This window comes from Actinotalea subterranea (assembly GCF_008364845.1).
GTDB lineage: Bacteria > Actinomycetota > Actinomycetes > Actinomycetales > Cellulomonadaceae > Actinotalea > Actinotalea subterranea.
On record NZ_VTTP01000007.1, the window covers coordinates 1 to 56587 of the forward strand.

53 protein-coding genes and 1 tRNA gene (1 of these 54 cut by a window edge) are annotated in these 56587 nt (G+C 73.8%); 33 read left to right on the forward strand and 21 right to left on the reverse strand.

The genetic code is table 11. The features are described 5' to 3' along the window. Window positions 1–78 precede the first annotated feature (78 nt). Genes FZ988_RS12465 through FZ988_RS12475 form a run of 3 tightly spaced genes read right to left on the reverse strand, consistent with a single transcriptional unit; the run spans window position 79 to window position 2141 of the window. Window positions 79–720 carry a CbiQ family ECF transporter T component gene (locus FZ988_RS12465; protein ID WP_149204363.1) on the reverse strand — a complete coding sequence of 214 codons (642 nt, stop codon included), beginning with the start codon at window positions 718–720 and terminating at the stop codon, window positions 79–81. A 43-nt stretch (window positions 721–763) separates the two neighbouring features. After that, window positions 764–1486 carry an energy-coupling factor ABC transporter ATP-binding protein gene (locus tag FZ988_RS12470; protein ID WP_149204364.1) on the reverse strand — a complete coding sequence of 241 codons (723 nt, stop codon included), beginning with the start codon at window positions 1484–1486 and terminating at the stop codon, window positions 764–766. 7 nt (window positions 1487–1493) lie between these two features. Continuing rightward, window positions 1494–2141 (reverse strand): biotin transporter BioY, encoded by a 648-nt coding sequence (locus FZ988_RS12475; protein ID WP_149204365.1) that lies wholly within the window; start codon window positions 2139–2141, stop codon window positions 1494–1496. Window positions 2142–2299: 158 nt separating this feature from the next. Between FZ988_RS12475 and FZ988_RS12480 the strand changes: the two genes are divergently transcribed. Continuing rightward, window positions 2300–3898: an ABC-F family ATP-binding cassette domain-containing protein gene (locus tag FZ988_RS12480; RefSeq protein WP_149204366.1), complete on the forward strand. Its 1599-nt coding sequence runs from the start codon at window positions 2300–2302 to the stop codon at window positions 3896–3898. Between the two features lie 87 nt (window positions 3899–3985). Next, window positions 3986–4234: a helix-turn-helix domain-containing protein gene (locus FZ988_RS12485; RefSeq protein ID WP_149204367.1), complete on the forward strand. Its 249-nt coding sequence runs from the start codon at window positions 3986–3988 to the stop codon at window positions 4232–4234. 124 nt (window positions 4235–4358) lie between these two features. Here FZ988_RS12485 and FZ988_RS12490 read toward each other — a convergent pair whose 3' ends face one another. The 3 genes from FZ988_RS12490 to FZ988_RS12500 are packed head-to-tail and all read right to left on the reverse strand — an operon-like array spanning window position 4359 to window position 6000. Further along, the gene (locus FZ988_RS12490; RefSeq protein ID WP_149204368.1) at window positions 4359–5387 is read right to left on the reverse strand and encodes an SURF1 family protein; all 1029 of its coding nucleotides are present in this window, start codon (window positions 5385–5387) and stop codon (window positions 4359–4361) included. After that, a complete protein-coding gene (locus FZ988_RS12495; RefSeq protein ID WP_149204369.1) occupies window positions 5387–5650 on the reverse strand; it encodes a hypothetical protein in 264 nt (87 codons plus the stop codon). The genes FZ988_RS12490 and FZ988_RS12495 overlap by 1 nt, the downstream gene beginning before the upstream one ends. Next, window positions 5647–6000 (reverse strand): DUF3099 domain-containing protein, encoded by a 354-nt coding sequence (locus FZ988_RS12500; RefSeq protein ID WP_149204370.1) that lies wholly within the window; start codon window positions 5998–6000, stop codon window positions 5647–5649. The genes FZ988_RS12495 and FZ988_RS12500 overlap by 4 nt, the downstream gene beginning before the upstream one ends. Before the next feature lie 149 nt (window positions 6001–6149). On the opposite strand from FZ988_RS12500, the gene fabG reads away from it, so the two are divergent. The 3 genes from fabG to FZ988_RS12515 all read left to right on the forward strand — a co-directional run bounded on the left by fabG (window position 6150) and on the right by FZ988_RS12515 (window position 8266). Beyond that, the gene (gene fabG / locus FZ988_RS12505) at window positions 6150–6872 is read left to right on the forward strand and encodes a 3-oxoacyl-ACP reductase FabG (RefSeq protein WP_149204371.1); all 723 of its coding nucleotides are present in this window, start codon (window positions 6150–6152) and stop codon (window positions 6870–6872) included. 76 nt (window positions 6873–6948) lie between these two features. Then, window positions 6949–7716: an enoyl-ACP reductase FabI gene (gene fabI, locus FZ988_RS12510; protein ID WP_149204372.1), complete on the forward strand. Its 768-nt coding sequence runs from the start codon at window positions 6949–6951 to the stop codon at window positions 7714–7716. A gap of 1 nt (window position 7717) precedes the next feature. Further along, the gene (locus tag FZ988_RS12515; protein WP_246169475.1) at window positions 7718–8266 is read left to right on the forward strand and encodes a SixA phosphatase family protein; all 549 of its coding nucleotides are present in this window, start codon (window positions 7718–7720) and stop codon (window positions 8264–8266) included. 12 nt (window positions 8267–8278) lie between these two features. On the opposite strand, the gene serB is transcribed toward FZ988_RS12515, so the two are convergent. Both serB and FZ988_RS12525 read right to left on the reverse strand, forming a co-directional pair. Next, a complete protein-coding gene (serB, locus tag FZ988_RS12520) occupies window positions 8279–9025 on the reverse strand; it encodes a phosphoserine phosphatase SerB (protein WP_246169476.1) in 747 nt (248 codons plus the stop codon). Between the two features lie 82 nt (window positions 9026–9107). After that, the gene (locus tag FZ988_RS12525) at window positions 9108–10349 is read right to left on the reverse strand and encodes a glucose-1-phosphate adenylyltransferase (protein WP_149204373.1); all 1242 of its coding nucleotides are present in this window, start codon (window positions 10347–10349) and stop codon (window positions 9108–9110) included. Between the two features lie 71 nt (window positions 10350–10420). On the opposite strand from FZ988_RS12525, the gene glgA reads away from it, so the two are divergent. Then, complete coding sequence (gene glgA, locus FZ988_RS12530; RefSeq protein ID WP_149204374.1) at window positions 10421–11623, forward strand: glycogen synthase; 1203 nt, start codon at window positions 10421–10423, stop codon at window positions 11621–11623. On the opposite strand, the gene FZ988_RS12535 is transcribed toward glgA, so the two are convergent. Beyond that, window positions 11605–12420: a hypothetical protein gene (locus tag FZ988_RS12535; protein WP_246169477.1), complete on the reverse strand. Its 816-nt coding sequence runs from the start codon at window positions 12418–12420 to the stop codon at window positions 11605–11607. The two genes, glgA and FZ988_RS12535, sit on opposite strands and share 19 nt — an antisense overlap. A gap of 88 nt (window positions 12421–12508) precedes the next feature. Between FZ988_RS12535 and FZ988_RS12540 the strand changes: the two genes are divergently transcribed. The 7 genes from FZ988_RS12540 to FZ988_RS12570 all read left to right on the forward strand — a co-directional run bounded on the left by FZ988_RS12540 (window position 12509) and on the right by FZ988_RS12570 (window position 20536). Then, entirely contained in the window at window positions 12509–13294 is a 786-nt protein-coding gene (locus tag FZ988_RS12540; protein ID WP_149204375.1) for an ABC transporter ATP-binding protein, read from the forward strand. A gap of 97 nt (window positions 13295–13391) precedes the next feature. Beyond that, window positions 13392–13874, forward strand: a complete 483-nt coding sequence (locus FZ988_RS12545) for an NfeD family protein (protein WP_149204376.1) — start codon at window positions 13392–13394, stop codon at window positions 13872–13874. Beyond that, window positions 13871–15046 carry an SPFH domain-containing protein gene (locus tag FZ988_RS12550; protein WP_149204377.1) on the forward strand — a complete coding sequence of 392 codons (1176 nt, stop codon included), beginning with the start codon at window positions 13871–13873 and terminating at the stop codon, window positions 15044–15046. Before FZ988_RS12545 ends, FZ988_RS12550 begins: the two co-directional genes overlap by 4 nt. A 104-nt stretch (window positions 15047–15150) precedes the next feature. After that, on the forward strand, window positions 15151–15876 hold the full coding sequence (locus tag FZ988_RS18765; RefSeq protein ID WP_246169478.1) for a TetR/AcrR family transcriptional regulator: 726 nt from the start codon (window positions 15151–15153) through the stop codon (window positions 15874–15876). Next, on the forward strand, window positions 15870–17600 hold the full coding sequence (locus FZ988_RS12560) for an ABC transporter ATP-binding protein (RefSeq protein ID WP_149204378.1): 1731 nt from the start codon (window positions 15870–15872) through the stop codon (window positions 17598–17600). The genes FZ988_RS18765 and FZ988_RS12560 overlap by 7 nt, the downstream gene beginning before the upstream one ends. Beyond that, window positions 17597–19645 carry an ABC transporter ATP-binding protein gene (locus FZ988_RS12565; protein WP_425457979.1) on the forward strand — a complete coding sequence of 683 codons (2049 nt, stop codon included), beginning with the start codon at window positions 17597–17599 and terminating at the stop codon, window positions 19643–19645. The genes FZ988_RS12560 and FZ988_RS12565 overlap by 4 nt, the downstream gene beginning before the upstream one ends. 54 nt (window positions 19646–19699) lie before the next feature. Continuing rightward, window positions 19700–20536, forward strand: a complete 837-nt coding sequence (locus tag FZ988_RS12570) for a TrmH family RNA methyltransferase (protein ID WP_149204379.1) — start codon at window positions 19700–19702, stop codon at window positions 20534–20536. 46 nt (window positions 20537–20582) lie between these two features. On the opposite strand, the gene FZ988_RS12575 is transcribed toward FZ988_RS12570, so the two are convergent. The 3 genes from FZ988_RS12575 to FZ988_RS12585 all read right to left on the reverse strand — a co-directional run bounded on the left by FZ988_RS12575 (window position 20583) and on the right by FZ988_RS12585 (window position 23381). After that, on the reverse strand, window positions 20583–21113 hold the full coding sequence (locus tag FZ988_RS12575; protein ID WP_188079091.1) for a YbhB/YbcL family Raf kinase inhibitor-like protein: 531 nt from the start codon (window positions 21111–21113) through the stop codon (window positions 20583–20585). A 121-nt stretch (window positions 21114–21234) separates the two neighbouring features. Further along, window positions 21235–22953 carry a SulP family inorganic anion transporter gene (locus tag FZ988_RS12580; RefSeq protein ID WP_149204380.1) on the reverse strand — a complete coding sequence of 573 codons (1719 nt, stop codon included), beginning with the start codon at window positions 22951–22953 and terminating at the stop codon, window positions 21235–21237. Next, window positions 22950–23381, reverse strand: coding sequence for an ArsR/SmtB family transcription factor (locus FZ988_RS12585; RefSeq protein WP_149204381.1), 432 nt, complete (start codon window positions 23379–23381; stop codon window positions 22950–22952). Before FZ988_RS12585 ends, FZ988_RS12580 begins: the two co-directional genes overlap by 4 nt. Window positions 23382–23567: 186 nt before the next feature. Between FZ988_RS12585 and FZ988_RS12590 the strand changes: the two genes are divergently transcribed. The 3 genes from FZ988_RS12590 to FZ988_RS12600 are packed head-to-tail and all read left to right on the forward strand — an operon-like array spanning window position 23568 to window position 29615. Continuing rightward, window positions 23568–24473, forward strand: coding sequence for a hypothetical protein (locus FZ988_RS12590; protein ID WP_149204382.1), 906 nt, complete (start codon window positions 23568–23570; stop codon window positions 24471–24473). After that, on the forward strand, window positions 24470–26107 hold the full coding sequence (locus FZ988_RS12595; RefSeq protein ID WP_149204383.1) for a DNA polymerase Y family protein: 1638 nt from the start codon (window positions 24470–24472) through the stop codon (window positions 26105–26107). The genes FZ988_RS12590 and FZ988_RS12595 overlap by 4 nt, the downstream gene beginning before the upstream one ends. Beyond that, a complete protein-coding gene (locus tag FZ988_RS12600) occupies window positions 26100–29615 on the forward strand; it encodes an error-prone DNA polymerase (RefSeq protein WP_149204384.1) in 3516 nt (1171 codons plus the stop codon). Before FZ988_RS12595 ends, FZ988_RS12600 begins: the two co-directional genes overlap by 8 nt. Before the next feature lie 85 nt (window positions 29616–29700). On the opposite strand, the gene FZ988_RS12605 is transcribed toward FZ988_RS12600, so the two are convergent. Next, window positions 29701–30963: an AI-2E family transporter gene (locus tag FZ988_RS12605; RefSeq protein ID WP_149204385.1), complete on the reverse strand. Its 1263-nt coding sequence runs from the start codon at window positions 30961–30963 to the stop codon at window positions 29701–29703. 136 nt (window positions 30964–31099) lie between these two features. Here FZ988_RS12605 and FZ988_RS12610 point away from each other — a divergent pair. From FZ988_RS12610 to FZ988_RS12635, 6 genes are all read left to right on the forward strand, one after another. Next, window positions 31100–31183, forward strand: a tRNA-Leu gene (locus tag FZ988_RS12610). 155 nt (window positions 31184–31338) lie between these two features. Continuing rightward, a complete protein-coding gene (locus FZ988_RS12615; RefSeq protein WP_149204386.1) occupies window positions 31339–32817 on the forward strand; it encodes a DUF3375 domain-containing protein in 1479 nt (492 codons plus the stop codon). Beyond that, window positions 32810–33463 (forward strand): DUF4194 domain-containing protein, encoded by a 654-nt coding sequence (locus tag FZ988_RS12620; RefSeq protein ID WP_149204387.1) that lies wholly within the window; start codon window positions 32810–32812, stop codon window positions 33461–33463. The genes FZ988_RS12615 and FZ988_RS12620 overlap by 8 nt, the downstream gene beginning before the upstream one ends. Then, entirely contained in the window at window positions 33463–36834 is a 3372-nt protein-coding gene (locus FZ988_RS12625; RefSeq protein ID WP_149204388.1) for an ATP-binding protein, read from the forward strand. The genes FZ988_RS12620 and FZ988_RS12625 overlap by 1 nt, the downstream gene beginning before the upstream one ends. Window positions 36835–36940: 106 nt before the next feature. Next, entirely contained in the window at window positions 36941–37756 is an 816-nt protein-coding gene (locus tag FZ988_RS12630; RefSeq protein WP_149204389.1) for a helix-turn-helix transcriptional regulator, read from the forward strand. 79 nt (window positions 37757–37835) lie between these two features. Beyond that, the gene (locus tag FZ988_RS12635; RefSeq protein ID WP_149204390.1) at window positions 37836–38144 is read left to right on the forward strand and encodes an Atu4866 domain-containing protein; all 309 of its coding nucleotides are present in this window, start codon (window positions 37836–37838) and stop codon (window positions 38142–38144) included. 61 nt (window positions 38145–38205) lie between these two features. On the opposite strand, the gene FZ988_RS12640 is transcribed toward FZ988_RS12635, so the two are convergent. Both FZ988_RS12640 and FZ988_RS12645 read right to left on the reverse strand, forming a co-directional pair. Next, on the reverse strand, window positions 38206–38430 hold the full coding sequence (locus tag FZ988_RS12640; protein ID WP_149204391.1) for a chemotaxis protein CheW: 225 nt from the start codon (window positions 38428–38430) through the stop codon (window positions 38206–38208). Between the two features lie 133 nt (window positions 38431–38563). Continuing rightward, window positions 38564–40210 (reverse strand): ABC-F family ATP-binding cassette domain-containing protein, encoded by a 1647-nt coding sequence (locus tag FZ988_RS12645; RefSeq protein ID WP_149204392.1) that lies wholly within the window; start codon window positions 40208–40210, stop codon window positions 38564–38566. A 242-nt stretch (window positions 40211–40452) separates the two neighbouring features. Here FZ988_RS12645 and FZ988_RS12650 point away from each other — a divergent pair, with 242 nt between their 5' ends. Beyond that, a complete protein-coding gene (locus FZ988_RS12650; RefSeq protein ID WP_246169479.1) occupies window positions 40453–41121 on the forward strand; it encodes an alpha/beta fold hydrolase in 669 nt (222 codons plus the stop codon). Between the two features lie 281 nt (window positions 41122–41402). Continuing rightward, window positions 41403–42515 (forward strand): alanine dehydrogenase, encoded by a 1113-nt coding sequence (gene ald, locus FZ988_RS12655; protein WP_149204394.1) that lies wholly within the window; start codon window positions 41403–41405, stop codon window positions 42513–42515. Window positions 42516–42541: 26 nt separating this feature from the next. Here ald and FZ988_RS12660 read toward each other — a convergent pair whose 3' ends face one another. Further along, window positions 42542–43294 (reverse strand): HEAT repeat domain-containing protein, encoded by a 753-nt coding sequence (locus tag FZ988_RS12660; RefSeq protein WP_246169480.1) that lies wholly within the window; start codon window positions 43292–43294, stop codon window positions 42542–42544. Window positions 43295–43404: 110 nt separating this feature from the next. On the opposite strand from FZ988_RS12660, the gene FZ988_RS12665 reads away from it, so the two are divergent. The 3 genes from FZ988_RS12665 (at window position 43405) to FZ988_RS12675 (ending at window position 47582) form a co-directional block, all read left to right on the forward strand. Beyond that, window positions 43405–44040: a GNAT family N-acetyltransferase gene (locus FZ988_RS12665; protein WP_149204395.1), complete on the forward strand. Its 636-nt coding sequence runs from the start codon at window positions 43405–43407 to the stop codon at window positions 44038–44040. Then, entirely contained in the window at window positions 44037–46127 is a 2091-nt protein-coding gene (locus FZ988_RS12670) for a M3 family metallopeptidase (protein ID WP_149204396.1), read from the forward strand. The genes FZ988_RS12665 and FZ988_RS12670 overlap by 4 nt, the downstream gene beginning before the upstream one ends. An 87-nt stretch (window positions 46128–46214) precedes the next feature. After that, window positions 46215–47582, forward strand: coding sequence for a M20/M25/M40 family metallo-hydrolase (locus FZ988_RS12675; RefSeq protein ID WP_149204397.1), 1368 nt, complete (start codon window positions 46215–46217; stop codon window positions 47580–47582). Window positions 47583–47606: 24 nt separating this feature from the next. On the opposite strand, the gene FZ988_RS19010 is transcribed toward FZ988_RS12675, so the two are convergent. Continuing rightward, window positions 47607–47843, reverse strand: a complete 237-nt coding sequence (locus FZ988_RS19010; RefSeq protein WP_149204398.1) for a DUF5703 family protein — start codon at window positions 47841–47843, stop codon at window positions 47607–47609. 150 nt (window positions 47844–47993) lie between these two features. Between FZ988_RS19010 and FZ988_RS12685 the strand changes: the two genes are divergently transcribed. Beyond that, entirely contained in the window at window positions 47994–48311 is a 318-nt protein-coding gene (locus FZ988_RS12685; RefSeq protein ID WP_149204399.1) for a primosomal protein, read from the forward strand. 64 nt (window positions 48312–48375) lie between these two features. Here the strand turns inward: FZ988_RS12685 and FZ988_RS12690 are convergent, their stop codons facing one another. After that, window positions 48376–49335, reverse strand: a complete 960-nt coding sequence (locus tag FZ988_RS12690; RefSeq protein WP_149204400.1) for an aldo/keto reductase — start codon at window positions 49333–49335, stop codon at window positions 48376–48378. A gap of 76 nt (window positions 49336–49411) precedes the next feature. Between FZ988_RS12690 and FZ988_RS12695 the strand changes: the two genes are divergently transcribed. Continuing rightward, window positions 49412–50284 carry an undecaprenyl-diphosphate phosphatase gene (locus tag FZ988_RS12695; RefSeq protein WP_149204401.1) on the forward strand — a complete coding sequence of 291 codons (873 nt, stop codon included), beginning with the start codon at window positions 49412–49414 and terminating at the stop codon, window positions 50282–50284. Between the two features lie 7 nt (window positions 50285–50291). Here the strand turns inward: FZ988_RS12695 and FZ988_RS12700 are convergent, their stop codons facing one another. Further along, window positions 50292–51254, reverse strand: coding sequence for a CorA family divalent cation transporter (locus FZ988_RS12700; RefSeq protein WP_188079092.1), 963 nt, complete (start codon window positions 51252–51254; stop codon window positions 50292–50294). 111 nt (window positions 51255–51365) lie between these two features. On the opposite strand from FZ988_RS12700, the gene mshC reads away from it, so the two are divergent. After that, on the forward strand, window positions 51366–52625 hold the full coding sequence (mshC, locus tag FZ988_RS12705; RefSeq protein ID WP_149204403.1) for a cysteine--1-D-myo-inosityl 2-amino-2-deoxy-alpha-D-glucopyranoside ligase: 1260 nt from the start codon (window positions 51366–51368) through the stop codon (window positions 52623–52625). Here the strand turns inward: mshC and FZ988_RS12710 are convergent. Next, the gene (locus tag FZ988_RS12710; protein WP_149204404.1) at window positions 52622–53494 is read right to left on the reverse strand and encodes a PAC2 family protein; all 873 of its coding nucleotides are present in this window, start codon (window positions 53492–53494) and stop codon (window positions 52622–52624) included. The genes mshC and FZ988_RS12710 overlap by 4 nt on opposite strands. A 58-nt stretch (window positions 53495–53552) precedes the next feature. Here FZ988_RS12710 and FZ988_RS12715 point away from each other — a divergent pair, with 58 nt between their 5' ends. Beyond that, window positions 53553–54329 carry an HAD family hydrolase gene (locus FZ988_RS12715; protein WP_342781232.1) on the forward strand — a complete coding sequence of 259 codons (777 nt, stop codon included), beginning with the start codon at window positions 53553–53555 and terminating at the stop codon, window positions 54327–54329. Window positions 54330–54336: 7 nt separating this feature from the next. On the opposite strand, the gene FZ988_RS12720 is transcribed toward FZ988_RS12715, so the two are convergent. Then, window positions 54337–55245, reverse strand: coding sequence for a RecB family exonuclease (locus tag FZ988_RS12720; RefSeq protein ID WP_281287183.1), 909 nt, complete (start codon window positions 55243–55245; stop codon window positions 54337–54339). Between the two features lie 77 nt (window positions 55246–55322). Between FZ988_RS12720 and FZ988_RS12725 the strand changes: the two genes are divergently transcribed. Together FZ988_RS12725 and FZ988_RS12730 are read left to right on the forward strand one after the other, a co-directional pair. Then, window positions 55323–56456: a site-2 protease family protein gene (locus FZ988_RS12725; RefSeq protein WP_149204405.1), complete on the forward strand. Its 1134-nt coding sequence runs from the start codon at window positions 55323–55325 to the stop codon at window positions 56454–56456. Between the two features lie 126 nt (window positions 56457–56582). Beyond that, on the forward strand, window positions 56583–56587 hold the 5' end (the start) of the coding sequence (locus FZ988_RS12730) for a tRNA (adenine-N1)-methyltransferase (RefSeq protein ID WP_425457984.1). Its footprint extends 1036 nt past the window's final position; only the first 5 of its 1041 coding nucleotides appear in the window; the start codon lies at window positions 56583–56585; its stop codon lies off the right edge, out of view.

Sequence of the window (56587 nt, forward strand, 5' to 3'; positions counted from 1 at the left end):
CAACCACCACCGACCCCACACCGCCTGCGAGAACAAGCCACCAGTCACCCGATTGACCAACCTGCCGGGTCAGTACACCTAGTCACCCACCCCGCGTGCGGCGAGCGCCTCACCCGTCGACCGGGCACGCGCGACGGCGCGGACGGCGGCGGGGGCGAGGACCGCGCGGGGGTTCCGTTCCAGGCCCCGCGCCCGCGCGGCGTCACGCACCTCGACCGCGGTCTCGGCGAGCGCCGGCACGGCGCGCAGCATCAGCCCGACGGCGAGCGCCACGGTCTGCGGAGCGACGCCGAGGCGGCGCAGCGGCCGGAGCGCGGTCCCGAGCGCGTCGAGCATGCGCTCGGCCCGCGTCGTCCCCGTGACGACGGACGCGGCGAGGACCACGCTGACCAGGTCGAGCGCGACCTCGGCGCCGGTGGCCGCACCCCGCTGCCACCACTGGTACGCGCCTACGAGGACCGCGGTCACGAGCACCGGCAGGAGCGCGCGCACGGTGCTCCGGGGCGGCAGGCGTGCCACGAGTGCGGTACCGAGCACCAGGAGCAGCACGACGAGCGCCGACCAGGGCCCACGGGCGACGACAGCGGCGACGCCCACAGCCGCAAGACCGGCCGTCTTGGCCCCGGGCCCGAGCCGGTGCACGGGCGTGGACCCCGCGTGGTAGAGCCCGAGGGGACCGGCCCACGGGGCACGCACGGGTCGTCCGGTGCGGGCAGTCATGGGGCGCCCACCGGGCGGGCGGTCACGGGCGCCCACCGGGCGGTCACGGGGCGCCCACCGGGCGGGCCATGAGGTCCGTGTAGTACGCGACACCCGCGGCGGCCTCGCCGTCGAAGACGACCGCACCGCCGTCGACGACGAGCACCCGGTCGGCCCGGGCGGCGGCCTCCAGGTCGTGGGTCACGAGCACGAGCTGCTGGTCGAGGTCGTCGAGGAGGTCGTCGACGACACGGCGCCACCGCAGGTCAAGAAGCGTCGTCGGCTCGTCGCACACGAGCACCGTCGGCTCGACCGCGAGAACGCCCGCGAGCGCCAAGAGCTGCTTCTGCCCGCCGGACAGGGCGTGCACGGGGACCTCGGCATGCGCCGCGAGCCCGAAGCGCGCGAGGATCTCCCGCGCCCGGGCGTCCCGCTCGCGCGGCGCCAGGTCGAGGCGCCGCAGGGAGAGCGCGACGTCCTCCACGGGTGTGGGGAGCACGAGCTGGGCCTCGGGATCCGTGAACACGAACCCGACGCGACGCCGGACCGCGGCGCCGTCGCGGGCCGTGTCGAGCCCGTCGACCCGCACCGTGCCCGCGGACGGCAGCGCGAGGCCGTTGACGAGCCGCGCGAGGGTCGACTTCCCGGAGCCGTTGGCGCCCACGACGGCGACCCTGCGTTCGGTGAGCGTGCACGTGGTCGGCTCGAGGAGCGTCAGGACGCGTTCGGCGCCGTCCGGCCCCGGCGGGCCGTACGCCGTGACCGTCGCACCGTCGAGCTCGATCATGGCGACCTCAGCGACGGTGGGTGAGCATGTCGGGGAACGCGCGGAACACCGCGGTGGCGACGACGGCGACGACGAGGTTCTTGACCACGTCGCCCGGCAGGAACACGGCGCCCGCGGCCACAGCCTCCGACGCGGACATGCCCAGGCGTGCGCCCATGACCGTGATGCCCAGGGGGTGCGTGACCAGCAGGCTGCCCGCCATGGCGGACGCGAAGACCGCGGCCGGCAGCAGGGCGGGGCGCACCCGACGAGACGCGACCGAGACCAGGAGGCCCGCGACGGCGGCGGCCAGCGGGAACGCGAGGAGGTAGCCGAGGGAGGGCTTGCCGAGCACGGCCAGGCCACCCGTGCCCTGCGCGAAGACGGGCAGGCCGGCGAGCCCGACCGCGAGGTAGAGGAGGACCGCGAGGGCCCCGCGCCGTGGACCGAGCAGGACGCCCGCGAGCATGACGCCGAACGTCTGCAGCGTGATCGGCACAGCCATGCCCGGCAGGGCCACCGACGGCAGGATCGCGCACACGGCGATGAACGCGGCGAACGTCGCCACGAGAGCGAGGTCGGTGGTCGCGGCGGCGCGTGCGACCGGACGTGGTGCGGCTGCCGCGCCACCGGCGTCGGGCAGCGCAGCGGCTCGGTCGTCGGGCGTCGCGGCCATCGGGTTCCCCAGGGGATCGGCGCACGGACGGCCGCCCGTGCGGGGCGCTGCCGTCCGGCGGAGCGTAATCCGGTCGGGCGTCACGGTAGCCGGTCGTAGGATGAGCGTCGTTTGTGCCCACCGACAAGACGGTCGGACACCTGTCGGAGGAAACCTCAGTGATCACCGCACATGACGTCGAGCTGCGCGTCGGCGTCCGCGTCCTGCTCGAGAAGGCCTCCTTCCGCATCGCGTCCGGGGACCGCATCGGTCTCGTGGGCCGTAACGGCGCGGGCAAGACGACGCTGACGCGGGTGCTCGCGGGCGAGGGGCAGCCGACCTCCGGCCAGGTGGTGCGCGGCGGTGACGTCGGCTACCTCCCGCAGGACCCGCGCACCGGCGACCTCGACGTCGTCGCGATGGACCGCATCCTCTCGGCGCGCGGGCTCGACGAGATCGTCCGGTCCCTGCGGCAGACCGAGGGCGCGATGGCGAGCGCCGACGACGAGACGCGCGACGCCGCGATGGAGCGCTACTCGCGGCTCGACGCCCGTTTCACCGCGGCCGGCGGGTACGCGGCCGAGAGCGAGGCGAGCCGCATCGCCTCCAACCTCGGCCTGAGCGAGCGCATCCTCGGCCAGCCCCTGCACACGCTCTCCGGCGGCCAGCGGCGCCGTGTCGAGCTCGCGCGGATCCTCTTCTCGGGTGCCCAGACGCTGCTCCTCGACGAGCCCACGAACCACCTCGACGCCGACTCGATCGTGTGGCTGCGGGACTACCTCGCGTCGTACTCGGGCGGGTTCCTGGTGATCAGCCACGACGTCGACCTGGTGCGGACGACCGTGAACAAGGTCTTCCACCTGGACGCCAACCGCGGCGAGCTGGACCAGTACAACCTCGGCTGGGACGCGTACCTCGCGCAGCGTGAGACGGACGAGCGTCGACGCAAGCGCGAGCGCATGAACGCCGAGAAGAAGGCGCACGTGCTGCTCGCCCAGGCCGACAAGATGCGGGCGAAGGCGACGAAGGCGGTCGCCGCGCAGAACATGGCGCGTCGCGCCGAACGCCTGCTCTCGGGCCTCGAGGCCGAGCGGGCGTCCGACAAGGTCGCGCGCCTGCGGTTCCCGGACCCCGCGCCGTGCGGCAAGACACCGCTCACGGCGACCGGCCTGAGCAAGTCCTACGGGTCGCTCGAGGTCTTCACCGACGTCGACCTCGCGGTGGACCGCGGGAGCCGCGTCGTGATCCTCGGGCTCAACGGTGCGGGCAAGACGACGCTCCTGCGGCTGCTCGCCGGCGTCGAGAAGGCGGACACGGGCGAGGTGGTCGCGGGCCACGGGCTCAAGATCGGCTACTACGCGCAGGAGCACGAGACGCTCGACACGGAGCGGACGGTCGTCGAGAACCTGCGCCATGCGGCGCCCGACCTGACGGACACGCAGGTCCGCTCCGTGCTGGGGTCCTTCCTCTTCTCGGGGGACGACGCCGAGAAGCCCGTGCGGGTCCTGTCCGGCGGTGAGAAGACCCGGCTCGCTCTCGCGGCCCTCGTGGTGTCGTCGGCGAACGTCCTTCTCCTCGACGAGCCGACCAACAACCTCGACCCCGCGAGCCGTGCCGAGGTGCTCTCGGCGCTGCACGGGTACACGGGCGCGGTGGTCATGGTCACGCACGACGAAGGAGCGGTGTCCGCTTTGTCCCCGGATCGGGTGGTGCTTCTGCCTGATGGCGACGAAGATCTATGGAACGACAGCTACGCGGACCTGATCTCCCTCGCGTGAGCTCGTCCGTCCGCTGAGCGGGCGGACGACGTCGTCCGGGCTCCCGCCCGTACGGCGTGCCGCCGGTACCTGGCCAGGAGGACGACCATGAGCGCAAAGCTTCCGAAGGGATCGCGGATCACGGGCGAGGGACGGCAGGACCTCGCCTCGTCGCTCGTCGAGCGGTACAACCGCGGGGAGAGCATCCGCTCCATGGCCGAGGACATCGGTCGGTCGTACGGGTTCGTCCACGGCGTGCTCGTCGAGTCCGGCGTGACCATGCGCACCCGGGGCGGGGCGACCCGCGGTGCGGCGGCCGAGGCACGCCGCGCCCAGCTGAAGGGTGCCAGCTCCTGACCCGCTGACCGGGCCGGCGGGGCCGTGCCGGGAGACGGTCGGTCGCCACGGGGCGGACGTGCCGCGCGGCCGGCCGGTCGTCGCGCGCGCTCCCGGTCGCAGGGGCGCGAGCACCTGTGGCGGCTCAGGAGAGCTGCGCGTCGAGGATCGCGTCCTCTTCCTCCTCCGCGGTCGGTCGGCGCCGGCGCCGACCTGCCACGGTCGCCCGGGCCCGGCTGCCCTGCGGGCCGTGCGCGTCTGAGTCGCCCCCCGGGCCCCCGGCACCGCCCCCCGGGCCCCCGGCGTCGCCGCCGGGGCCTTGCGGACCGGCGGGCGGGTCGTCCTCGGGGTCGGCCTCGCGCCGCTCCTCGGTGACGTCCCGCCGGACGAGCACCACGGCGCCGACGAGCGCGCCCAGGGCGAACACCCACCACTGGAACGCGTAGGACAGGTGCGAGCCCAGGCTCGTCCCGGGCCGGGGGAGCGGGCCGACGTCCGCGGGCGGCTCGCCACCTTCCGTCGCCACGACGCCGTAGCCCGCGAGCGTGGAACCCCGCGGCCAGCCCGTCCCGGACGCGCCGTCCGTGGGCGGGTCGTCGTCACGCGCCGCCTGCGAGGCTGACGTCGCCCGGGCGTCGAGCACCGCGTCGCGCACCTGCGCCGGTGCGATGGCCTGGACCTGGCCCGCGGGCGCTGCGCGTGCGGACTCCGGCTCGGACGGACGCAGGCGGACGACGACCGTGACCGTCCCGCCGGGGGTCGCGGCGTCGCGCGCAGGCCCGCTGCCGTCCTGGCCGACCGGGAGCCAGCCCCGGTCGACCACGAGCACCGAGCCCGCCAGCGGCCCCTCCTGCACGAGCAGACCCGCGAGCACGTGGAACGCACCGTGGCCGTCGACCGGCCGGTTGCGCAGCAGGACGGTCGGCTCGAGGTAGGTGCCGACGACGACAGCCGTGCGCCACACGTCCTGCGCGCGCGGACCGCTCGGCGTCAGGACGTCGGCGAGCGGGACGGCGTCGGCGTCGTAGTTCGCCTCGACGAGCGCGACCTGGGCGGAGCGTGCGACGTGCCGGTCCCACTGCCACACCCCCGCGGCGGCGCACGCTCCGGCGACGACGAGGGCCACGAGGACCGTCGTCGCCGCTCGACGCAGGACGGGCGCGGAGGTACGCATCAGCCGTCGGTCGGCTCCAGCGCGTCCACCGCCACGGTGTCCCGGTGGAAGCCGCGGACGGCGAGGTACTGCTCGAGGTGCTCACGGTGCGCGTCGCACGCGAGCCACACCTTGCGCCGCTCGGGCGTGTGCAGGCGCGGGTTGTTCCAGCGCAGCCCCCACGTGGCGTGCTCCCGGCACCCCCGTGCGCTGCAGAAGAGCTCGTCGTCGTCGGACGCCGTCGTCGCTCCTCGTGCCGTCGTCCCGTGGTCCTCGACGCTCACGTGTCTCCTCCTGAGGGGCCCGTACCCAGGCCTGTGGTGCGGTCCGGCGCGGGAAGGGCTCCTGGGCCGACGAGCGTCCCCGGGTCCTGACCGCGTTCCCTGCCCGCGTTGGCGAGCACCACCGCGACGTACGGCAGGACGACGGCGCCCGCCAGCAGGACCCAGCGTGTCCAGTGGTCCACGAGCACGGCCCCGACGAAGCACACGACGCGGATGCTCATCTGCACCAGGTACCGGTGGGTCCGACGCGCGACGTCCCCGGTCAGCGACGGGCCTGCCGTGGTGATCCGGGGGACCGGACCGGCGGGCGTCGCGGACCGCTCACGTCGCCGAGGACCCGGACGGTTCACCTCACGAGTTTAGCCGCGGCCCCGTGCGGGCCGGCACAGGTCCGCTGGCGGCCCCGACCAGGCCGTCCGGCGCGGCGACGCCCGGGTCGGCTACCGTCGCCCCCGGACCCGTGACGTTCGGGGCCACCCGACGACGACAGGAGCCCCCCGTGGCGGAGAACGACCAGGCCCCTCGTAGCGTGCTCGTCACCGGCGCGAGCCGCGGCATCGGCCGGGCCATCGCCGAGCGCTTCGTGGCGGGTGGCGACCGCGTGGCGACGATCTTCCGCGGCGGCGACCTGCCCGAGGGTGTCCTCGGCGTGCAGGGCGACATGCGCGACACGGCCTCGGTCGACGCCGCCTTCAGCCAGGTCGAGGAGGCGCACGGCCCCGTCGAGGTCCTCGTCGCGAACGCAGGCATCACGCGCGACCAGCTCCTCATGCGCATGAGCGACGAGGAGTTCGAGGAGGTCGTCGACGTCAACCTCACGGGGACGTTCCGGTGCGTGCGCCGCGCGTCGAAGGGCATGATCCGGCTGCGCCGGGGGCGGGTCGTCCTCATCTCGTCCGTCGTGGCGACCTACGGCGGTGTCGGCCAGGTCAACTACGCCGCCTCGAAGTCCGCGCTCATCGGGATGGCGCGATCCATCACACGCGAGCTCGGCGGTCGCGGCATCACGGCCAACGTCGTCGCACCCGGGTTCATCGACACGGCGATGACCGCCGCCTTGCCCGCCGAGCGTCAGGAGACCTACCGTGCGGCCATCCCCGCCGGGCGGTTCGCGCAGCCGGACGAGGTCGCGGGAGTCGTGCACTTCCTCGCGTCCCCGGACGCGGCCTACGTCAACGGGGCGGTGATCCCCGTCGACGGGGGCCTCGGCATGGGCCACTGAGCTCTGTAGACCGTTCGTCGCCGCCGCGCGTGGAGCACCCGCGCGGCGGCCCACCCTTCACGAGAGGACGTCGTCCGTGGGCCTGCTCGACGGCAAGAAGCTCCTGATCACCGGCGTGCTGATGGACAGCTCGATCGCGTTCCACGTCGCGCGCATCGCGCAGGAGCAGGGGGCGCAGGTGGTCCTGACGTCGTTCGGCCGCCAGCTCCGGCTCACGGAGACCATCGCCAAGCGGCTGCCCGTGCCCGCGCCGGTGGTGGAGCTGGACGTGACGTCGCAGGAGGACCTGGCGGCGTTGGCGGGTCGGGTCGGTGGGCACGTGGACGCGTTGGACGGGGTGGTGCACTCGATCGGGTTCGCGCCGCAGTCGGTGCTGGGGGGCAACTTCTTGTCGGGTCAGTGGGCGGACGTGGCGACGGCGTTGGAGGTCTCGGCGTACTCGCTCAAGGCGTTGGCGGTCGCGGCGCAGCCGTTGATGGGTCGTGGGTCGGCGGTGGTGGGTCTGACGTTCGACGCGCGGTACGCGTGGCCGGTCTACGACTGGATGGGTGTGGCCAAGGCCGCCCTGGAGGCGACCTCGCGCTACCTCGCCCGTGACCTGGGCCCCGAGGGCATCCGCGTCAACCTCGTCTCGGCAGGGCCTGTCCGGACGACGGCTGCCAAGTCGATCCCCGGGTTCGAGGTCATGGAGGGCGGCTGGCCCGAGCGCGCACCGCTCGGCTGGGACAGCCACGACCCGGAGCCGACGGCGCGCGCGGTCGCCGCGCTGCTGTCCGACTGGTTCCCGGCGACGACGGGCGAGGTCGTGCACGTCGACGGCGGCTTCCACGCGATGGGGTTCTGACGTGGCACCCGGCACCGGACCAGCGGCTGCGGGCCGTGGCCGCCGCCTCGTGCTGCTGCGGCACGCCAAGGCGGAGCCCAGCGGCGGGATGTCGGACGCCCTGCGCCCCCTGGCGCTCCAGGGCCGCCGGCAGTCGGGGGCGGTCGGCTCGGCGCTCGCGGCGCGCGGTCTCGTCCCGGAGCGTGTGCTCGTCTCCTCCGCGGTCCGCACACGTCAGACGTGGGACCTGGTCCGGGCCGCGCTCGGCGACGTGCCCGCGCCCGACGTCGACGTCCTGGACGAGGTGTACGACGCCCACCCGTGGGACGTCGTCGACCTGCTCCGGGGCATCGACGAGCGCGTCGCGACGGTCCTCGTGGTCGGCCACGAACCCACCATGTCCGGCACCGCGGCAACCCTCGCGCGTGACGACGCGGCGACGGCGGGCGACCTCGCAACCGTGCGCACCGGGCTGCCCACCGCGGGCTTTGCCGCGCTCGAGGTGACGGCGTGGCCCGAGCTGGCCGCCGGGGCTGCGCGACTGCTCGAGGTGGTCCGGCCGCCGCACTGACGCCGCGGTGCCTCAGGGGTGCGCCGGCAGACCCCAGGGGTGCGCGGGCAGCCCGAGCAGCGTAAGGACCGCGTCGAGCGGCTGCCCGAGGACGGCGACGTCGGCCTGGTCGCAGACCACGGGCTTCGCGTTGTAGGCGATCCCCAGCCCGGCGAGCGCGAGCATGTCGAGGTCGTTCGCACCGTCGCCGATCGCGACGGTGCGCTCGAGCGGGATGCCGTGCAGGGCGGCGAGCTCGCGCAGGGCCTCGGCCTTGGCCGCGCGGTCGACCACGGGACCGCTCACTCGACCCGTGAGCCGGCCGTCGACGATCTCGAGGCGGTTGGCCCGCACGAACCCGATGCCCAGGGACGCCGCGAGGGGCTCGACGACCTCGGCGAAGCCGCCCGAGACGAGCCCGAGCGGCCACCGGGCTGCGTGGAGGGCCGCGACGAGGCGCTCGGCGCCCGGGCTCAGCACGAGCTCGTCACGCACCTCCTGGACGACCGTGGCAGGCAGCCCCGCCAGGGTCGCGACCCGCTCGTGGAGGGAGGTGGCGAAGTCGATCTCCCCGCGCATCGCCCGCTCGGTGATCTCGGCGACCTGGGCGCGCGAGCCCGCGTGGCCGGCGAGCATCTCGATGACCTCGCCGGTGATGAGCGTCGAGTCGACGTCCATGACGACCGCACGCCGGGGCGGCTCGACGCCGCCCTGGGCAGGGTCGAGACCGCCCTGGGCAGGGTCGTGGGGGGTGGGGACGGTCGGGTGCGCCGGGCTCACGCGTGCAGGCTAGCCGGGCACCCGTGGGTGTCGTGCAGGCGTCCGCCGCACCTCTGCCCCCCGACCGTCAGCACCTTCCAGGTCACGGCTCGACGACGGTGCCCTTCGGCACGATCGTGATGCCGGACTCGGTGACCGTGAAGCCCCGTGCCTTGTCGTGCTCGATGTCGATGCCGACGCGCGCGCGCTCCTTGATCACCACGTTCTTGTCCACGATCGCGCGATGCACCTGCGCGTGGCGGCCGACCTGCGTCCCGTCCAGCAGGACGGAGTCGCTCACGGCGGACCACGAGTGCAGGTACACGCCCGGGGACAGCACGGAACCGGAGACGGTGGCGCCCGAGACGATGACGCCCGGCGAGACCAGCGAGTCCGCGGCGTGCCCCAGGCGACCCGGACCCGCGTGCACGAACTTCGCCGGCGGCAGGCCCGCGTACCCGCTGAACACCGGCCAGTCCGTGTTGTACAGGTTGAAGACGGGGTTGACCGAGATGAGGTCCTGGTTCGCGTCGTAGTACGAGTCGAGCGTTCCGACGTCGCGCCAGTAGTCGCGGTCCCGGTCGGTCGAGCCTGCGACGTCGTTGCGGATGAAGTCGTACACCGCGGCCGTGCCGCGCTCGACGAAGTACGGCGCGATGTCGCCGCCCATGTCGTGCCGCGACGTGGGGCTCTCCGCGTCACGCGTGACGGCCTCGACCAGGGCGTCGGCGTTCGCGACGTAGTTGCCCATCGACGCCAGGATCTCGCCGGGGGAGTCCGCGAGGCCCACCGGGTCGGTCGGCTTCTCGAGGAAGGCGGCGATGCGCGTCGGGTCGTCCTGGGCCGTCGCGATCACCCCGAACTGGTCGGCGAGACCGATCGGCTGCCGGATCGCCGCCACGGTGAACTCCGCGCCCGAGGCGACGTGCGTGTCGACCATCTGCTCGAAGTCCATCCGGTAGACGTGGTCGGCACCGACCACGACCACGATGTCCGGACGCTCGTCCTGGATGATGTTCAGGCACTGGAAGATCGCGTCCGCGCTGCCCAGGTACCAGTGCTTGCCCACGCGCTGCTGCGCAGGCACCGGTGCCACGTAGTTGCCGAGGAGCGCGGACATGCGCCACGTCTTGGCGACGTGACGGTCCAGGCTGTGCGACTTGTACTGCGTCAGCACGACGATCTGCAGGTACCCGGAGTTCACGAGGTTCGACAGCGCGAAGTCGACCAGCCGGTACATCCCGCCGAACGGCACGGCGGGCTTGGCCCGGTCAGCCGTCAGCGGCATCAGTCGTTTGCCCTCGCCACCTGCGAGGACGATTGCCAGGACACGCGGCGTCGCCATACCGATGACCCTAGGGCCCGGCCGGGCCTGTCGGCCAGACGAACGGCCCCCGGGACCGCTAGCGTGTCGCTGTGCGCGTCGACCTGCTGACCAGGGAGTACCCCCCGCACGTGTACGGCGGAGCCGGCGTGCACGTGGCAGAGCTGAGCGCGGTCCTGCGCCGGCACCTGGACGTCCGCGTCCGGTGCTTCGACGGAGCACGGACCGAGGAGGGCGTCACGGGCTACGACGTGCCCGACGCCCTCGCCGAGGCGAACCCGGCGTTGCGCACCTTCGGCGTGGACCTCGCCATGGCCGGGGACGTCGCGGGGGCGGACCTCGTCCACTCGCACACCTGGTACGCGAACCTCGCCGGGCACCTCGCGGGTCTGCTCAACGGCATCCCGCACGTCGTCAGCGCGCACAGCCTCGAGCCGCTCCGGCCCTGGAAGGCGGAGCAGCTCGGCGGCGGCTACGCCCTGTCGGGCTGGGCCGAGCGCACCGCCTACGAGGGTGCCGCGGCCGTCATCGCCGTGAGTGCGGGCATGCGCGCGGACATCCTGCGGTGCTACCCGCAGGTGGACCCCGCCAAGGTCCACGTCGTGCACAACGGCATCGACCTCAACGGCTGGCGTCGGCCCGACACGCCGGAGGCGACGGCGCGTGCGGACGAGGTCGTGCGCGGCCTGGGCATCGACCCGGACCGTCCCGCGGTCGTCTTCGTCGGGCGCATCACGCGGCAGAAGGGGCTGCCGTACCTCCTGCGCGCCGCCGAGATGCTGCCGCCCGAGGTGCAGCTCGTGCTGTGCGCCGGCGCGCCTGACACGCCCGAGATCGCCTCCGAGGTGACGGGCCTCGTCGCGGACCTGCGCAGGCAGCGCGACGGCGTCGTGTGGATCGAGCAGATGCTGCCGCGGCCGGACCTCGTGGCGGTGCTGTCGGCGTCGACCGTGTTCGCGTGCCCCTCGGTCTACGAGCCCCTCGGGATCGTCAACCTCGAGGCGATGGCCTGCGGCTTGCCCGTGGTGGGCACCGCGACGGGCGGCATCCCCGAGGTCGTCGAGGACGGCGTCACCGGGCTGCTGGTCCCGATCGACCAGCTCCAGGACGGCACAGGGACGCCTGTGGACCCGGAGCGCTTCGTCGCGGACCTCGCGTCCGCCCTCACCTCGCTAGCGACCGACCCCGAGCGTGCGGCGGCCATGGGGCGCGCGTCGCGGCAGCGCGTCGAGGACCACTTCGCGTGGGACGCGATCGCGGCCCGGACGATCGAGGTCTACCGCTCCGTCGTCTGACCCGCGGCCGTCTGACCCGCGGCGAGGGTCGCGGCGGCGACGGCGTGACGCGCGGCGTGGTCGATGTGCCGCAGCGCCGCCGAGCGCTGGTCCGCCTGCCACAGGTTGACGGCGCCCCCGTCGTCGGCCGTCGCGAGGTCGACGATCGCGCGCAGCCGCAGCGCGCTCGCCAGCACGTGCACGGCACGCTGCGGGAGCCCGGGCGGCAACGGCCAGCCCGGGTCCGCCTCCGAGCGCAGGGCGGTGATCGTCTGCGCGGCGTCGGGACGCCACCGTGCGACGTCGAGCCCGGCGAGCGCCTCCGTCGCCTCACGCAGCACGTGCCGCAGCGCCTGCTCGGCCTCGCTCAGGGTCCCCACGACGCCGGGCAGGCGGTGGCGCCAGTCCGGCACCGGGTGCAGCGTCCAGGTCACGAGGTGCCCGATCTCGTGGACGCTGCCGAACTCGACCACGTCGGGGACCAGCGCCCACGAGCGGCTGCCGTCGTGCACCAGGAGGCACTCGCCGGCCTCGACGGCGGCGTCCGCGGGCCCCGGTGGGAGCCCGCTCACGTCCCCGGGCACCGGCAGGAGCGCCGCCGTGGCGCAGGGGGAACCCGCCCAGGCGGCCAGGAGGTCCTCGAGCGTGCCGCCGTCGGGCACGACGTCGGGCGCGCCCGTCAGGACGTGCGGCTCGTCGTCGCCCAGCACTGCGCGCGACGCGCGGGCGACCGGTACCCGTCCGGCCGTCGCGGCGGGGAGCCACAGCGCCAGGAGGGCCGAGCGCGGCAGCATGAGCAGCTCGTCGTGCGTGTCCACGCGTCCAACCTACGTCGGTGCCACGCGGGGCGGCGGGGAGCGCGCGACGGCGCGTCGTCGGCCGTGGGCCCGGGTAGGGTCGGTGACCATGAGTGCGGTGCTGGACCTGCGGGACGTGACCGTCCGTCGAGGCGCGAAGACGATCCTCGACCGGGTGTCGTGGACCGTCGAGGAGGGGGAGCGCTGGGTCGTCCTCGGCCGCAACGGGGCCGGCAAGACGACGCTCCTGCAGATCGCGGCGGGCCGCATGCACCCGAGCAGCGGCACGGCGCACGTGCTGGGCCAGCGGCTGGGCGGTGTCGACGTGTTCGAGCTGCGGCCGCGCATCGGTGTGGCCTCGGCCGCCCTCGCCGACCAGATCGCGCCGTCGGAGACCGTGCTCGACGTCGTCCTCACGGCCGCGTACGGCATGACGGGGCGGTGGCGTGAGCAGTACGAGGCGCTCGACCACGAGCGCGCGCACGCCCTGCTCGACGTGTTCGGGGTCGACGACCTCGCCGTGCGGCGGTTCGGCACCCTGAGCGAGGGTGAGCGCAAGCGGGCCCAGATCGCCCGCGCCCTCATGACGGACCCGGAGCTCTTGCTGCTCGACGAGCCTGCGGCGGGGCTCGACCTCGGGGGCCGCGAGGAGCTCGTCGGTGCCCTGACGGAGCTCGCGCGGGACCCTCGCTCGCCCGTGTCGGTCTTGGTCACGCACCACGTCGAGGAGATCCCCGCCGGGTTCACCCACGTGCTCCTGCTGCGGGACGGGCAGGTGCACGCCGCAGGGCCGATCGACCACGTGCTCACGGCCGAGCACCTCACGGCGACGTTCGGCCTCGACCTCGTGGTCGAGCGGCACGGCGAGCGGTGGAGCGCGCGCTCCGCGCGCTGACCTCGGCGTCAAGCCCGGGTCAAGAAAAGGCATAGGGGCATAGCCGGCGCGCACTAGGCTGGCAGGAGAGCGGTCGACGTCGACGAAGGGGGAGAGCATGGGCTGGGCCTGGTGGCTGGGAGCAGCGCTCCTGCTGACCGTCGTCGAGATCCTGTCCGTCGACCTCGTGCTGATCATGTTTGCGGGCGGCGCCCTCGTCGGCACCGTGCTCGCGCTCGCGGGCGTCCCGCTGTGGGGCCAGATCCTGGGCTTCGCGCTCACGTCGGTGCTCCTGCTGGTCGCGCTGCGGCCCTGGCTCCTGCGTCACCTGCGCGACCGCGTCCCGCTCGTCGAGACCAACGCCGCGGCGCTCGTGGGCCGCACGGGCGTCGTCGTCGCCCAGGTCACCGAGCGCGCCGGCCGCATCAAGCTCGCGGGCGAGGTCTGGACCGCGCGGACGGTGGACGACGAGGTCGTCCCCGTCGGCGAAGAGGTCCGTGTCGTTCAGATCCTCGGGGCGACCGCCGTCGTGAGCAGTGCACGGCCCTCGTCGCAGCAGCCGTCCGAACCGAGACCGACCACCGAGGAGACAGCCCAGTGAACGAACCGAACATCGGCGAGATCGCCGGCTACGTGATCCTCGGGCTCGTCGTCCTGTTCGTCGTCGTGGCGCTGATCCGCTCCGTGCGGATCGTCCCGCAGGCGGTCGCGATCATCGTCGAGCGCCTCGGCAGGTACTCACGGACGCTCGACGCGGGCCTGCACCTCCTCATCCCGTTCGTCGACCGGGTCCGCGCGGGGGTGGACCTGCGTGAGCAGGTCGTCTCGTTCCCGCCGCAGCCCGTCATCACGTCGGACAACCTCGTGGTCAGCATCGACACGGTCATCTACTTCCAGGTGACCGAGCCGCGCTCCGCGGTGTACGAGATCGCGAACTACATCCAGGGCATCGAGCAGCTCACCGTGACGACGCTCCGCAACGTCGTCGGCTCGATGGACCTCGAGCAGACCCTGACGAGCCGGGACCAGATCAACGGCCAGCTCCGTGGCGTGCTCGACGACGCGACGGGCCGCTGGGGCGTGCGCGTCAACCGGGTCGAGCTCAAGTCGATCGACCCGCCGCAGTCGATCCAGGGCTCGATGGAGCAGCAGATGCGCGCCGAGCGCGACCGCCGTGCCGCGATCCTCACGGCCGAGGGCGTCAAGCAGTCCCAGATCCTCACGGCCGAGGGCGAGAAGCAGGCGGCGATCCTGCGCGCCGAGGGCAACGCGCAGGCCGCGATCCTCAACGCCGAGGGCGAGTCGCGCGCCATCCTCCAGGTGTTCGACGCGATCCACCGCGGCGACGCCGACCCCAAGCTCCTCGCCTACCAGTACCTCCAGATGCTCCCCGAGGTCGCCCGGACGCAGTCGAACAAGGTCTGGTTCATCCCGACCGAGTTCACCGCGGCGCTCAACGCGATCAGCAAGGGCTTCGGCACGCCGCCCGGCGCGGCGGACGACGGCATCCCGTGGCGGCCTGCCGGCGACTCGCCCCTCGGCGACGACCTGCCGCCCACGTCGCTCACCGAGCCGTCCGAGGCGCTCGCTGAGGCGCGTCGGCAGTCGGAGGCCGCGACACGCGACGCCACGAGCGCAGGGACGCTCAGCGGACGCCCGCGCGACCCGTCCGTCGAGGCGGGGCAGGGCGAGGGCGCACCACCCGAGCCGCAGCACCGCTCGGCCGAGCCGCCGCCCGTGCCGCCGATCCAGCCGCCGCCGTACCAGCCGTGAGCCGCCCGTGACCCTGTCGACGGGCCTGGCCGGCTGACGCGGGGCGTTCGCGCTGGGAGAAATGGAGTGAGTGCCGACTCATTCGAGGCGTAACGTGTCCTCCCGTGCCTCCCACGCGAACGCAGCGGGCCGCGCCGCTGGCACCGGAGGCCCGGCGCGCGGCGATCGTCGCCGCGACCGTGCCGCTCCTGCGCGAGCGTGGCGTGCACGTCACGACCCGCGAGCTCGCCGACGCCGCCGGCGTCGCCGAGGGCACCCTCTTCCGCGTCTTCCCGGACAAGAGGGCGCTGGTCCGGGCTGCCGTGGAGCGTGCCCTCGATCCCGGACCGCTCCTGCGCGACCTCGAGGCGCTCCATGGGCTGACGGACCTCAGGGCGACCGTCGTCGCCGTCGTCGCACTCCTGGCCGACCGGGCGCGCGAGGTCTCGCGCCTCCTCGCTGTCGCGCACGACGCCTGCATCGACGGACCGCGGGACGCGGCAGCCCTGAGCGCGGCTCATCCGCCGCACCACGACCTCTCCGACCGCCCGGACGTTCCCGCCCACCCGGGGCCGGGTGGGCGCCACGGCCACCCGCACGGCTCCGGTGAGCACCCGGCCCAGGTGGTGGCCCGCGGGCTCGCCGTGCTCCTCGAGGAGCACAGGGACCAGCTCCGCCTCGAGCCCGCCGTCGCCGCATCGCTCCTGGTGGGTCTCGTCCTGACGAGCAGCCGTCCGGCCCTCGTCGGCGACGCGGGGTCGATCACGCCCGAGCAGGTCACCGACTTCTTCCTGGACGGCGCCCGGCGTCGCCCGATCACCTCGACGTCACCTGAGGAGAACGCGTGCTGATCCGGTTGCTTCGCCGCCATCTGCGGCCCTACGTCGGCGCCATGTCCGCCGTCCTGCTCCTCCAGCTCGTCCAGGCCCTCGCGAACCTGTACCTGCCGAGCCTGAACGCCGACATCATCGACGACGGCGTCGCACAGGGCGACACCGCGGTGATCATGCGCCTGGGCGGGCTCATGCTCGGTGTCACCGTCGTGCAGGTCGCCTGCGCCATCGGTGCCGTGTACTTCGGCGCGCGGGTCGCGATGGCGCTCGGCCGGGACCTGCGCGGTGCGGTGTTCGACCACGTGCAGACGTTCTCGGCACGCGAGGTCGGCCGCTTCGGTGCCCCCTCGCTCATCACCCGGACGACCAACGACGTGCAGCAGGTCCAGATGGTCGTGCTGCTGAGCCTGACGATCATGGTCGCGGCGCCCGTGATGGTCGTCGGCGGCGTCCTCATGGCCCTGAGCGAGGACGTGGAGCTCTCCGGGCTGCTCCTCGTCATCGTCCCGCTCCTCGTGGTCGTGCTCGCGTTCGCGATGAGTCGCATGCGGCCGCTGTTCTCCGCGATGCAGATCCGTATCGACGCGATCAACCGCGTGATGCGCGAGCAGATCGGCGGCATCCGGGTCATCCGCGCCTTCGTGCGCGACGACCACGAGCGGGACCGGTTCGCGCGGGCCAACGACGACCTCATGACCGTCGCGCTCGGCGTCGGGCGCCTCATGGCCCTGCTCTTCCCGACCGTGATGCTGATCATGAACGTGTCGAGCGTCGCGATCATGTGGTTCGGCGGTGCCCGGATCGACGACGGCTCGCTGCAGGTCGGCTCGCTCACGGCCTTCCTCAGCTACATCATGCAGATCCTCATGGCCGTGCTCATGGCCGTGATGATGTTCATGCTCGTCCCGCGCGCCGAGGTCTCCGCTGAGCGCATCGGCGAGGTGCTCGACACCGACTCGACCGTGGTCCCCGCCACCGACCCCGTGACGACGCTCGGGGCACGGGCGCACGTCGAGCTCCAGGACGTCGAGTTCCGGTACCCCGGAGCGGCCGAACCCGTGCTCCGCGGGGTGAGCTTCAGCGCGGCGCCAGGGGAGACCACCGCCATCATCGGCTCGACCGGCTCCGGCAAGACGACCCTGCTCCAGATGATCCCCCGCCTCTCGGACGTGACGGCAGGGCAGGTGCTCGTCGACGGCGTCGACGTGCGCAGGCTCGAGCTCGACACCCTGTGGGGCACGATCGGGCTCGTCCCGCAGAAGCCGTACCTGTTCTCCGGGACCGTCGCCTCCAACCTGCGCTACGGCAAGGAGGACGCGACGGACGAGCAGCTCTGGCACGCGTTGCGCGTCGCCCAGGCCGAGGAGTTCGTGCTCGGCATGGGCGGCCTCGACGCGACGATCGCGCAGGGTGGAACCAACGTGTCCGGGGGCCAGCGGCAACGCCTGGCCATCGCCCGCGTCCTGGTCCGCAGACCGGAGATCTACCTGTTCGACGACTCGTTCTCCGCGCTCGACTTCGCGACCGACGCGGCCCTGCGCGCCGCGCTCGCGCCCGAGACCCGGGAGGCCACCGTGATCGTCGTCGCCCAACGCGTCAGCACCATCCGGCACGCGGACCGGATCGTGGTCCTCGACAACGGCTCCGTCGTCGGCATCGGCACGCACGCCGAGCTCATGGCGGACAACGAGACGTACCGCGAGATCGTCCTGTCCCAGGTCACCGAGCAGGAGGCGGCATGAGCACCCCGGAGAACCGGCAGGACGCCCCGGTGGCTGCCGACGACGCCGGCACGCCGCCGGCGGGTGGCGCCGAGCGCCCCGCCGGGGCCGCGCCCACCATGACGGCCGCCGCCCGGCAGCCCGTGCGCGGGCACGGCCCGATGATGGGCATGGGCATGCCGGCCGCCAAGTCGATGGACTTCAAGGGCTCCTCGCGCCGCCTCCTCGGGGTGCTCCGGCCCGAGCGCCTCGTGCTCGCCGCCGTCGTCGCGCTGTCGGTGGTCAGCGTCGCGCTCTCGGTGCTCGGCCCCAAGGTGCTGGGCCGCGCGACCGACGTCATCTTCGAGGGTGTGATCGCCCGCCAGCTCCCCGAGGGCGTCACGCAGGCGCAGGCCGTCGAGGCGCTGCGCGCGGACGGCCAGGGCCGGCTCGCGGACATGCTCGCCGCGATGGACCTCGTTCCCGGGCAGGGCATCGACTTCGACGCCCTCGGGCGCATCCTGCTCGGGGTCCTGGCCCTGTACGTGGGCGCCTGGCTCTTCGGCTACCTCCAGGGCCTGCTGACGACGGGCCTCGTCCAGCGCACCGTCTACCGGCTGCGGCAGGACGTCGAGGCCAAGCTCGGGCGCCTCCCGCTGAGCTACGTCGACCGTCAGCCCCGCGGCGAGCTGCTCTCGCGCGTGACCAACGACATCGACAACCTCGCGCAGACCCTCCAGCAGACCCTCAGCCAGCTCATCTCGTCCGTGCTGATGATCGTCGGCGTGCTCGTCATGATGTTCTGGATCTCACCCCTGCTCGCGGTCATCGCGCTCGTCACGATCCCGCTCGCGGCCGTGGTCACCGCGCAGATCGCCAAGCGGTCGCAGCCCCAGTTCGTGGCCCAGTGGGCGCGCACCGGGACGCTCAACGCCCACGTCGAGGAGATGTACACCGGCCACGCGCTCGTCAAGGTCTTCGGCCGGCAGAAGGCCGCGTCGCAGGCGTTCCACGAGCAGAACGAGGGGCTCTACGAGGCCAGCTTCAAGGCCCAGTTCATCTCCGGGATGATCCAGCCGGCCATGATGTTCATCGCGAACCTCAACTACGTCGCGATCGCCGTCGTCGGCGGCCTGCGCGTGGCCTCCGGTGCGATCTCCCTCGGGGACGTCCAGGCGTTCATCCAGTACTCGCGCATGTTCACGCAGCCCATCACCCAGGTCGCGGCGATGATGAACCTCCTCCAGTCCGGGGTCGCGTCCGCCGAGCGCGTGTTCGAGCTGCTCGACGCGCCGGAGCAGTCCGCCGAGCCCGCCGACCCCCCGCGTCCCTCACCGGTCCGTGGGCGCGTCGTGTTCGAGGACGTGTCGTTCCGGTACGAGCCCGAGACGCCGCTCATCGACCACCTCGACCTCGTCGCCGAGCCCGGGCAGACCGTCGCCATCGTCGGACCCACGGGCGCGGGCAAGACGACCCTGGTCAACCTCGTCATGCGGTTCTACGAGGTCAACGGCGGCCGGATCACGCTCGACGGCGTGGACGTCGCGGCGATGAACCGCGAGGAGCTGCGGGGCAGCATCGGCATGGTGCTCCAGGACACCTGGCTCTTCGGCGGGACGATCGCGGACAACATCGCGTACGGGCGTCAGGGCGCGACGCACGAGGAGGTCCTCGAGGCGGCCCGGGTGACGCACGTCGACCACTTCGTGCAGACGCTCCCGAACGGCTACGAGACGGTCATCGACGAGGAGGGCGGCAACGTCAGCGCGGGCGAGAAGCAGCTCATCACCATCGCGCGCGCGTTCCTCGCCGACCCGGCGATCCTCATCCTCGACGAGGCCACCTCCTCGGTCGACACCCGCACCGAGGTGCTCGTGCAGAAGGCCATGGCCGCGCTGCGTGCCGGGCGCACGTCGTTCGTCATCGCGCACCGCCTGTCGACCATCCGCGACGCCGACGTGATCCTCGTCATGCAGGACGGCGCGATCGTCGAGCAGGGCGGTCACGCCGAGCTCATGGCCGCCGGCGGTGCCTACGCGGCCCTGTACGCGAGCCAGTTCGCGGAGGCCTCCGCCCCCGTCGACTGACCGTCGCCGGCGGGGGTGGCCCGACGAGCGGGTCCGGGCTGGGAGGATCGGGGGGTGCCCGTCGTCCGCATCACCGACCCCACCGACCCCGTGCTCGCCGACTACACCCGGCTGACCGACGTCGCGCTGCGCGCCAAGCACGAACCCGCGAAGGGCCTCTACATCGCCGAGAGCTCGACCGTGATCCGGCGTGCGCTCGCCGTCGGGCACCGGCCCCGGTCCTTCCTCATGGCCGAGCGCTGGCTCGCGGACCTCGCGCCCACGCTCGCCGCCGCGGGAGCGGGTCCGGACGGCGACGTGCCGGTGTACGTGGGCGAGCCCGAGGTCCTCGAGGCCATCACCGGCTTCCACCTGCACCGGGGTGCGCTCGCGGCGATGCACCGGCCGCCGCTGCGGCCCGTCCACGAGCTGCTCGCGGCGGCGCGGGACGGCGCGGGTGCGCGGCGCGTCGCGGTGCTCGAGGACATCGTCGACCACACCAACGTCGGGGCGATCTTCCGCTCGGCGGCCGCGCTCGGCGTCGACGCGGTCCTCGTCTCGCCCCGGTGCGCGGACCCCCTGTACCGCCGGTCGGTGCGGGTCTCGATGGGCACGGTGTTCCAGGTGCCGTGGACGCGCCTGGAGAGCTGGCCCGACGGCCTCGGGGCGTTGCAGGCCGACGGGTTCACCGTCGCCGCGCTCGCGCTGTCCGACGACTCGGTGAGCCTCGACGTGCTCGCGGACGCGCCGCCCGAGCGTCTCGCACTCGTGCTCGGGACCGAGGGTGACGGTCTCTCGCGCGGCGCGGTCGACGCGGCCGACCTCGTGGTGCGGATCCCGATGGCGGGCGGGGTCGACTCCCTGAACGTCGCCGCGGCGTCGGCGGTCGCGTTCTGGGCCGTGCGCGTCTGACCGACGTCCGACGGACGGGGGCGCCGCGCCGAGGGGCGCGCCGCCGTCAGCGCTGGAACGTCGGCGTGAGCGTTCCCCGGGCGAGCGTGTGGAACAGGGCTGTGAACGCGACGGCGGTGGGCGTCACGTCGTCGGGCAGGTCGAGCGTCTCGACGTCGAGCGCGTGCACGGCGAAGACGTAGCGGTGCGGGCGGTCGCCCTCGGGCGGCGCCGCGCCCGCGTACCCGGGCGTCCCGCCGTCGTTGCGCGCGTGGTGGGCTCCGGTCGGCAGGTGGGCTCCCGACGGTGAGCCGGAGCCCGTCGGCAGCGACGTCGTGCCGGCGGGGAGGTCCCAGACGGTCCAGTGCCAGAACCCCGCAGGGGTCGGGGCGTCGGGGTCGAAGCACGAGACGACGAAGCTCCGGGTGCCCTCGGGCGCGCCGTCCCACGCGAGGTGGGGCGACGTGCTGCCGCCCTGGGCCGTGAACGGGTGCGCCATGGGCTGCCCGTCGCCGACGTCGTCGCTCCGCACGGCGAGCGGGGGGACGGCGGGCAGGAGCGAGTACGGCTCGGGTGCGGGCGGGCGGGACAGGTCCACGGGTCCTCCTGGCGTCGGTGTCTGCCTGGTCCATCATGCCCACCGGGGCGTCGCCGCACCCGTCGGCCGGGTGACCCGGCGCCCTGCCGACGGTGCCCCGCCCGGAGGTCGGCGCCCGCGGCTACGCGCTCGGCGGCGTCGCGCTCCGCGCCTCGGCGCGGTGCACGTGCGAGCGGGCGTGCTCGACGGCGGCGTCGAGCGTCTCGAAGACGTGCGCGCGGTCCTGGAGCTCCGTGAACACGCCGACGGCCTCGACGAGGCGCTGGTGCTCGGGCCGCAGGCCCTTGAGCAGGACGACGATGCCTCGGCGCTGCAGGTCGCCGACGATCTCGGCGAGCGCGTTGGCGCCGCTCGTGTCGAGCACCCGCACCCCGGAGAGCCGCAGGATGACGACCCGGACGTCGGCGACCAGGGAGAGCTCGTCGAGGAACCGGCGCACGTCGGCGAAGAAGAGCGCGCCGTCGATCCGGTAGACCGCGATGTGCTCGCGCAGCAGGGCGCGCTCGGACGCGACGTCGACCTCGCGCAGGTCGAGCTCCTCCCGGTGCAGGCCGCTGGCCTTCGCGACGGCGCGGAGCGCGAGGATCGCCGCGAGGGCCACCCCGAGCTCGACGGCCACGACGAGGTCGAAGACGACGGTCGTGGCGAGCGTGAGCAGGAACACCGTGGTCCCGGACGGGCCCGAGCGGCAGATGGACCGCGCCGTCGCGAGGTCGACCATGCGCGCCGCGGTGACGAGCAGGACCCCGGCGAGCGCCGCGAGGGGGACACGTGCGACGAGCGGGCCGGCGGTGTAGATGATCACGGCGAGCACGACGGCGTGCAGTGCCGACGACGCGCGGGTGCGACCGCCGGCGCGCACGTTGACGGCGGTGCGGGCGATCGCACCGGTCGCCGGCATGCCGCCGAACAGGCCCGCAGCGACGTTGGCGACGCCCTGCCCGAAGAGCTCCCGGTTGGGGTCGGTGCGCGGCAGGTCGTCGTTCATGCCGTCGGCGACACGGGCCGACAGGAGGCTCTCCAGGGCCGCGAGGGCCGCGACGGCGAGCGCCGCCGAGACCAGGGAGCCCGTCGCCTCGGGCGTGAGGGTCGGCAGGGAAGGCGCCGGGAGCGACGACGGGATCGCACCGATCCGGCTCACGTCGAGGTCGGCGAGCTCGGCGACGAGCGTGACGACCACGACGGCGACGAGCGACGCCGGCAGGGTGCGCCGCACACGGGGGAGCAGGAGCATCAGCGCGACGACGAGCGCGACGAGGCCGAGGGGCACCCAGGCGACGGACCAGTCCACGACGGCCAGGGTGCGCAGCGCGACGAGGCCGGCGTTCTCGCCCTCGGCCTTGGGTGTGTCGAGCGCGAGGGGGATCTGCTGGGCCGCGATGATCACGCCGATGCCCATGGTGAAGCCCTCGACCACGGGCCACGGGATGTAGGCGACGAGCCTGCCGAGCCCGACGATGCCGGCGAGCAGCACGAGGCCACCCGCCATGATCGCGACGGTCGCCACGGACTCGGGCCCGTAGCGCGCCACGATGGGTACGAGGACGACCGTCATGGCGCCCGTGGGTCCCGACACCTGCAGGTTCGACCCGCCGAGGACCGCTGCGACGAAGCCCGCGATGACGGCGGTGACCATGCCGGCGGCGGCTCCCATCCCGGAGGTCACCCCGAAGCCGAGGGCGAGGGGGAGCGCGACGATCGCGACGGTGACGCCTGCGATCGCGTCCGCGCGCCAGGTGGTGCGCAGCATCGTGTAGTCGCTGCGGCGCGGGAGCGTGTGACGGCGCAGGGTGCCGAGCGCGCGGCGCCAGTCGACCGAGCCCGTGGGGCCGACGCTCATCGTCCGGCGCTCCCAGCGTCGTCGGTCGCCGCGTCGGTGGGGCCGAGCGGCTCGGCGAGGTCCGAGAGCACCGCGGGGGTGCCGGACAGGGAGTCGACGAGGAAGGTCCGGGCCGCGGTGAGCAGGTCGACGACGCTGGGGTGGGCCAGCTGGTAGTGCACGGCGTTGCCCTCGCGGCGTCCGACGACGAGGCCCGTGCGGCGCAGCACGGCCAGGTGCTGGGAGAGGTGGGACGCCTCGAGGCCGGTCGCGGTCAGCAGGTCGCTCACGGCGCGCGGGCCGGGGACGAGGAGCTCGAGGAGCCGGACCCGCAGGGGGTGCCCGAGGGCCTTGAAGAGCTCGGCCTTGATCTCGTGGATGGGGGTCTCGGTACGCGGGGCGCGGAGCGGCACGACGTCTCTTCCGTAGTGGATCAATGACTTGAGCATTTCCATCAAGCCGTCACAAGCATAACCCCGGCCGAGCGCTGGGCCGACCGGGGGAGTCGCCCGGACCCCGGATTGACTTCCCCTCGCCGTCGGCGTCTACTGGAGATTAGTCGAACAGGTGTTCGAAGATCAGGGATGTCCCGCCTCGTGCTGGACCGGGCCGGATGCCGGAAGAGGTGAGCCGCGGTGACCACGGTGGCGGTCGAGGAGCAGGTGGCCGCAGCCGATCGGGCGGAGCTCGCGAGAGCCGCGCTGGCGCGCGCGGAAGAGCGTACGGGCACCCAGAGGTGGGTCCGGCCGGTCCGTCTCACGGTCACCTCCGGGACACCGGTCGAGGCCGTGAGGACCGCCGTCGGCGACACCTCGCCGCTCCCGGACGTGACGGATGCGGGGCACGGCCGGTCGGTCGAGCCGAGCAGGTCGGTCGGTGACGCCAGGTCGCCCGACCAGGTGCGTCCCGGGCAGCCCGGTGGGGCGGTGCGGCTCCTTCCCGTCCGCGCGGACCTGGCGGCCCTGCTGCCGTCCGGCGCCCTCGACCGGGGCACCACGGTGGTCGTCACCGGGTCCACCTCCCTGACCCTCGGCCTCCTCGCGGAGGCCTCCCGGGCCGGGAGCTGGGTCGCGCTCGTGGGGCTCCCGGGCCTGGGGGTCCTGGCCGCCCAGCAGCTGGGGCTCGACCTCGACCGGATGGTCCTCGTCCCCGATCCCGGTCCCGACGGCCCCACGGTCCTCGCCGCGCTGCTCGACGGCGTGGACGTCGTCGTCGTCGGGCCCCGGGTGGCCCTGACCGACGGCGACCGCCGACGCCTGAGCGCCCGGGCGCGTGAACGGTCCGCCGTGCTCGTCCCCACCACACCCTGGCCGGCGGCCCACGTCGTGCTGACCGCTCGTGCCGCGCGGTGGGAGGGGCTCGACCGAGGGCACGGGCACCTGCGCACGTGCAGGCTGCGGGTCGAGCGCACGGGCCGGGGGACGGCAGCCCAGCGGCAGGAGTCCGAGGTCCTGGTCCCCGTGACCCCCGCGCCCCGGGCGGCCGACGCCGCACGGCCCCGTGCCCGGGGCGTGCGCCGCACCGCGAGGCGAGCGGGATGACCGCGCCGTCCAGGGTCGCGGCGCTGTGGGTCCCGGACTGGCCGGTCCTGGCAGCGATGACCGCCGAGGAGGTCGCCGTCCACGAGCCGGCAGCCGTGCACGACGGCCGACGCGTCACGGCGGTCTCGGCGCTCGCACGTCGCCAGGGCGTACGTCGAGGCATGCGGCGCAGGCACGCCCAGGAGTGCTGCCCCGGGCTGGTCCTCCTCGCCGAGGACCCGGGTCGGGACGTCCGGCTGTTCGAGCCCGTCGCCGCGGCCGCCGAGACCGTCGTCTCCGGGATCGAGGTCGCCCGCCCCGGCCTGATCCTGCTGCCCGCCGCAGGGGCGGGCCGGTACCACGGCTCGGAGCACACGCTCGCCGAGCTCCTGGTGGGGGCGGTCGCCGGGCAGACCGGCTACGAGGCGCAGATAGGCGTCGCCGACGGTGCCGGCGCTGCGGTGCTCGCCGCGCGCGCGGGGCGCATCGTGCCACCCGGTCGGGCGGCGCAGCTCCTCGGTCCGCTCGGGGTCGGCGAGCTGGTCCACGTCGCGACCGGCGACCTGGCGGCTCAGGTCCCTGACCTCGTCGACCTGCTCAACCGTCTGGGCCTGCGCACCCTCGGCGACCTCGCGCGGCTGCCCGCCACGGACGTCCTCGCCAGGTTCGGGCGCCTGGGCACGTGGGCGCACCAGGTCGCCTCGGGCCAGGACGACCGCCCGACGGCGCTGCGTCGCCTCGAGCCCGACCTCGCCGTCGAGCAGGACCTCGACCCACCGGTCGAGCGTGTCGAGGCAGCGGCGTTCGCCGCGCGACGCCTCGCCGAGGAGCTGCACGCACTGCTCGTCTCGCGGGGGGCGGGCTGCGGCCGCCTGCAGATCGTCGCCCGGACCGAGGACGGTCAGGAGCTGGCCCGCACGTGGCGCACGGAGGCCGTGATCGGCGGCATGTCGGCCGCCCGGATGACCGACCGCGTCCGCTGGCAGCTCGAGGGCTGGCTCACCGGGAGCAGCCTGCGCGCGTCGTCGCGTGCGGGGCAGCACCCGGGGCACGGTGCGGGGGACCCCGCTCCGGCCCCCCTGGTCCGGCTGGGGCTCCGCGCCGAGGAGGTCGTCGCCGTCGGGGCAGAGCAGGGGCGCCTGTGGGGTGGGCCCAGCGGCTCTGACCTGCGTGCGCAGCGGGCCCTGCACCGGGTCCAGGGGCTCATCGGCACCGACCGGGTGCTGAGCGTCGCCGTGCAGGGCGGGCGCGAGGTCCGCGACCAGGTCCACCTCGTCCCGTGGGGTGAGGAGGCCGCGCCGACGCGTCAGGTGCAGCAGCCCTGGCCGGGTCGCCTTCCCCCGCCGGCGCCGGCGACGGTGCTCCCCGAGCCGCAGGTCGTCCAGCTGTGCGGCAGCGACGGCCGGCGGGTCCAGGTCGACGCGCGCCTCCAGGTCAGCGCGGAGCCGACCGTCGTGTGGTGGCCCGCCGAGCAGGGGCTCCCCGAGCGGGAGACCGCCGTGACGGGGTGGGCGGGGCCGTGGCCCCTCGTCCAGCGCTGGTGGGGCCCGACGCCGCGGCGCCAGGTCTTCCTGCAGGCCACCCTCGCGGAGGGCGGGGCCGTGCTGCTCGCGCTCGAGGACGGCGTCTGGACGGTCGAGGCGCACTATGACTGAGCGTGCCGGGACCGGGCCGGGCGCGCCGCGGTACGCCGAGCTGCACGCCCACTCGGCCTTCAGCTTCCTCGACGGCGCGAGCCAGCCCGAGGAGCTCGTGCACGAGGCTGCGCGGCTCGGCCTGTCGGCACTGGCCCTGACCGACCACGACGGGCTGTACGGCGTCGTGCGCTTCGCCCAGGCGGCCCGCACCGCGGGGCTGCCCACGGTCTTCGGCTCCGAGCTGCACCTGCCCGGCCCGGACGGCGCCCTGGACGAGCCGACCGGGACACCCGACCCGCGCGCATCGCACCTGCTCGTCCTGGCCCGGGGGCCGCAGGGGTACCGCGCGCTGTCCCGGGCGATCGCCGAGGCGCACCTCGCCACGGGGACCAAGGGCATGGCCGACCACCGGCTGCCGGAGCTCGCGGCGGCGGCCGACGGGCAGTGGCTCGTGCTCACGGGCTGCCGCAAGGGCTCCGTGCGGCAGGCGCTCGAGGGCGGTGCGGCACTCGAGGGCGGTGCGGCGCACGGGCGCTGGGACCTCGACGCGGCGCACCGCGAGCTCGACCGGCTGACGTCCCTGTTCGGACGGGACAACGTCGCCGTCGAGGTCACGGACACGGGTGACCCCTGGGACTCCGAGCGCAACGACGCCCTCGCCGAGCTCGCCCGGCGTGCACGGCTGCCGCTCGTCGCGACCGGCAACGTGCACTACGCGCGCCCCGCGGACGCGGACCTCGCCGGGGCGCTCGCCGCCGTGCGCGCCCGCTCGAGCCTCGACGACATGGACGGCTGGCTGCCCGGGGGTCCGACCCTCCACCTGCGGTCGGCCGAGGAGATGGTGCTGCGGCACCGGCGTCACCCGCAGGCCGTGGCGACGGCTGCCGCGCTCGCGGCCGAGTGCGCCTTCGACCTCGCCCTCGTGGCGCCCGCGCTGCCGCCCTACCCCGTCCCGCCAGGGCACGACGAGGCGACGTGGCTGCGTGAGCTGGTCCGCCGAGGGGCGTTCGAGCGGTACGGCCCGCCGGAGGCGGAGCGGGTCCCGGGCGCGTACGCCCAGATCGCCCACGAGCTGGCCGTCATCGAGAGCCTCGGGTTCCCCGGCTACTTCCTCATCGTCCACGACCTCGTCGCGTTCTGCCGTGACCAGGGCATCCTCGCGCAGGGCCGTGGCTCGGCCGCCAACTCGGCGGTCTGCTACGCCCTGGGGGTCACGGCCGTGGACGCGGTGCAGCACGGGCTGCTCTTCGAGCGCTTCCTGGCCCCGGAGCGGGACGGGCCACCCGACATCGACGTGGACATCGAGTCGATCCGGCGCGAGGAGGTCATCCAGTACGTCTACGAGCGGTTCGGCAGGCGGCACGCGGCGCAGGTCGCGAACGTCATCTCCTACCGGCCCAAGTCCGCGGTCCGGGACGCGGCGCGCGCCCTGGGGTACGACGTCGGGCAGCAGGACGCCTGGAGCAAGAGCATCGAGCGGTGGGGGTCCCTCCGCGGTCCGGAGCACACGAGCCCCTGGTGGACGATGCAGCGCTCGGCCCCGGTGGGCCCGCTCGGGCTGGGCGGCGGCGGGGCAGGGTTCACGCCTGCGCCCGGCCCGGGCGTCGGCCAGGGCGCTCCTGCCGGTCCGCAGGCGGGGCGGGACGTGCCACGCACCGCCGACGGGCTCGAGCTGAGCGAGGACGGGCACGACGTCGTCCCCGTGCAGCGTCCGCCGTCGGCGACCGAGCTCGGCGAGATCCCCGACCCGGTCATCGACCTCGCCGAGCGGCTCCTGCGCCTGCCGCGACACCTGGGGATCCACTCGGGCGGCATGGTGATGTGCGACCGGCCGGTCATCGAGGTGTGCCCGGTCGAGTGGGCCCGCATGCCCGGCCGCACGGTCCTGCAGTGGGACAAGGACGACTGCGCCGATGCGGGCCTGGTCAAGTTCGACCTCCTCGGCCTGGGCATGCTCTCGGCGCTGCGCATCGCGTTCGAGCTGGTCGCGGCGAACGAGGGCGTCGAGCTGGGCCTGCACTCCCTGCCCCAGGAGGACCCTGCGGTCTACGACCTGCTGTGCGCGGCGGACACCGTGGGCGTGTTCCAGGTCGAGTCCCGTGCGCAGATGGCGACGCTGCCGCGCCTGCAGCCCCGACGCTTCTACGACATCGTCATCGAGGTCGCCCTCATCCGGCCCGGCCCCATCCAGGGCGGCTCGGTGCACCCGTACATCAACCGGGTGCGTGGCCGCGAGAAGGTGACCTTCCTGCACCCCCTGCTCGAGAAGTCGCTCGCCAAGACGATGGGCGTCCCGCTGTTCCAGGAGCAGCTCATGCAGATGGCCATCGACGTCGCCGGCTTCACCGGTGCGGAGGCCGACCAGCTGCGCCGGGCCATGGGATCCAAGCGGTCCATGGAGCGCATGGAGGCCCTGCGGGCCCGGCTCATGTCGGGCATGGTCGAGCGCGGGGTGGACGACCCGCAGGTCCGCGAGCAGATCTACGACAAGCTCAAGGCCTTCGCGGACTTCGGCTTCCCCGAGTCGCACGCGTACTCGTTCGCGTACCTCGTCTACGCGAGCTCCTGGCTCAAGGTGCACCACCCGGCGGCCTTCTACGCGGGCCTGCTCGCGGCGCAGCCCATGGGGTTCTACTCCCCGCAGTCGCTCGTGGCCGACGCGCGGCGGCACGGCGTGGTCGTGCTCCGCCCGGACGTGCAGACCTCGGGCGTCCAGGCAGGCCTCGAGCGCGTCGCCACGGACGGCGACGAGGTCCCTCGCGGCCCACGCCCCGGCTCCCCGGGTCCGCGCCGCGGCCAGGTGGTGCTCGACGTCGACCCCGCGCTCGCGGTCAGGCTGGGTCTCGCCGCGGTGCGGGGCGTGGGGGAGGAGGTCGCCGAGAAGCTCGTCGCCGAGCGCACCACCGGCGGTCCGTTCGCGGGACTGCGCGACCTGGTGCGCCGGGTGTCGTTGCGCACCGCCCAGCTGGAGGCGCTCGCGACGGCCGGCGCGCTCGAGTCCCTGGGCGTGGACCGTCGGGAGGGCCTCTGGGCCGCCGGCGCGCTCGCCCAGGAGGGACCCGAGACGCTGCCGGGCGTCGCCGTGGGCGTCGAGGCGCCGACCCTGCCGGGGATGAGCGAGGTCGAGCTCGCCATGGCCGACGTGTGGGCCACGGGTGTCTCCGTGGACTCCTACCCGACGCAGTACGTGCGCGAGGGGCTGGACGCGGCAGGCGTGCTGCGGGTCGAGCAGGCGTTCGAGCACGAGGTGGGGCGTCGCGTCGCGGTCGCCGGGGTGGTCACGCACAGGCAGCGGCCGGGGACCGCGCAGGGCGTGACGTTCCTGTCCCTCGAGGACGAGACCGGTCTGCTCAACGTCATCTGCACGGCCGGGCTGTGGAGCCGCTTCCGCCGGGTCGCGCGGACGTCGGCGGCTCTCGTGGTCCGCGGCCGGCTCGAACGCGCCGACAACGCGACGAACCTGCTCGCCGAGCACCTCGCTCCGCTGTCGCTGCGCATCCCGACGTCCTCACGCGACTTCCAGTGAGGCACTGCGCGCGAGATCCGGTGCGACGAGGTCGGGCCCGGTGGCGCGCCGGCACGGTGAGCCACCGGCCCGGTGCGCAGGCGGCTCAGGTGAGCGCGACCTCCTCGGGGGGCCCGTCCGGCGGGTCGGTCTCGGCCTCCGGGTCCCCGTCGTCGTCCGCCGTGAAGTCCGTGGGCGGGTCGACGTGGCGCAGCCGGGCGAAGACCGCCCAGCCGACCGCGATGAGCGGGACCGAGATGACCGCCCCGAGGATCCCGGCGACGAGCGTGCCCCCCGTGACACCCAGTGCGACCGCGACGGGGTGCAGCGAGACCTGCCTGCCCATGACCAGCGGCGTCAGGACGTGCCCCTCGAACTGGCCGATGAGCGCGATGCCGATGCCCACGAGCACCGCCGCGAGGACACCCTTCGCGGCGAGCGCCACGACCATCGCGATGACCATCGCGAGCGGTGCGCCGATCAGCGGGATGAACGCACCGATGAAGACGAGCACCGCGAGGGGGGCGGCGAGCGGGACGCCGACGATGAGCAGGATGATCGCGGCGAGCGCCCCGTCGGCCGCCGCGACGATGAACGTGCCCCGGGTGTAGCCCGAGAACGTGTACCAGGCGACGTCACCGCCGACGAACCACGACTCACGCATGCGTGCGGGTAGCTGGTTGAGGAACCAGAGCCACATCTCCTTGCCGCGGGTGAGGAAGAAGACCGTGCAGAACGTCGCGAGCGCGAGGGCCGTGAACACCTGGCCGACGGATCCCGCGCTCGCGAGCGCCTGGCTCGCGACGGCGCTGCTGTTCTCGGCGATCCACTCCTGTGCGGAGACGAGCCAGCCCTGGACGTCGTCGTTGGTGACCGTGAGGTGCAGCGGGCTGTCCTCGAGCAGCGTCAGCAGAGTCGAGATGCCGTCGTTGAACTGCTTCCCGAGGTTCTCCCACTGGCCCGCGACGGAGAACCCGATGTACGTGAACAGGCCCGCGACGAGAAGGATCGACAGGATCATCGAGAGGGCCGTCGCCAGGCCACGTGGCATCCACCGGGCGAGCGCGTTGACGACGGGCCGCAGCACGGCGGTGAACACGAGCGCGAGGAACACCGCGATGAACAGCAGGAGCACGCGCGACGTCGCCCAGAACACCAGCGCGACAGCGGCGACCACGACCATCATCCGCCAGGACCAGCCGGCAACGACCCGCAGCCAGTGCGGCGCCGTCTCCTCGTAGCCGACGACCGACGGGTTGCGACGCGCGCCGGCGACCTTCTTCGCCGCAGGACCGGCTCCGGCCAGGTGACGCACGGACGGCTTCGGACGTTCGGCCTCGGTCGTCGACGTGTCGTCGCGGTCGGTCATCACAGCTCCCCGCAGTGCCGGCGCGGACGCGCCCCGCCGCCAGTCTGCACCAGGGCGTGCGTCCTGGCGGCCTGCCACTCCGTGCTATCTTTACTGCCGCGCTTGAGGGACTCTTCGGAGCCCGTCAGGTCCACCTGTCCGGGTGGCGGAATGGCAGACGCGCTAGCTTGAGGTGCTAGTGCCCGTATAGGGCGTGGGGGTTCAAGTCCCCCTCCGGACACTCGTTGAGACAGCGACGAAAGGCCCCTGATCTGCGGAAGCGCAGAGCGGGGGCTTCTTTCGTTCTCGCACCTGAGGAGCTCTCGTGAGGCCGTCGCCCCACGGTCGGAATGCCCTGGCGCCGACTGTCGTCGCAGCCCCCTACGCTGTCCCGCGATGATGACGCGAGCGGAGGGGGCCTACCTCGGGGCGGTCCGGGCTTTCCAGAACCCGATGCTGGACCTCCTCCACAAGCGTCACGCACCCCTGGTGGTCTCCCTGCTGTCGCTCGTGTTCACCGTCGAGCGCCCGACGGTGCCCGTGGCGGACGCCCACACGGAGATCGGCGAGGCGCTGGCCCAGCTCCGTGCGGCAGGCCACGACGAGGCGCTACCGACCGCGACGGCACGTGAGCTGTGCCGGCTGTGGGCCGACGCGGGATGGCTGGTCCGTCAGGTCCTGGACGACGACGTCGAGGTGTACCGGCTCTCGGCGCACGCCGTGGGTGCGCTCGAGGTCGCGGGCCGTGCCGGCGGGGCTCGCGCGCGTGTGTCGCAGTCGAGGGTGCGGACGCTCCTGGACGCGATCGAGCGCCTCTCGCAGGACGCCGACCCCGACGTCCTGGTGCGGATGGCCCGGCTGGACGCGGAGATCGCGCGGCTGCGCGAGGAGCTCGCACGGATCCAGCGGACGGGCGCCGTCGATCCGGTCGACGAGGAGCAGCTGCTCGAGGAGGCCGAGAACGTCCTGCACCTGGTGCGCGAGCTTCCTGCCGACTTCGCGCGGGTCGCAGAGTCGATCAAGGCGATGCAGCGAGACGTCGTCACGGCGCTGCGCCAGGACCAGCGCCCGACCGGCGAGGTGCTGCGCGAGTACCTGGAGCGCGGGGAGCACGTGATGGAGTCGACCGCCGAGGGGCGGGCGTTCTCCGGCGCGTTGCGTCTCATCGGCGACCCGCAGCGGCTCGACGAGCTCTCCGGCGAGCTCGAGGTGATCCTGCGACACCCCTTCACCCGGCGCCTTCCGGCGCAGCAGCGTGCCGAGCTGCGGGACATCGGCAGGTGGCTCGAGCGGGGCATCGAGCAGGTCTTCACGGCGCAGCGTGAGGCGTCGCACGTCATCACGGCGCAGGTGCGCAACCACGACCCGATGCGGGACCGGCAGGTCGACGAGCTGCTGCGCGAGGTCATGACCGGCCTCCAGGCGTGGACGGCGGGCGCGCGACGCGGCCAGCCCGTCGAGCCCGTGCGGCGGCTCCCGGTCGCGGAGGTGGACCACCTGCGCCAGACGCCCGGTGACCTGCGACCGGCGCAGGCGCCGTCGCCGCTGGCCGACTGGGACGACGACGCGGGCGCGGACGTCTCGCAGGACGAGGCGCGTGCGTGGGGCGGCCCGCACTACGCGGCGCTCCACGAGCAGCTCGCGGCGTCGGCGGGAACGGACGGGACGGTGGACGTGGCGACGGCGTTCAACGCGGCGCCGGAGGCCGTCCGGCGACCGGTGGACCTGCTGGGGGTCCTGGAGATCGCGCACGACCTGGGCATGGCGGAGTCCGACGAGGTCGTGCTCGTCGAGGCCGTGCGGCCCGACGGGACACGACGTCGGTTCGCGTTCAGCGGCGTCACCACACGGATGAAGGACGAGATCGATGAGTGAGACCACCCCGACGGCCTTCATCAGCCCCGTGCCCATGGAGGAGGACCCTGCGGAGCTGTTCGCAGGGGACTGCGGGACGCTCGACGCGGACGTGCGGCGCCTTCTCGTGCGACTGCTGCAGCGGCGGTTCCTGCTGGCCGACAGGAGCCCCGCCCAGTGGCGGACCCTCGTGGAGAACCAGCAGGTCATCGAGTCGCGGCTGCACGACCTGTTCGTCCACCTCGTCGTGGACCACGAGCGGGGGGTCGCGTACAAGAAGCAGGTCCGCTCGGCCGAGCTCGAGGTGCCTGTCCTCCTGCGTGACGACGCCTACACGCGGGCGGAGACGCTGGTCCTCGTCCACCTGCGCACCGTGTTCCAGCGCGAGCGGGGTGCCGGTGAGACCTCGGTCCGGGTCGACGTCGAGGAGATCGAGCAGACGGCCCTGACCTACTTCGACGCCGACGAGTCGAACGTCGCGTCGAGGCAGCGGGAGATCCGGGCCGCCGTGGTCCGCCTGGCCAAGGACGGGCTCATCGAGGAGGAGTCGGAGGGGCGCTACCGCGTCACGCCGCTCGTCGAGGTCGTGCTGAGCAACGCGCGGCTCGCCGAGCTGCGGGACTGGCTGCGGGAGCAGGCGCGCACGACGGCGCAGGAGGTGGCCTGATGACGATGGCTGACACGTTGTTCGGCCTGCTGCCTGCCGCCTCGACGGGGCAGCAGTGGATCGCGCGCGAGCTCCAGCTGGTCAACTGGGGCGGCTACGACGGCCACCACAGCCTGCGCCTCGCGTCCACGGCGACCCTGCTGTCGGGCGGCTCGGGATCGGGCAAGTCGACGTTGATGGACGCGTACATCGCGCTTCTCATGCCGCACACGACACCGTTCAACGGCGCCTCCAACGGCGGGGTCGTGGGCCGGCCCCGGGGCAAGGACCAGCGCAACATCGTCTCCTACGCCCGGGGGAAGCTCGACGAGTCCCGTACGGAGGACGGGACCCGCGAGCGTGTGCTGCGCGGCGAGGGCCAGGACACGTGGTCCGCGGTCGCGATGACGTGGGCGGACCAGGCGGGCCAGCTCTTCACGGGTGTGCGGGCCTGGTACGTGCCCGCCGCTGCGCGGACGCTCGACGACGTCGTCGCGGTCCGCGCGACGTGCGACGGCGGCTTCGACCTGCGTGAGCTCGAGCGGGCCGCGACCGACAGGCTGTCCCGCGGGGCCGTGGTCGCCGCGGGACTGACGCCGTTCGACACGGACCGCGAGTACACGGCGCGGCTCCACCTGACCCTGGGCATCGGTGCCACGGGTGGCGGCGCGAAGGCTGTGGCGCTGCTCGGACGTATCCAGGCCGGTCAGCAGATCACCACGGTCGACGCCCTCTACAAGGCGATGGTGCTCGAGGAGCCGGACACGTTCGCGACGGCGGACGCCGTCGTGGAGCAGTTCGACAAGCTCAGCGGCACGCGTGACCAGATGATCACGGCCCGCCAGCAGGTCAAGGCGCTCGAGGCGATCCGCGAGCACAGGGCTCGGATCGAGGAGGCGGGGGAGCGGCTCCGCGTCGTCGACGAGCTCGGGACGTTCGACGACCGTGCGTCGGCCGTCGCCCTCTGGCGCGACGAGAGACGGCTCGGCCTCCTGCGCTCCGTCGAGCAGGAGCTCCAGCGCGAGCACCAGCACGCTCGCCGGCTCGCGACCGAGACGAGCAGCAGGGTCGAGGCGGCACGGTCGGAGCTCGACGGGATCAAGCAGACGCTCTGGGCCTCGGGTGGCGACCGGCTCGCAACGGCGCAGCGTGAGGTCAGGTCGGCCGAGCAGCGCCGGGACCGCGTCGCCGGTGCCCGCCGCAGGCTCGACGAGGTGCTCCAGGCCGCGTTCGGGATCTCGGCGAGCTCCGAGCAGGCGTTCACGGAGCTCGTCGCGCGCGCGTCAGCGGCCCTGCAGGACACCGACGCCAAGCTCGCGGCGCGGAGCCGCTTCGCCGAGGCGATGGTGGAGAAGAAGGAGGCCCGGGCCGATCTCGCGGCGCTGCGTGAGGAGCGGGGTCGGGTAGCACGACGAGCCGGCAACATCCCCGACGACCTGCACCACGCGCGCGACGCACTCGCGAGGGCCGCCGGCCTCGAGCCGCACGACCTGCCATTCGTCGCGGAGCTCGTCGAGGTCAGGACGGAGCACGAGCCGTGGCGGGACGCGTTCAACCTGGCGCTCGGCGGCTTCGCCACGCTCCTGCTCATCGACGTCGCGCACCTGCGTGCGTTCCGCTCGGCGATCGACGGCATCCCGACGGCACGCCGGATCCGGTTCGAAGGTGTCCCGACGGGTCTGCGCGACGACGTCGCGCTCGACCACCGGACGCTGCCCGGGCGGCTCGAGTACCGCAGCGGGCCGTTCACGGGCTGGCTCCGCAGCGAGCTGGCCACCAGGTTCGGGTTCGTCTGCGTCGACACCCCCGGTGAGCTCGCGCAGCACCCCAAGGCGCTCACGCGGTCCGGTCAGCTGTCGCACGGGCGGCAGGGTGCGCACGGTGGTCAGGGGCGCGCGAACGTCCTCGGCTTCACCAACACGCGCCTCCTCGCGCACCTCGACCAGCAGATCGAGCGGGCGGAGCAGCGGCTCGGGCTCTCCGAGGCCCAGGTGGTCGCGGCGGAGGCCCACCTCGACCGCCACGAGCTCGAGCAGAACGCCGCCGCTGTCCTGGCCGACACGACCTGGGAGCAGGTCGACCTCGCCTCCGCGGATGCCGAGCTCGCGCGGTGGCAGCAGGTCATCGACGACGTGACGTCCGGCAACCCCGAGGTCACCCGGCTGCAGACGCAGGCGGTGGCGCTCGAGGTGACGATCCGCACGCTCACGGAGGAGCTGGGCCGCACGAAGGGGAGCGTGGTCGCGCTCGAGGACCGCTGGACGACGACCACGGACGAGGTCGACGCGGCCCAGCAGGCGCTCGACGCCGCCCACGCGGACGGGCGCGCGGTCGACGCCGGGCACCGGGCCTACCTCGACGGGCTGCTCGGTCCTTCGGCGGACAGCGATGACGGCGCGACCGGCCCGGTGGAGGCGCTCAAGGCGTTCGACGACACCCTTGCGCGTGCGACGCACGTGCTGCGGACCGACCGGGAGAGCGCCCAGCAGACCGTCGGCGCCGCCCGGGACGCCCTGCGCCGGACGTTCGAGACGTTCGTCGAGCGCTGGCCCGACCCGAACCTCGGGGTCGACCCGGACGAGTCCTACGGGGACTTCGAGCGGCTGCTCGCGGAGCTCGAGACGAGCGGGCTGCACGAGCTCGAGGGTGAGTGGCGGCGGAGCCTGCTGCGCCTGTCCGGCAACGACCTCACGGACCTGCACAACGCGCTGAGCCGCTCGGTCCGGGAGATCAAGGAGCGGATCCGACCGGTCAACGACATCCTCGCCGACCTGCCGTTCGCCGACGACGGCCACCGGTTGCGGATCGACGCCCGTGACACCCAGTCCACCGTCGTCGCACGGTTCCGCAAGGAGCTGCGCGACCTGCGCGAGCTGCTGGCGACCGACGCGACGGACGCCGAGCGTGAGCGCCGCTACGTCCGCATGGCCAAGGTGATCGACCGGATCCGTCGCTCCGCGCCCGACTTCGCCGATCTCGTCGACGTCCGACGGCACGTGCGGCTGAGTGCCGAGAAGGTCGACCTCGACGGGAACCACGTCGCGCTCTACGACCACATCGGCGAGAAGTCGGGCGGTGAGTCGCAGGAGCTCGTCGCGTTCATCGTCGGCGCCGCCCTGCGCTACCAGCTGGGGGATGCCGGCGCGGACCGTCCCCGCTACGCGCCGGTGTTCCTGGACGAGGCGCTCATCAAGGCCGATGCGCGCTTCACCGGTCGGGCGATCGGTGCCTGGCGCGGGCTGGGCTTCCAGCTCGTGATCGGGGCGCCCAACGACAAGTTCGGCGCCCTCGAGCCCCACGTCGACCTCAAGTACGTCGTGCTCAAGGACGGCTCTGGACGGTCGCGGACCAAGCCCGTGGTCGGCATGCCCGAGGAGGCGCAGCCGGTCTGAGCGGGCACGGGCTCGTCGCCGGTGTGGCGCACCCGTGCTCGCGTGTCCCGCTCAGGGGGAGCGCTGCACCCAGGCACGCACCACCGATCCCGCCTACCGTCGTGCCATGACCGGTGACCTCGGCAGCTTCCTGCGCGCGAGACGAGCACACGTCCAGCCGTCCGACGTCGGGGTGCGTTCCCTCGGCACGCGTCGCGTCGCCGGCCTGCGGCGGGAGGAGGTCGCGATGCTGGCGGGCGTGAGCGTGGACTACCTCGCACGGCTCGAGCAGGGACGCGAGACGAGCCCGTCGCCGGCGGTCCTGAACGCGCTGGGGCGTGCCCTGTGCCTGGACCACGAGGCGGCGGCGCACCTGTTCCGGCTCGCGGGCCTCGCCCCGGCCTCCCGGCAGCCCGCGCCACCCGCGGTCGACCCGGCGCTCGAGGAGCTCCTGGAGTCCTGGCCGACCACCCCTGCCCTGATCATCAACCCGCAGCTCGACGTCCTGGCGGCCAACAGGATGGCCCGGGCCCTGTACTCGGACTTCGAGCGGGTCGACAACGTCGTGCGCATGACCTTCGTCGACCCGGCCGGCGCCCGGTTCTTCCTGGAGTGGGAGCGGGCCGCCGAGTCGTGCGTGGCGAACCTGAGGCTCGCGCTCGGCATAAACCCCACGGACGACAGCATGCTCGCCCTCATCACCGAGGCGCACGACGCGAGCCCCCACTTCCGGCGCCTGTGGGCCCAGCACGAGGTGTGCGGCAAGACCCAGGAGGCGAAGCGCTTCCACCACAGCGAGCTGGGTGAGATCACGCTGGCGTACCGCGCGTTCGACGTGCGGGGGGCCGCCGGCCACGAGCTGATCACCTACCAGGCCGCAGCCGGCTCGGCAGAGGCAGACAAGCTGCGCCTGCTGGGGACCCTCGCCGTCACCCCGCGCTGACCGGGGCGTGGGTGGGTGTGCCGCACCGGGGTGGAGCGCGGCCTGCCACCCCGGGGCGCGGTCCACGAGGCTGGGACGCATGAGCTCACACATCGAGGACAGCACCGGACCCGACCCCGTCCTGGACGACGACACGGTCGGCGGGCAGCGCAGGCAGCAGCCCGATCGGCTGGGCCTGTGGTGCACCGCCGACGGGCACGTGCGACAGGAGCTGCGCGCCGACGGCCGCTACGTCGAGGCGCGGGGCGCCCGCGAGGCCGCGTACACGGGCCGCTACGAGATCGACGGCGACCGGATCGAGTACTGGGACGACTCCGGCTTCACGGCCGACGGGGTCTTCGTCGCGGGAGTCCTGCACCACGCGGGCATGGTCATGCGGCGGCGTTGACGGCGAAGACGGCCGCGGGCGGGCGTCCGGCGTCGGGCGCCGGGCGAGCCGGGTGCCGGCGTCAGCCGCCCAGCGAGACGAGGAGCCCGACGAGCGCCGAGGAGCCGAGGCCGAGGGCCGTCCAGCCGACCATGCTCCCGGCGACGTAGGCGACGTAGCGTGCGCGGTCTGCGGCCGACCCCTCCCAGCGGGGGGCGGGTGCCGTGCGGACGGTCACGAGGACCCGGCGGAGGTCGAGCGGCTCGTGGGTGGTGGTGCGCGTCGCGGGCATCGTCAGGGCGGTCATCACGTGCTCCTCGTGGGGGCGTGGCAAGGGTGTGCGCCGGGGTCGCCGGGCCTCACCATCGTCCACCGCCCGTCCGTGCTCACGGTGGGCGGTTCGACCTAGGGGTCGCCCGCAGCGCAGAGGCCTCGCGCGCTCAGTCGGGCGTGACCTCGGTGACGACGCCGTCCTCGACGTGGAGGCGGCGCGTGAGGCGGACGGTCTCGAGCATCCGCCGGTCGTGAGTGACGAGGAGGATGGTCCCGTCGAACGTGTCGAGTGCTGCCTCGAGCTGCTCGATCGCGGGCAGGTCCAGGTGGTTCGTCGGCTCGTCGAGCACGAGGAGGTTCACGCCGCGGGCCTGCAGGAGGGCGAGCGCCGCACGCGTGCGCTCGCCCGGGGACTGCGACCGCGCGGGGCGGTCGATGTGGTGCGTGCCGAGCCCGAACTTCGCGAGCAGCGTACGCACGTCCGACGTGGGCCAGTCGGGCACCTCGCGGGAGAACGCCGTCGCGAGCGCCTCGTCGCCCTCGAACGCACGCCGGGCCTGGTCGACCTCGCCGACGAGCACCCCGCGCCCGAGGTCGACGGTCCCCGTCGAGGGCGTGATGCGCCCCAGGAGCAGCCCGAGGAGCGTCGACTTCCCGGAGCCGTTCGGTCCCGTGACGGCGACCCTGTCCTGCCAGTCGACCTGAAGGTCCACGGGCCCCAGGCGGAAGTCCCCGCGCTCGACGACGGCGTTGCGTGCGACCGCGACGACGGCACCGGATCGGGGCGCCGCCGCGATGCTCAGCTGGAGCTGCCACTCCTTGCGCGGCTCGTCGACGACCTCGAGCCGGTCGATGAGGCGTTCGGTCTGACGGGCCTTGGCGGCCTGCTTCTCGGCAGAGTCCGCCCGGAAGGCCGGGATGAACTTGTCGTTGTCCGTGGCCTTGCGGCGTGCGTTGCGCACGCCCTTCGCCATCCAGGCACGCTGGCGCCGGGCCCGGGCCTGGAGCGCGTCCCGTCGCGTCGCGTAGCCCTCGTAGGCCTCACGCGCACGACGCCGCGCGATCGAGCGTTCCTCGAGGTAGGCGTCGTACGTCCCCCCGTACGTCAGCACACGCTGGAGGCTGCGGTCGATCTCGACGACGGACGTGACAGTCCTGCTGAGGAACTCGCGGTCGTGGCTCACCACGACGATCGGTGCCGTCGAGCGGGCCACGAAGTCCTCGAGGCGCGCGAGCCCGTCGGCGTCGAGGTCGTTCGTCGGCTCGTCGAGGAGGTAGACGTCGTACCTCGACAGGATGAGCGCTGCGAGGCCGACGCGCGCCGCCTCGCCACCCGAGAGCGCGGTCATGGGCAGGTCGAGGTCGACGCCGAGATCGAGGTCGTCGACCGTGGTGCCCATCCGGGCGTCGAAGTCGGCGCCACCGAGGGCGAGCCACCGTTCGAGGGCCTCCGCGTACCCGTCCTCAGAGCCTGCGCCGCCCGCGGCGAGGTCGTCGGCGGCGGCGTCGAGCGCGGTCTGCGCGGGTGCCACGCCGGTGCGACGCTCGAGGTGGGCCCGGACCGTCTCGCCCTCGAGCCGCTCGATCTCCTGCGCGAGGTAGCCGACCTGCGCGTGCGGCGGAGAGAGGCTCACCGAACCCGCGTCCGGCGCGCGCCTGCCGGCGAGGACCTGCATGAGGGTGGACTTGCCCGCGCCGTTGGGGCCGACGAGGCCGACGACGTCACCGGGTGCCACGACGAGGTCGACGCCCGAGAACAGCTCACGGTCGCCGAAGCCCGCCCCGACACCCTTGGCCTGCACCGTCGCGCTCACGGGCCCATTCTCCCGTGCCGCTGGGCGTGGTCGGTCCCCGGCCCCCGGTCCTCGGGCACCGCTGCACACGGCATGCGCAGCGACGTGCAGCGCAGGCCGTGCGCAAGGGACGCCTGGGAATGAAGCACCCGGGTGCCGCGGTTACCCTGGAAGACGCAGGGCCGTCGAGCGCGGTGAGGTCCTGGTCAGGTACGCCGTCCGCGCCCTCTCGGAAGGCCGACCTCATCCGCCCCCTCGTCTTCGTGCACGGGACCCGCACCTCCTCCGCCATCTGGGAGCACCAGCTCGCAGCCGTCCGACGCTCGGGCCACGACGCCGTCGCAGTGGACCTGCCGGGTCACGGCAGCCGCGCCCACGAGCGCTTCACCCTCCCGGGCGCGATGAGCGCCATCGACGAGGCGGTCTCGAGCTTCTCCGTCCCGCCGCTCCTCGTCGGGCTGTCCCTGGGGGGCTACTCGTCCCTCGCGTACGCGGCGCGGCACCACGGGAAGGTCGCCGGTGTCGTCCTGTCCGGCTGCTCGACAGAGATCCGCGGCAAGCCGCTCGGCCTGTACCGCACGGTGTCGCTCAAGGTCGCGCAGACGCTGCGCCCGACCGGCGGCACGTGGCACGTGGTCGCGGACATGCTCGCCGCGATGAAGGGCTACTCGTCGCTGGCCGACCTGCGCCGTGTCCTGGTGCCGGTGTGGCTCGTCAACGGGCGACGCGACATCCTCCGGCTCGAGGAGCGCCGCTTCCTCGCCGCCGTCCCGGGCCTGCGGCTGCACGTGGTCGCGCGCGCCGGGCACGACGTGAACAGCCACGCGCCGGAGACGTTCAACCGCATCCTGCTGCACGCTCTGCACGAGCTCCGGGGCGCGGCCTCCGCCGTCACCTCTCCGATCCACCGCGCCGTCGCCCACGCCGGGTAGGTCCACCGGTCCACGGCAGCCCGACGAGGCGGGGCGGGTGCGCCGGGGCTGCTGCCACGACCCCGGGCGTCGTCGTGCCGAGCGGCGCACCTCTGTCGTCCTTCGCGCGGTTCACCACGGGCCGTGAGCACACAGGTCCGGACGGGCCTCCGTTCTCGATCCTGCACATGGCTCCGTGCTGCTGTTTTCGTCGCCCACCCCCCGGGCGGCCACGGAAAGGGTCTGTGCAACGGGTCGCGGACGTGGGATTCTCGCAGCACTGCCGAGAGCCGGAGGAACGCATGAGGGTCGGGGTCCCCACCGAGGTCAAGAACCACGAGTACCGCGTCGCCCTCACACCGGCGGGCGTCCACGCCCTCGCTGCCGCAGGGCACGAGGTGCTCGTCCAGGCGGGAGCCGGCTCAGGCTCCGGGATCTCCGACGCCGAGTACGTGGCCGCGGGCGGCACCATCGTGCCGACGGCGCAGGACGCGTGGGCGGCCCCGATGGTGTGCAAGGTCAAGGAGCCCGTCGAGCAGGAGTACGGCCTGCTGCGCCGGGACCAGCTGTTGTTCACCTACCTGCACCTCGCCGCGAGCCGCGCGTGCACCGACGCGCTCCTGGCGGCGGGTACCACCGCGGTCGCCTACGAGACGGTCCAGCTGCCCGACGGCACCCTCCCGCTGCTCGCACCGATGAGCGAGGTCGCGGGCAGGCTCGCGACGCAGGTCGGCGCCTACCACCTCATGCGGACGCAGGGAGGTCGCGGCCTCCTTTCTGGCGGCGTGCCCGGCGTGGCGCCCGCATCCGTCGTCGTCATCGGCGGGGGCGTCGCCGGCCGCCACGCGGCGGACATCGCCGTCGGCATGCGCGCCGACGTGACGGTGCTCGACACGAGCCTGCCGAAGCTCCGTGAGCTCGACGCGCGGTACGAGGGCCGGGTGCGCACGCTCGCGTCGAGCGCGTACGCGGTCGAGCAGGCCGCCCTCGGCGCCGACCTCGTCATCGGTGCGGTGCTGGTGCCCGGACGGCGCGCGCCGACGGTCGTGACCAACGACCTGGTGCGTCGGATGCGCACCGGGTCCGTCCTCGTCGACATCGCGGTCGACCAGGGCGGCTGCTTCGAGGACACCCGGCCGACGACCCACGCCGAGCCCACCTTCACGGTGCACGGGTCGGTCTTCTACTGCGTCGCCAACATGCCGGGCGCCGTGCCCGTCACGTCGACGCACGCGCTCACGGCGACGACGCTGCCCTACGTCCTGGCACTTGCCGAGCACGGCTGGGCCCACGCGGTCCGCAGCGACCCGGCGCTCGCGGCCGGCCTGACGACGCACGACGGCGCCCTGCTGCACGGTGGTGTCGCGGACGCGCACGGCCTGCCGCTCATGCCGCGGGAGGCGGTGCTCGCCTGACCCTGCGGCGTCGGCCGCTGCACGGGTCAGCGTGCGGCGGCCCGGCCGGAGAACGTGTCCGCGAGGCGCGCCGTGCGTGCGGCGTCGGCGCGGCCGAGGCGGGCCTTGCGCAGGTTCTCCCGCACGACCCAGCGCACATCCGCGTCGGGGTGGGTCGCCCAGCGCTCGAGCCTCGGGAACCCGACCTCAGGACCGGCGGCGACGACCACGCTCCAGGCATACCCGAGCGCCTTGCGGAGCGCGCGCGTCCCCGGCTCGGTGCGGCGGGGTGCGGGCAGCGCGACCAGCGCCGTCGTGACCTGGTCCAGCACCGCCAGCGTGTGCCGCACGGCGTCGTCGGTCTGCAGCAGGCGCGGCTCGCACAGGCCCGCGACGGCGGCACGCTGCACCAGGGGTGCGTCGCCGGCCCACGCGGTCGTCAAGGTCCGCAGGGTTGCCGGGTCGGCGTCACCGAGGGTCTGGAGCGCCATCGCGACGCCCTCGCGGACGCGCCAGCGGTCGTCGGCGGCGAGCTCGCGCAGCCGAACGGCGGCCTCGGCATCCCCCTCGACGACGAGCCTGCCGAGGCCGGCTGCTCCGCACATGGCGAGGTACTCGTCGGTGCTGGCCGCCGCGTGCCACAGGTACTGCGGTGTTGCTGCCGCCGCGACCGCGTGGAGGAGCTCGAGGTTCGCGCGGGGACCCGGCAGCCCGGAGTGCGCCGTGAGGTACGCGTCCCACGCCGCTGCCTGCGCCGGCAGGGCTGCGACCGCCTGCGCCGCGTCGTGCCTCGTCGTCACCCGTACCCCCGGCCTGTCTCGATCCGTCCATCCTGCCGCCTCGCGCGACGCGGCGGGTGCGGATGGGAAAGCGCGGGCGTGGGCCTCGTCACAGACCGTAGGGTCCGGCCATGGACACCGTGACCCTCGCCGACGACCGCCTCGTCCTCTCCGCCCCGACGGAGTCCGACGTCGACACGATCACCGCGCTGTGCCAGGAGCCGGTGATCCAGGAGTGGACGACCGTCCCGAGCCCGTACACGCGCTCGGACGCCGAGGGCTTCGTCACCGGCATGGTCGCCGCCGGGTGGGCGCAGGACAAGGACTACACGTGGGGCATCCGCGTGGACGGGCGCCTCGTCGGCATGATCGGCCTGGCGCGTCAGCCTGAGGGCTCCGCGGAGATCGGCTACTGGCTCGGCGCCGACGTGCGTGGGCAGGGCATCATGGACCGCGCGATCCGGCTCGTGCTCGCGTGGGCCTTCGACGACGCCGACGGACCTCGGCTCGAGCGCATCGAGTGGCATGCCTTCGCCCCCAACTGGGCGTCGTGGCGGGCGGCCTGGCGCGTCGGCTTCCGGTTCGAGGCCGCGGTCCGCGGTGCCGTGCTGCAGCGCGGGCGGCGGCGGGACGACTGGGCGGGGACGCTCCTGCGCGACGACGTCCGCGAGCCGGTCCTCCCGTGGCCCGCCACGGGCGTCGTCGTGCCGGACCCGCCGCCGGACGTGCGAGCACGTGACGCCGGATCGGCGAGGATGGCCCGATGACGTCTTCCGAGCCGCGTGAGGCTCTCTCCACCAGCAACCCGTTCGCCGAGCCGTCGTCCCTGCCCTACGGGCTGCCCGACTTCGCGCGCATCCGTGACGAGCACTACCTGCCGGCGTTCGAGGCCGGGATGGCGGCCGAACGCGCCGAGGTCGAGGCGATCCTCGGCGACCCGAACCCGCCGACCGAGGAGAACCTGCTCCTCGCGCTGGAGCGTTCGGGACGGCTGCTCCACCGGGTCACCACGGTCTTCTTCAACCGGACCAGCGCGGACAGCTCACCGTTCCTGGACGACCTCGAGGAGCAGCTCGCCCCGCGCCTCTCGGAGCACCACGACGCGATCACGCTCGACCCACGGCTGCACGCGCGCCTCGAGGCGCTCGCGGCGTCGGTCGAGGCGGGCGAGGTCGTCCTGGCCCCGGACGCAGCCTGGCTGCTCCACACCCTGCGTCGCGACGTCGTGCGTGCCGGTGCCGCGGCGACACCCGAGGTCCAGGCGCAGGTGCGTGAGCTCAACGCCCGGATCACGACGCTCGAGAGCGTGTTCGGCCGGCAGCTCCTCGCGGACTCCAACGCCTCGGCCGTCCTCGTCGAGCACGAGGAGGACCTCGAGGGCATGCCGCAGGACGCCGTCGCCGCCGCACGCCAGGCCGCGGCCGACCGTGGCCACGAGGCCGGCTACCTCATCGAGCTCATGCTGTTCAGCCAGCAGCCGGTGCTGGCGACGCTGCGCCGACGGGACGTGCGGCGACGCGTGCACGAGGCCTCTCTCGCCCGCGGTGGACGCGGGGGAGAGCACGACACCCGCGCGACGCTGCTCGAGCTGGCGCGGCTGCGTGCGCAGCGCGCACAGCTCCTCGGCTACGACCACCACGCCGCCTACGTCGCCGACGACGGGACGGCGGGCACCACCCAGGCCGTCGACGCGATGCTCGCGCGCCTCGCCCCGGCCGCCGCGGCCAACGCGCGCCGCGAGGCCGCCGACCTCGAGGACGCGATGCGCGCCGACGAGCCCGGCGCGACGCTCGAGGCGTGGGACTGGCCCTTCTACGCGGAACGCGTGCGACAGGCCAGGTACGCGCTCGACGACACCGCCCTGCGGCCCTACCTCGAGCTCGAGCGGGTGGTCCACGAGGGCGTCTTCTACGCGGCCACGCAGCTCTACGGGATCACGTTCGCGGCACGTCCTGACCTGGTCGGCTACCACCCGGACGCGCGTGTCTTCGAGGTGCGCGACGCCGACGGCTCCGAGCTCGGCCTGTTCGTGGCGGACTGGTACACGAGGGAGTCCAAGCGCGGCGGGGCGTGGATGAACAACCTCGTCGACCAGAGCCACCTGCTGGGCGAGAAGCCGGTCGTCGTCAACAACCTGAACATCCCGAAGCCCCCGGCGGGCGATCCCACGCTGCTCAGCTGGGACGAGGTCAACACGCTGTTCCACGAGTTCGGTCACGCGCTGCACGGTCTGTTCTCCGACGTGCGCCTGCCGTCCCAGTCGGGCACCGAGGTCCCGCGTGACTTCGTCGAGTACCCGTCGCAGGTCAACGAGATGTGGTCGCTCCACCCCGAGGTGATCCGTCGCTTCGCGGTGCACCACGAGACGGGCGCGCCCATCCCGCAGGAGTGGGTGGACACGCTCGTCGCCTCGGGTCAGTACAACGAGGGCTTCCGCACGACGGAGTACCTCGCGGCGGCGATCCTCGACCAGGCGTGGCACCAGCTCACGCCGCAGGAGGTGCCGACCGAGGTCGAGCAGGTCGAGGCGTTCGAGCAGCACGCGCTCGAGCAGGCCGGCATCGCCCTGCCGACGGTTCCCCCGCGCTACCGCACGACCTACTTCAACCACGTGTTCGGTGGTGGTTACGCGGCGGCGTACTACTCGTACATCTGGGCGGAGGTCCTGGACGCGGACACGGTGACCTGGTTCGAGGAGAACGGCGGTCTGCGCCGGGAGAACGGCGACCGGTTCCGGCGGGTCCTGCTGTCGCGGGGCGGGTCGCTCGACGTGCTCGACGCGTTCCGTGAGCTGCGAGGGCGCGACGCCGAGATCGCGCCGCTCCTCGCTCGCAGGGGCCTGACCGGGGCGTGAGCGTGGGGGCGCGTGATCCAACGCGCCCCCACCTGCCGGGACCCTCGGCGTCCGGTCCACCGCGCCCCGGCCGGTACCGTGGCGAGCATGTCCCTCACGCCCGGCGAGCCCACGCTCGCGTCCTCCGGCCAGCCCGTCCCCACGTCCGGCCTCACGGCCCAGGACGAGGTCGTCTCGATCTGCCAGGACCTCCTGCGCCTCGACACGTCCAACTACGGCGACAACGAGGGTCCGGGCGAGCGTGCCGCCGCGGAGTACGTGATGGCGTCCCTGCACGAGGTCGGGCTGGAGCCGGAGCTCTTCGAGTCGGCGCCGGGCCGGGCCAACGTCGTCGTGCGGCTGCCGGGCCTGGACCCGACGCGCGGGGCGCTCGTGCTGCACGGGCACACCGACGTCGTGCCCGCTGCGGCGGACGACTGGACGGTCGACCCGTTCGGCGGCGAGGAGATCGACGGCCTGCTGTGGGGGCGCGGCGCCGTCGACATGAAGGACATGGACGCGATGATCCTCGCCGTCGTGCGACAGATGGCCCGTGAGGGCAGGCGGCCCGCGCGGGACGTCGTGCTCGCGATGTTCGCCGACGAGGAGGCGGGCGGGCGCTACGGGGCGCGCTACGCCGTCGACCACCGGCCTGACCTCTTCGAGGGCGCGACCGAGGCGATCAGCGAGGTCGGCGGCTTCTCGGTCGACGTCGGCGGCAAGCGTGCCTACCTGCTCCAGACCGCGGAGAAGGGCATCGGCTGGCTGCGGCTCGTTGCCGACGGACGCGCCGGCCACGGCTCGCAGGTCAACACCGAGAACGCGGTCACCGAGCTCGCCGCGGCGGTCGCCCGCATCGGCTCGTACGCCTGGCCGCTCCAGATGACGCCGACGGTGCACGCGCTGCTGACGGGCGTCGCGGACCTCACGGGCCTGCCGTTCGACCCCGAGGACCCCGAGTCCGTGAGCGGCCTCGTCGACGCGCTCGGCCCGGCCGCCCGGTTCGTCGGTGCCACCGTGCGCAACACCGCCAACCCGACGCAGCTGTCCGCGGGCTACAAGGCCAACGTGATCCCCGGTTCTGCCGAGGCCGTGCTCGACACCCGGTTCCTGCCCGGCCACGAGGACGCCGCGCGCGCGACGCTCGCCGAGCTCGCCGGCCCGAACGTGCGCATCGAGGACATCCACCGGGACGTCGCGCTCGAGGTGCCGTTCTCGGGGAGCCTCGTGGACGCGATGGTCGACGCGCTGCACGCGGAGGACCCCGGTGCGGCCGTCCTGCCCTACACGTTGTCGGGTGGCACCGACAACAAGTCCCTGTCGATCCTGGGGATCACCGGGTACGGGTTCGCGCCCCTCCAGCTGCCGACGAGCCTGGACTTCTCCTCGATGTTCCACGGCGTGGACGAGCGTGTCCCGGTCGAGTCCCTCCGCTTCGGGACACGCGTGCTCGACCGGCTGCTCGCGACCTGCTGACGTCACGGCGCGGGCGTCCGGGGCTCAGAGCGTGCTGCGCACCCGGATGATCTTGCGGCGGAGCCAGAACTTGCGCTCGCCGCCCGCGTAGAGGCTGGTCCGCGCGAGCTCCCACCGGCCGTACTCGGCCTCGTCGGTGAGCAGGCGCCGCGCGTCGTTCCGGCTCGTGGACCGGTCGAGCGTGACGACGCGGTACTCGTACTGTCCGCCCTGGCTCTGCCAGCCCTCCCGGGCCGGTCGGGCGGTCGTGCTCCCGCTCAAGTGCTGCACCTCCGTGTGTCGCTGGTGCCTGCTCGTGCGCCTTCTCGCCGCGCGCCTGCGGCCGACCGGTGACGGCGTGGTTGCGCCGCGTGGCCGCCCGATGCCCGCGATCGAGTGCCATTGTGCACGCACCGGCGCTACCGTCGGGGCATGACCGATGACCCGCGTGCCGCGCTCGACCGCCTGCTCGCAGCGCTCGAGGCCCATTTCCACGCCGTGAGCACGCGACGAGGCGACGACGACCCCGCCGTCGACGACGCCTACGACGTCCTGGCCGACGCCTTCGAGGTGTACGACGACGCCATGGTGCGCGTCCACGGCGAGACGCTCCCCTTCTACCTCGCGGACGAGGAGACGGACGACGACGACGCGGACGACGCCGACGACCTCGACGCGGACGAGGACGACCTCGAGGACCTGGAGGACGACCTCCTGGACGGCACCGAGCTCGACAGCGCGGAGCGCTGAGGCTGGAAGGCGCGGAGCGCTGAGGCTGGACGGCTCGGACCGCTGACGGCGGGCGCGCCCGCCCTCAGAAGCGCTCGGGGTAGCCGAGGGCCGGCGCGCTGACCTCGTCGAGCGCGTCGACGAGCGCCGCGGGCAGCTCGAGGTCCAGGTCGAGGGCCGGCCGCAGCTGGTGCGCTGTCCGCGCGCCGACGATCGCCGAGCTGACCTGCGGGCGTCCCAGCACCCATGCGAGCGCGACCTCGAGGGCGGTCCGCTCCAGGCCCTCCGCGGCGGTGAGCACGGCCTCGACGACCGGGAGCGAGGTGCGGCCGAGATAGGGGGCGACGAACCCCGCCAGGTGCGCGGACGCGGCCCGGGAGTCAGCGGGCACCGACCGCCGGTACTTGCCGGTCAGGACCCCGCGGCCCAGGGGCGACCAGGCGAGGACGCCCACGCCGAGCTCGGCGGCAGCAGGCACGACCTCGCGCTCGACGCCCCGCTGGAGCAGCGAGTACTCGACCTCGACCGCCGCCAGGGCGTGCCCCGGCTCGAGGAGCGTCGCGGCGCGGGCGGTCTGCCAGCCCGGGTGGTTCGACAGGCCCACGTACCGCGCCCGGCCCGAGTCGACGGCGGACCGCAACGCACCCATCGTCTCGGCCAGCGGCGTGCGCGGGTCGGGCGACTGGACGAGCCAGAGGTCCACGTGGTCGGTCCCGAGCCGCATCAGCGACTCGTCGAGCGAGCGCAGCAGCGCGCCTCGTGACGCGTCGACCACGCCACCCTGCGGCGTGCGCCGGATGCCCGCCTTGGTGCACAGGACGACGTCCTCGCGGGCCACGACGGTGCCCAGCAGGGACCCGATGAGCTCCTCGGCCGCGCCGTCGGCGTAGGAGGCCGCCGTGTCGAGGAGGGTCCCGCCGGCGTCGACGAAGTCACGCAGCTGTGCCGCGGCCTCGTGCTCGTCGGTGTCGCGGCTCCAGGTCAACGTCCCGAGCCCCAGGGACGAGACCCGCAGGCCGGTACCGCCGAGCAGTCGCTCCTCCATGCTGCAGGAGGCTACCGGGAGCGCGTGCGTCGGGCGGGGACGGGGCATGCCCGGCGAGCCGGTAGCGTGTGGCGCCATGACGTGGTGGGAAGCGGTCGTCCTCGGCCTTGTCCAGGGACTCACCGAGTTCCTCCCGATCTCCTCGAGCGCGCACCTGCGCATCGTCGGCGAGCTGCTGCCCACCGGCACCGATCCGGGGGCGGCGTTCACGGCCGTGACCCAGATCGGCACCGAGAGCGCGGTCCTCCTGTACTTCCGGCGCGACATCGCGAAGATCTGCGTCGCGTGGTGGCGTGCGCTGACGGGGCAGCACGGGGCGGGCTGGCGTGCGCGGATGGGTGCGGCGGACCCCGACGCGCGGATGGCGTGGTGGATCGCCCTGGGCTCGGTGCCGATCGTCGTGCTGGGCCTGCTGTTCGAGGACTCCATCAAGGGCCCGTTCCGCAACCTCTTCCTCGTCGCGATGACCCTCGCCGGCTTCGCGCTCGTGCTCGGCTGGGCCGACCGCCGGGGGACCAAGGAGCGCGGACTGGAGACGATCACCTGGCGGCACGCCGTCCTGTTCGGGTTCGCGCAGGCGCTCGCGCTCGTGCCCGGTGTCTCGCGCTCGGGCGGCACGATCACCGCGGGCCTCCTGCTGGGGTACACCCGCTCGGCGGCCGCCCGGTACTCGTTCCTGCTCGCGATCCCGGCCGTCCTCGGCTCCGGGGTGCAGCAGCTCGTCACGAGCCTCGACGACTTCGGCACCGCGGGCACCCCGAGCCTGGGCGTGACGGTCCTGGCGACGCTCATCGCGTTCGTCGTCGGCTACCTCGTGATCATCGCTTTCCTGAAGATCGTCGAGAGCTACAGCTACCAGCCGTTCGTGGTGTACCGGATCGCCCTCGCCGCGGTCGTCGTCGTGCTCCTGCTCGCGGGCGTGCTCGAGCCCATGGGCGCGTCCGCCTGACCCGCGCTCAGAGCCAGCCGGACCGCGTGAACAGGCGGTGGAGCAGGACGGACAGGCCCGCCATCACGCCGAGCGCCGCCGGGTAGCCGCCGACCCACCCGAGCTCGGGCATGTGGTGGAAGTTCATGCCGTACACGCTCGCGACGAGCGTGGGGACCGCGACGATCGCTGCCCACGCCGAGATGCGACGCACGTCGTCACCCTGGCGGATGGACACGAGCGCGAGGTGGCTCGAGAGCAGCGCGGCCAGGAGCTCGTCGTGGGCGTCGAGCCGCCTGTCCAGACGGTCGACCGCCGTCACGAGCTTGCGCGCCCAGGCGTCGCCCGCATCCCGTCCGTCCGGGTCGGTGACGAGGTCGGCGAGCTCGGCGCCCAGCGGCACCAGGCCGCGGCGTGCCTCGGCGATCTCGCGCTTGAGGGCGTAGATCGCCTCGACCGGGTTGGTGCGCTCGCCCGCGAAGACGGTCTCCTCGACGGCCTCGACGGCCTCGCTCAGGCGGGCCTCGACGTCGGACGCCGTCGCGACGAGGGCCGCGAGCAGCGCGGACAGGACGCCGGCGGTGAGCCGGTCGGGTGCGGGCTGGGGTGTCGCCAAGAGCTCGGCGACCTGGTCCAGGCACCCCGCGGGCCCCGCCTCGGCGGTCAGGACGACGCCCCCGAGGACGAGGCACGTGACCTCGCCCGTGAGCACGTCGGCGGTCGACTCCCGGTAGCTGGTCGTCGGTGCCGTCAGGTACACGCCGCCGGACAGGTGCTGGACGTGCGGGCGGCCGTGGCGTCCTGCGCCGTGCGCGCCGATGGAACGCACGACGTCGGTCGGCAGCCCGAGTCGCTCGGCGACCGCGGGCACCTCCTCGCGCGAGGCGACGCGGACCCACAGGACGTCGGCGTCGTCACGCGCCGGTGGCTGCCCCGCGTGCCAGCCGTCGGGGGAGTGCCACCACGTCGGACCGAGCTCCTCCACCTGCACAGCCCCAGTCTGGACCTCCCGGTGCCCGTGCGGGTGCGGGTCCGCACGTGCACGGTCGGCGGGTCGCGCGGTCGGCGGGTCGGGCAGCGGGCGCACCGATAGGCTGCGGACGTGCGTACCTGGCCCGCCCCGCATGTCCCCTCGATCCCCGGACGCGGAGGCGAGGTCAAGGTCGTCGACTCGACCAGCGGGTCCCTCGTCGTCGCCGCGCCCGGCCCGGTGGCCACGCTCTACGTGTGCGGCATAACGCCGTACGACGCGACGCACCTCGGCCACGCGGCGACGTACATCGCCTTCGACCTGCTCCATCGGGCGTGGCTCGACGCGGGCCTCGAGGTCCGGTACGCCTCCAACGTGACGGACGTCGACGACCCGCTGCTCGAGCGTGCGACGCGTACGGGCCAGGACTGGGAGCAGCTCGCGGCGGACCAGACCGCCCTGTTCGCCGAGGACATGACGGCTCTCGGCGTGCTCCCGCCGCACACCTACCTCGGGGCAGTCGAGACGATCCCGACGATCGCCACGACGGTCTCGCGCCTGCTCGACGAGGGGCTCGCCTACCGTGTGCCGGTCGAGGCCGGGGCAGGCGGGGACCGACCCGAGCTGGGCGACGTCTACGCGGACGTCTCCGTGGACCCGCACTTCGGGTCCGTCGCGGGTCTCGACCACGACCAGACGGTCGCGCTGTTCGCCGAGCGCGGCGGGGACCCGGACCGCCCGGGCAAGCGCGACCCGCTCGACCCGGCGCTCTGGCGCCGCGAACGCCCCGGTGAGCCCGCGTGGGACGCCGGTCAGCTCGGCACGGGCCGCCCCGGCTGGCACATCGAGTGCACCGTCATCGCGCAGCAGGCCCTCGGCGCATCGTTCGACGTCCAGGGTGGTGGCCGTGACCTGTGCTTCCCGCACCACGAGATGAGCACGGCCCACGCGCGTGCCCTCGGCGGTGAGGGTGCCCGCGTGCACGTGCACACCGGGATGGTCGGTCTGGGCGGCGAGAAGATGAGCAAGTCGCTCGGGAACCTCGTGCTCGTCTCCACCCTGCGCGCCGCCGGTGCCGACCCGATGGCGATCCGGCTCGCGACGCTTGCGCACCACTACCGCGACGACTGGGACTGGGACGACCGGAGCCTGCCGGATGCCGAGGAGCGCCTCGGCCGCTGGCGCGCCGCCGTCTCGGGCAACGGGGGCCCGGATGCCGGCAGCACCGTGGCCGCGATCCGTGAGGCCCTGGCCGCGGACCTGGACGCACCCGCGGCGCTGCGTGCCATGGACACGTGGGCCGATGCGGCGCTGAGCGTCGGCGGCGAGGTCGAGGGTGCGCCCGGTGTCGTCGCGCGGGCCCTCGACGCCCTGCTCGGGATCCGGCTCTAGCCTCCGCCGCTGCCCGAGCCGGGTCCACCGTCGCGGCGGCGCAGGTAGCGCTCGAACTCGCGCGCGATCGCCTCGCCCGAGGCCTCGGGCAGGTCGGCCGTGTCCTTGGCCTCCTCGAGCTGCGCGACGTACTCGGCGATCTCGGTGTCCTCGCCGGCGAGCTCGTCGACCCCGTGCTGCCACGCCTCCGCGTCCTCGGCCAGGTCGCCGAGCGCGATCGGCTCCCCGAGGAGCTCCTCGATGCGGACGAGGAGGGCGAGCGTCGCCTTGGGCGACGGCGGGTGCGCGACGTAGTGGGGTACGGCCCCCCACACGGACAACGAGCGAAGGCCCCGCCGCTGGGCCTCGTGCTGCAGGACCCCGACGATGCCCGTCGGGCCCTCGTAGGTGTTGGCGTCGAGGCCGAGCACGTCCTGGAGCTCGCGGTCGTCCGACGTCGCCGTCACCGGGATGGGTCGCGTGTGCGGCACGTCGGCGAGGAGAGCGCCGAGCGTGATCACCGTCGTCACACCGAGGCGCTCCGCCACGTCGAGCAGCTCGGCGCTGTAGGTGCGCCACCGCATCGACGGCTCGATCCCGTGGACCAGGACGACGGCATCGCGCGAGCGGGGCCGCGCGGCCACGGCCACGGACGTCGTGGGCCAGGAGATCTCGCGGCGGCCGTCGTCGGAGAGGCTGATCGTCGGTCGGTTCACCTGGAAGTCGTGGTACTCCTCGGGGTCCAGCTCGTCGACCTGCTCCGCGCCCCACACCTCGTGCAGGTGGATGAGGGCCTGCGTGGCGGCTCCACCTGCGTCGTTCCAGCCCTCGAACGCCGCGAGCATCACCGGCCCGCGCAGCGGGCTCACCCCGGGGAGTGCATCGGTCATGGGCCCAGCCTAGGCCGTCGACCCGGACCGGCCCGGGTGGCCCACCTAGACTTGGCGGGTGCTCCCCCCTGCCACGCCGCCCGCCCGCACGCCCGCGACCACTCAGGACCCGATGCTCGGCGACGGCACGTCACGCGCCTCGACGAACCTCCCGTGGGCCCTGCCTGCGGCCGTCCTGTGGGACATGGACGGCACGCTCGTGGACACCGAGCCGGCCTGGATGGGGGCCGAGGCGGCCCTGGTCGCGGAGTTCGGCGGACGGTGGACCCAGGAGGACGCGCTGACGATGATCGGCCTCCCGCTGGAGCCGGCGGCGCGCATCCTTCAGACGCACGGCGTGGACCTGCCGGTCGAGGAGATCGGTGAGCGCCTCGTCGACGGCGTCGTGGCGGCCGTGGCACGCGAGCTCGCATGGCAGCCGGGCGCGCTCGACCTGCTGGCCGCGCTGCGTGCCGCGGGCGTGCCGTGCGCGCTCGTGACGATGTCCTACCGGCGGTTCGCGGAAGCCGTGCTCGCGCAGGGCCCCGAGGGCCTGTTCGACGTGGTCGTGACGGGTGACGAGGTGACGCACGGCAAGCCGCACCCTGAGCCGTACCTGCTCGCCGCGGCCGCGCTCGGCGTGGAGGCGCGGCAGTGCGTGGCGATCGAGGACTCGCCGGTGGGAGTTGCCTCGGCGCTGGCGTCCGGCGCACGCACGCTCGGCGTGCAGCACATCGCGCCCGTCGAGAGCCGGCCCGGCCTGAGCCGCGTCGGCTCGCTCGAGGGCATCGGCCTGCGGGAGATCGCCGGGATCGCCGCCGGCGAGGTGATCGACCTGCTCGCCTCCGAGTCCTGAGGCCTGCTCAGAGCGGCCGGACGCCCAGCGCGAGCTCGACGGCGTCGGCGTCGACCGGCGGCGGCGTCCCACCGAAGGCGGGGCACAGCGCCTGGTGCGCGCACCACGAGCACAGCGCCGACTTCCGCGGCTGCCACGCGCCCCGCTCGGCCGCGTCCTTGATGCCTGACCAGATGGCCCGGATCCGGCGCTCGGTGGTCTCGAGCTCGCCCGCGTCCGGGACGTGCCGCAGGAGCGTGCCGTCGCCGAGGTACACGAGCTGGAGCATCGCGGGCACGCGCCCACGCAAGCGTGAGAGGACCAGTGCGTAGAAGCGCATCTGGAAGAGCGCGCCGCTCTCGAACCCCTCGCGCGGCGACTTGCCTGTCTTGTAGTCGACGACGCGGATGGCCCCGTCGGGCGCGACGTCGATGCGGTCGACGATGCCGCGCAGCTCGAGGCCGTCCTCGAGGTCGGTCGACACGGCGAGCTCACGGCTCGCGGGCTCGAGGCGGTTGGGGTCCTCGAGCGTGAAGTAGCGCTCGAGCAGGGCGCCCGCGTCCGCGAACCACGACGACGTGTCGGTCGGCTCCGGCAGCACCTGCGCGCAGTCCGGCTGCTCCTCGACCATGCGCGCCCACGCCGGTGCGAGGAGCGCCTGGGCGGCCGCGAGCGTGCGGCTCCCGGCCGGGGCGTCGAACAGCCGCTCGAGGACGGCGTGCACGAGCGTCCCGCGGACGGCCGCCGGGCTGGGCGGCTCCGTGAGCCGGTCCACGACCCGGAAGCGGAAGAGCAGCGGGCACTGGAGGAAGTCGTTCGCCCGCGAGGGGGAGAGGCCGGGCCGTCGGCGACGAGGTGCGTCCTCGTCGCCGACGGCCGCCGGCCCCTCGGCGGTCGCGTCCGCGGGGAGGGTCGGGACCAGCGGTTCGATGAGCACGGCGCAAGGGTACGTCCGCCCGCCGACACGTCAGGTGCCCGACCGCTGCGACCGGTGGACGACCGTAGGGTGAGGCGGTGCAGAGGACGGCGGAGGCGAACGGGCAGACCCGGGGATGGGTCGTCGGCCGTGTCGCCGGCGCACCCGTCGTCGTCTCGCGCTCCTGGCTCCTGGCCGCCGTCGTCCTGACCTTCATGATCGAGCCGGTGATGCGGCGCTACGTGCCGGACGCCGGCGTCCAGACGTACGTGCTCGCGCTCCTCGACGTGCTGCTGCTGTTCGGCTCCGTCTTCTTGCACGAGGTCGCCCACGCCCTCGTCGCCCGGCGCCGCGGCATGGAGGTGCACGAGCTCGCGGTGACGCTGCTGGGCGGCCACACCCGCATGGGCGGCTCGGGGGCGACGCCCGCCACGAGCGCCCTCGTCGCAGTAGCCGGTCCCACGGTCAACGTCGTGCTCGCCGTCCTCACGTGGCTCCTGTGGCAGCAGCTGCCCCCGGGCGGCATCGCGGCGGCGCTCGTCGGCTCGCTCGCGCTGGCCAACGGGTTCGTCGGGGTGCTCAACCTGGTCCCCGGGCTGCCGCTCGACGGCGGCTACGTGCTGGAGGCCCTCGTCTGGCGCCGCACCGGCCGGCGGTCACGGGGGACCGTGGTCGCGGGCTGGTCGGGCCGGGTCGTCGCGGTCGCGTTCGTCGCGTGGCTCGTGCTCCTGCCCGCCGTCCGCGGTGCGCGACCGGACCTGCCCGCCGTGGTCTGGGCGGTCGTGATCGGCGGCTTCCTGTGGAGCGGGGCGACGCAGGCCATCCGCGGAGCCGCCCTGGGGCGCACGGTCGACGCCCTGCGCCTCACCTCCCTCATGCGCCCGGCGATCGCCCTCCTCCCGAGCGACACGCTCGCCGACCTCGACTCGTTCGACGACCCGACGCTCGAGGTCGTCCTGCTCGACGTCGAGGGCGAGCCCGCCGGCTACGTCGACCTGGGCGCCGCAGCGAGCGTGCCCGGCGAGCACCGCGACCGGACCCCGTTGGCAGCGGTGAGCGTCCCGCTGCCGCCCGAGGCCCGGGTCCGCGGCTCGCTCGCGGGTGGCGACGCCGTGCGGGCCGTCGCCCTGGCATCCGCCCGCACGCCCGTGATGACGGTGCTCGCCGACGACGGCCAGGTCGTCGGCCTGCTGCGGGCGCAGGACGTCATCGACGCGCTGCGCACCGGCTGACACGACGCCGGGGCCACGCCGCGGCCCGGACGGGGATCGGCGGGCACGCCCCTAGACTCGACCGTCGTGACCAGTGCCCCGCCCACGCCGTCCGACGCAGGCCCGCCCGACCCCGCCTCGGCAGAGGTGGC

Coding starts and splice junctions, on each gene's coding strand:
- FZ988_RS12465 (WP_149204363.1), bottom strand. CDS start 720: ATGACTGCCCGCACCGGACGACCCGTGCGTGCCCCGTGGGCCGGTCCC.
- FZ988_RS12470 (WP_149204364.1), bottom strand. CDS start 1,486: ATGATCGAGCTCGACGGTGCGACGGTCACGGCGTACGGCCCGCCGGGG.
- FZ988_RS12475 (WP_149204365.1), bottom strand. CDS start 2,141: ATGGCCGCGACGCCCGACGACCGAGCCGCTGCGCTGCCCGACGCCGGT.
- FZ988_RS12485 (WP_149204367.1), top strand. CDS start 3,986: ATGAGCGCAAAGCTTCCGAAGGGATCGCGGATCACGGGCGAGGGACGG.
- FZ988_RS12490 (WP_149204368.1), bottom strand. CDS start 5,387: ATGCGTACCTCCGCGCCCGTCCTGCGTCGAGCGGCGACGACGGTCCTC.
- FZ988_RS12525 (WP_149204373.1), bottom strand. CDS start 10,349: ATGGCGACGCCGCGTGTCCTGGCAATCGTCCTCGCAGGTGGCGAGGGC.
- FZ988_RS12540 (WP_149204375.1), top strand. CDS start 12,509: ATGAGTGCGGTGCTGGACCTGCGGGACGTGACCGTCCGTCGAGGCGCG.
- FZ988_RS12545 (WP_149204376.1), top strand. CDS start 13,392: ATGGGCTGGGCCTGGTGGCTGGGAGCAGCGCTCCTGCTGACCGTCGTC.
- FZ988_RS12565 (WP_425457979.1), top strand. CDS start 17,597: ATGAGCACCCCGGAGAACCGGCAGGACGCCCCGGTGGCTGCCGACGAC.
- FZ988_RS12580 (WP_149204380.1), bottom strand. CDS start 22,953: ATGAGCGTCGGCCCCACGGGCTCGGTCGACTGGCGCCGCGCGCTCGGC.
- FZ988_RS12585 (WP_149204381.1), bottom strand. CDS start 23,381: ATGCTCAAGTCATTGATCCACTACGGAAGAGACGTCGTGCCGCTCCGC.
- FZ988_RS12595 (WP_149204383.1), top strand. CDS start 24,470: ATGACCGCGCCGTCCAGGGTCGCGGCGCTGTGGGTCCCGGACTGGCCG.
- FZ988_RS12600 (WP_149204384.1), top strand. CDS start 26,100: ATGACTGAGCGTGCCGGGACCGGGCCGGGCGCGCCGCGGTACGCCGAG.
- FZ988_RS12605 (WP_149204385.1), bottom strand. CDS start 30,963: ATGACCGACCGCGACGACACGTCGACGACCGAGGCCGAACGTCCGAAG.
- FZ988_RS12615 (WP_149204386.1), top strand. CDS start 31,339: ATGATGACGCGAGCGGAGGGGGCCTACCTCGGGGCGGTCCGGGCTTTC.
- FZ988_RS12620 (WP_149204387.1), top strand. CDS start 32,810: ATGAGTGAGACCACCCCGACGGCCTTCATCAGCCCCGTGCCCATGGAG.
- FZ988_RS12625 (WP_149204388.1), top strand. CDS start 33,463: ATGACGATGGCTGACACGTTGTTCGGCCTGCTGCCTGCCGCCTCGACG.
- FZ988_RS12630 (WP_149204389.1), top strand. CDS start 36,941: ATGACCGGTGACCTCGGCAGCTTCCTGCGCGCGAGACGAGCACACGTC.
- FZ988_RS12635 (WP_149204390.1), top strand. CDS start 37,836: ATGAGCTCACACATCGAGGACAGCACCGGACCCGACCCCGTCCTGGAC.
- FZ988_RS12640 (WP_149204391.1), bottom strand. CDS start 38,430: ATGACCGCCCTGACGATGCCCGCGACGCGCACCACCACCCACGAGCCG.
- ald (WP_149204394.1), top strand. CDS start 41,403: ATGAGGGTCGGGGTCCCCACCGAGGTCAAGAACCACGAGTACCGCGTC.
- FZ988_RS12665 (WP_149204395.1), top strand. CDS start 43,405: ATGGACACCGTGACCCTCGCCGACGACCGCCTCGTCCTCTCCGCCCCG.
- FZ988_RS12670 (WP_149204396.1), top strand. CDS start 44,037: ATGACGTCTTCCGAGCCGCGTGAGGCTCTCTCCACCAGCAACCCGTTC.
- FZ988_RS12675 (WP_149204397.1), top strand. CDS start 46,215: ATGTCCCTCACGCCCGGCGAGCCCACGCTCGCGTCCTCCGGCCAGCCC.
- FZ988_RS12685 (WP_149204399.1), top strand. CDS start 47,994: ATGACCGATGACCCGCGTGCCGCGCTCGACCGCCTGCTCGCAGCGCTC.
- FZ988_RS12690 (WP_149204400.1), bottom strand. CDS start 49,335: ATGGAGGAGCGACTGCTCGGCGGTACCGGCCTGCGGGTCTCGTCCCTG.
- FZ988_RS12695 (WP_149204401.1), top strand. CDS start 49,412: ATGACGTGGTGGGAAGCGGTCGTCCTCGGCCTTGTCCAGGGACTCACC.
- FZ988_RS12710 (WP_149204404.1), bottom strand. CDS start 53,494: ATGACCGATGCACTCCCCGGGGTGAGCCCGCTGCGCGGGCCGGTGATG.